Consider the following 53,622-nt stretch of genomic DNA (forward strand, 5'->3'; position numbering starts at 1 on the left):
CCCAGATCGGCAAGATCGTTGCCGAGCGCGCGGTCAAGGCCGGCGTGACGGATGTGGTCTTCGACCGCGGCCCGTACATGTACCATGGCCGCGTCAAGGCGCTGGCCGATGCAGCCCGCGAGGGCGGCCTCAGCTTCTGAGGTTATCGGGTTTCGCCCGGCCCGGCGTCACGCGCTGGCCGGGCGAAACCTGTTTACTGGCTTCCCCGCGCAATGACGCACGGGGTTAGGCTCGAGCGAGCGGCGGGGCTTCGATCCTCGTCCGCGCAAGTAAGAGGACAGACACATGGCTAGAGAGCCGCGTGAGCGTAAAGATCGGGAAACGGAAGTTTCCGAATTCGTGGACAAGCTCGTCCACATCAACCGCGTCGCCAAGGTGGTGAAGGGTGGTCGTCGCTTCGGCTTCGCCGCGCTCGTCGTCGTCGGCGACCAGAAGGGCCGCGTCGGCTTCGGCCACGGCAAGGCTCGTGAAGTTCCCGAGGCGATCCGCAAGGCGACTGAAGCCGCCAAGCGCGGCCTCGTCCGTATCCCGCTGCGCGAGGGTCGTACCCTCCATCACGACGTGCAGGGCCGCCACGGCGCCGGCAAGGTCGTGCTGCGCGCAGCTCCCGCTGGTACCGGCATCATCGCCGGCGGCCCGATGCGCGCCGTCTTCGAGGCGGTCGGCATGCAGGACGTCGTGTCGAAGTCGCTCGGCTCCTCCAACCCGTACAACCTCGTGCGCGCCACCTTCGACGCGCTGAAGAACGAGGACAGCCCGCGCTCGGTCGCGGCTCGTCGCTCGCTCAAGGTTTCGGCCCTGCAGACCCGTCGCCGCGATGCCGGCACGGATGCGGCCGCGGAAGCGTGAGGGGGGAATCATGGCAAAGGCTGAGAAGACCTTCACCATCGAGCAGATCGGTTCGCCGATCCGCCGCGAGGCCACCCAGCGCCAGACCCTCATCGGTCTCGGCCTGAACAAGATCCGCCGCCGCTCGACCCTCCAGGACACCCCCGCGGTGCGTGGCATGGTCGAGAAGGTCAAGCACCTCGTCCGCGTCGTCGACGCGAAGTGAGGAGGGCGCCACATGAAACTCAATGAAATCCGTGACAACGAAGGCGCTCTGAAGCAGCGCATCCGCGTCGGCCGTGGCATTGGCTCCGGCAAGGGCAAGACCGGTGGTCGCGGCGTGAAGGGTCAGACCTCGCGCGCCGGCGTCGCCATCAAGGGCTTCGAAGGCGGCCAGATGCCGCTGTATCGTCGCCTGCCGAAGCGCGGCTTCAATAACCTCTTCGCCAAGGATCTGAACGAGGTGAACCTCGGTCGCATCCAGCAGGCGGTGGAAGCCGGCAAGCTCGATGCCAAGGGCACTGTGACCATCGAGGCGCTCGTCGCCGCCGGTGTCATCACCCGCCAGGCCAAGGACGGCGTCAAGATTCTGGGCGTCGGCGAGCTCAAGACCAAGCTTGCTTTCGAAGTCGCGGGCGCGTCCAAGTCGGCCGTCGCTGCGATCGAGAAGGCCGGCGGTTCGGTCAAGATCCTGGCGGCTGCCGCTTCACAGGCGTGATCCTAACGCCTACATGACGTTTGCGAACGGCGGCCGGGCCATGCGCCTTGGCCGCCGTTTGACTGTTTGACGCAAGGCACGAATCCGCAGACAGCACCTCGCGTGCGTTGGGGGATGTGCTTCCAGAGCATCGGACCGAAAAGTGGACCCCACTTTTCGGATCAATCCGATGCTCCGACAATGAGATGGATCATCGTTACCGCGTCCGGTAGGACGCGCGATGATCTGGGACCAGTTTGAGACCCAGGGACCGGACGCATGGCATCGGCGGCTGAACAGCTTGCGGCGAACCTCAATTTCGGGGCTTTCGCCAAGGCGGATGAACTCAAGAAGCGAATCTGGTTCACGCTGGGCGCGCTGGTCATCTACCGGCTCGGCACCTACATCCCGCTCCCGGGCATGAACCCGGACGCGGTGGCCGACCTGTTCCGCCAGACCCAGTCCGGCATGCTCGGCATGTTCAACATGTTCTCGGGCGGCGCGGTCGGGCGTCTCGCGATCTTCGCGCTGGCGATCATGCCCTACATCTCGGCCTCGATCATCGTGCAGCTGCTCTCCAGCGTCGTGCCGAGCTTCGAGGCGCTGAAGAAGGAAGGCGAGCAGGGCCGCAAGACCCTGAACCAGTACACCCGCTACCTCACCCTCGTGCTGGCCGTGTTCCAGGCTTATGCGATCGGCGTCGGTCTCCAGGGCTCGGGCAACCTCGTGCTGCAGCCGGGGCCGTTCTTCCTGCTTTCGACCACGATCACGCTCGTCGGCGGCACGATGTTCCTGCTCTGGCTGGGTGAGCAGATCACCAGCCGCGGCATTGGCAACGGTACGTCGATGATCATCTTCGCGGGCATCATCGCCGAGTTCCCGGCGCAGCTCGCCCAGACCTTCGAGCTCGGCCGCCAGGGCGCGATCTCGACCGGCCTGCTGCTTGGCGTGCTCGTCATGGCGGTCTGCGTCATCGCCTTCTGCGTGTTCATGGAGCGCGCCCAGCGCCGCCTGCTGATCAACTATCCGAAGCGCCAGGTCGGCAACCGCATATATGAGGGCCAGACCTCGTTCCTGCCGCTGAAGCTCAACACCGCCGGCGTCATCCCGCCGATCTTCGCCTCGTCGCTGCTGCTGCTGCCGACGACCGTCGCGAGCTTCCAGCAGGCCTCGGGAGGCACCGGCTTCCTGTCGACCATGGCGACCTATCTGGCGCATGGCCGGCCGCTGTTCATGATCCTCTATGCGGCGCTGATCATCTTCTTCTGCTTCTTCTACACCGCGATCGTGTTCAATCCGGTCGAGACGGCCGACAATCTCAAGAAGCATGGCGGCTTCATGCCGGGCATCCGCCCCGGCGAGCGGACCGCCGAGCATATCGACCGCATCCTCACGCGCATCACCGTTCTCGGCGCAGGATATTTGACGATTGTCTGCCTTATCCCCGAGTTCATGATCACCTATGCTCAGATCCCGATCATCCTGCTGGGCGGCACCTCGCTGCTCATCGTGGTGACGACGACGATGGACACCGTGGCGCAAGTTCACGGGCACCTGCTGGCCCATCAGTACGAAGGGCTGGTCAAGAAGGCCAAGTTGCGAGGAGCGAGGCGCTAAATGCGACTAATATTCCTGGGGCCGCCGGGGGCGGGTAAAGGCACTCAGGCGGCGCGCATCGTCGCGAAGCACGGCATTCCGCAACTCTCGACCGGCGACATGCTGCGCGCGGCGGTCGCCAACGGTACGCCGGTGGGCCAGAAGGCCAAGGCGGTGATGGATGCGGGCGGGCTGGTCTCGGACGAGATCGTCATCGGCATCGTCGCCGACCGTATCGAAGAGGCGGATGCCAGGAAGGGTTTCATCCTCGACGGCTTTCCGCGGACCCTGGCCCAGGCCGAGGCGCTCGACCGGATGCTGGACGGCAAGGGCCTCAAGCTCGATGCCGTGCTCGAACTCCGGGTCGACCAGAGCAAGCTCGTCGACCGCATCGTCCGCCGCGCCGAGGAGGCGAGGGCGGCCGGGCAGCCGGTGCGCAAGGATGACGATCCGGAGGTCTTCAAGACCCGGCTCGAAGCCTATAACCGCGATACCGCAGTGGTCGCGCCTTATTACGAGAAGCGTGGCCAGCTGACGGCGATCGACGGCATGCAGCCGATCGACAGCGTCTCGCAGGCGATCACGGACGCGCTTTCGGTCGCTGCTCAGGGCTGATCGGCTCTCCAGCGAAACCAGTTCGAACCCGGGCGGACCTCACGGTCCGGCCGGGTTCTTCGTTTCTGCGGTGCGCTTTTGCGCTGATGCCTTTGCCTTTTCTCGGCCTGCCCGTGCGTTGACAGGCTCAGCCCCGGCGGATGTGCTGGGGCTCAATCCGCGCAAAGCGGTGGCAAGCATCCGTCGACCGGAAGGCGAAGCGGTTTTCCGGGTCCGGTTGCAGGACAGGGAGCAGGCGCATGACGAGGTTTGGAGCGTTGCTGGTCGCGAGTTCGCTGGCGCTGATGCCGGCGGCGGCGCGGGCACAGGACGCGGTAAAGATCGGCATCCTCAACGATCAGTCGGGCAATTATGCCGAATTCGGCGGGCTGGGCTCGGTCGAGGCGGCGAAGCTGGCGATCGAGGATTTCGGCGGCTCGGTTCTGGGCAAGCCGATCGAGATCGTCTCCGGCGACCATCAGAACAAGCCGGATATCGCCGTCGGGTTGGCGCGGCGCTGGTACGATGTCGACGGCGTCACCGCGATCGCGGACCTCACCAATTCCGCCGTTGCGCTGGGCGTGGCGGGTATCGCCAAGGAAAAGCAGAAGATCGCGCTCTATAATGGCCCTGCGACGACGCGCCTCTTCAACGAAGATTGCTCGCCGACCGGCTTCATGTGGACCTTCGATACGGCGACCTCGGCCAAGGGCACGGCGCTGTCGGTCCTGCGCGAGGGCGGCGACAGCTGGTATATCATCGCTGCCGACTATGCCTTCGGCCATCAGCTCACCGCCGATATCGAGTCGATCGTGAAGGCCAATGGCGGCAAGACGCTGGGCACGGTACGCGCGCCGCTCTCGACGCCGGACTTCTCCTCCTTCCTGCTGCAGGCGCAGGCCTCCAAGGCCAAGATCGTCGCCTTCGCCAATGCCGGCACGGACACGATCAACTCGATCAAGCAGGCGGGCGAGTTCGGCCTGGTCGATGGCGGCCAGAAGCTCGCGGCGATGGTCGTGGTGCTGAGCGACGTCCATGGGCTCGGCCTCGACAAGGCCAAGGGGCTGATCACCACCACCGCCTATTACCACGATGCCGACAAACCGAGCCGCGACTTCGCCGACCGCTACGTGGCGCGGACCAAGAAGATGCCCGGCATGATCCAGGCCAGCGTCTATTCCTCGGTGCTGCACTATCTCAAGGCGGTGAAGGCGGCCGGCACGGCTGCCGGCCCCGCGGTTGCGGCGAAGATGAGGGAAATGCCGGTCGAGGATTTCTACGCGCCGGGCGCGAAGGTCCGCGAGGATGGCCGGCTGATGAACGACATGCTGCTGGTCGAGGTGAAGAAGCCGGCCGATTCGAAGGCGCCGTGGGATTACTTCAAGGTCGTCCGCAAGATCCCGGCTGCCGAGATCATCGCGCCGCTTTCGGAGAGCAAGTGCAGCCTGGTGAAGAAGTAAGGGGCACGTGTGAGTGCGTCATTCCGGGCGCGGCCCTGCCGCTTGCCCGGAATGACGGAGCCCCTATATAGCAATCGCGGCTACCGCCTTGACCTCGCAGTGCTTCGGCCGGTTTGCCGGCCTTGGCATGTTTCTTGGTTGCGACGGGTTGACTCGTTGCGCCCAACCCGTTAACGAGCCGCCATCCGGTTTCATGGGAGCGATGCCGTTGCCTTCGCGAGAAGGGACGACGTCGCATTATCGCGTGGAGCCGTTCAACGTCCTGCATGAGCCGGCCTCCACCGGACGCAGGATTTTTCCCACCGCCGGGGTGCCATCGGGTGCTTCGGCCGACATGGAGATGAGACCATGGCTCGTATCGCGGGCGTCAACATTCCCACCGGCAAGCGCGTCGTCATCGGCCTGCAGTACATCCACGGCATTGGCGCGGCCAAGGCCCAGGAGATCATCGAGAAGGTCGGCATCGCGCCGGAGCGCCGCGTCAACCAGCTGACCGACGCCGAAGTCCTGCAGATTCGCGAGACGATCGACCGCGACTACCTCGTCGAGGGCGACCTGCGCCGCGAAGTCTCGATGAACATCAAGCGCCTGATGGACCTCGGCTGCTATCGCGGCCTGCGTCATCGTCGCTCGCTGCCGGTCCGCGGTCAGCGCACGCACACCAACGCCCGTACCCGCAAGGGCAAGGCGAAGCCGATCGCCGGCAAGAAGAAGTGATTTCGGTGGGCCGGTAACCCGGCTCGCTGTCTATACGCCGGCCGGCCCGCTCACGGGTCGCCGGCATCCCCAGCGCCTGGCATGACGGGCGCGCCTGAAGGATGGAAGAAGAGATATGGCCAAGGAAGCCCAACGCGTCCGTCGTCGCGAACGCAAGAACATCGTCTCCGGCGTCGCGCATGTGAACGCCTCGTTCAACAACACCATGATCACCATCACCGACGCGCAGGGTAACACGATCTCGTGGTCGTCGGCCGGCACGATGGGCTTCAAGGGCTCGCGCAAGTCGACCCCCTACGCCGCCCAGGTCGCCGCCGAGGACGCCGCCCGCAAGGCTGCCGAGCACGGCATGCGCACCCTCGAGGTCGAGGTGACCGGTCCGGGTTCGGGCCGCGAGTCGGCTCTTCGCGCTCTCCAGGCCGCGGGCTTCACCGTGACCTCGATCCGCGACGTGACGCCGATCCCGCACAATGGCTGCCGTCCGCGCAAGCGCCGTCGCGTCTGACGCCTGACGTCGTTAGCCCAGGGCGCCCGCAGGGGCGGGCGCCTGTCCGGGGCGGCGGTGGCCGCCAGAAGAATTCAGCACCAGGAGTGCGGTCGTGATCAGCAAGAACTGGCAGGATCTTTCCAAGCCGAACAAGCTCGAAGTGAAGGTCGGAGACGACCCGAAGCGTCAGGCCACCGTGATCGCGCGTCCGCTCGAGCGCGGCTTCGGCATGACGCTCGGCAATGCGCTCCGTCGCGTGCTGCTGTCGTCGCTCCAGGGCGCGGCCGTGACCGCCGTCCAGATCGACGGCGTCCTCCACGAGTTCTCCTCGATCCCGGGCGTCCGTGAGGACGTCACCGACATCGTCCTCAACATCAAGGCCGTCGCGGTCAAGATGCAGGGCGAGGGCCCGAAGCGCATGACGCTGCGCAAGTCCGGCCCGGGCACCGTCACCGCCGGTGACATCAACACCATCGGCGACGTCGCGATCCTGAACCCCGACCTCGTGCTCTGCACGCTGGACGACGGGGCCGAGATCCGCATGGAGTTCACGGTCAACACCGGCAAGGGCTACGTCCCGGCCGAGCAGAACCGTCCCGAGGACGCGCCGATCGGCCTGATCCCGGTCGACAGCCTGTACTCGCCGGTCAAAAAGGTCTCCTACCGCGTCGAGAACACCCGCGAGGGCCAGAACCTCGACAAGGACTCGCTGACGCTGGCGATCGAGACCAACGGCTCGGTCACCCCCGAGGACGCTCTGGCGCTTGCCGCCCGCATCCTGCAGGACCAGCTCGCGGTGTTCATCACCTTCGAGGAGCCCCGCAAGGAAGAGGCCGTCTCGACCGCTCCGCAGCTGCCCTTCAACCCGGCGCTGCTCAAGAAGGTCGACGAGCTGGAGCTCTCGGTCCGCTCGGCCAACTGCCTCAAGAACGACAACATCGTCTATATCGGCGACCTCATCCAGAAGTCCGAGGGCGAGATGCTGCGCACCCCGAACTTCGGCCGCAAGTCGCTGAACGAGATCAAGGAAGTGCTGGCGACCATGGGCCTGCACCTGGGCATGGACGTCCAGGGCTGGCCGCCGGAGAACATCGAAGAGCTCGCGAAGCGCTTCGAAGAGCACTACTGAGCCTCAACGGCGCGGGAGGCATCCCGCGCCAATCCCGCCCGGTTCACAAGAGCCGGAGCATAACGAACGGCCGTACCGTGGCACGGCGGCCGTAAGCAACGAAGGAGCCAAACAATGCGTCACGGTTTCCGCGGTCGTCGTTTCAACCGCTCGGCCGAGCATCGCCAGGCGATGTTCGCCAACATGGCCCAGGCCCTGATCAAGCACGAGCAGATCACCACCACTTTGCCCAAGGCGAAGGATCTGCGTCCGGTCGTCGAGAAGCTCATCACCCTCGGCAAGCGCGGCGACCTGCACGCCCGCCGTCAGGCGATCGCGCAGATCAAGGATGTCGAGCTGGTCGGCAAGCTCTTCGCGGTCCTCGGCCCGCGCTACAAGGAGCGTAACGGCGGCTATCTCCGCATCATGAAGGCGGGCTTCCGCTTCGGCGACAACGCCCCGATGGCGATCATCGAGTTCGTCGACCGCGACGTCGAGGCCAAGGGCAAGGATTCCGGCCCGGTCTTCACGGCGGAAGACGAAGCCGCCTGATCGGCTTCATCCGACTGAATTGGAAAAGGCGGCCTTCGCGGGCCGCCTTTTTCTTTTGGTCCGGGTCGTGAATCATTTCCAGGAAACGTGGTCATCCCGGACGGAGCGAAGCGGAGATCCGGGATCCATCGAAAGCCTCGGCGCTCTACGATGGATCCCGGGTCGAGCCCGGGATGACGCCGTGGTTCAGCGGCTTTGCGATTGTTCGCGGGAACTTCAGGCCGGCCGTCCGGCGAGCTCGCCTGCGAGGTCGACGAGGGTTTCCAGCGGCTGGGCGTGGAGATCGGTTTCGGGCGAGACGCCATAGAGGCCGAAGATGAAGCTGGTCGTCTCGTCGCGTTCGGCAATGCCCATGGCCCAGCCGGGGAAGGAGCGCGCGGCGATCGGTTCCTCCACGAGCAGCCTGAAAGCCGCGTGGCGCGGGTCCACCACGATCCGGCCATAGGTTTCCATCACGCTGTCGCGAGGGCCTTCCAGCACCTGTGCGAAGGCGCCCTCCGTGGCCAAGAGGAAGCCGGTGATGCCGTTTTGGTCGTTGAAGCGGCGGGCGCTTGCCAGGATACCGTCCAGCTCCGCGCGGCGATTGGCGTCGACGAGCCGGCTCTCGCTGGCGTACACAAGCCGAATCAGGCTCATCCTGCTCTTCCTATCCGGCCGCGAAAGGCCATATCGGGGTGGGGGGTGCCGCTGCGGGAACCGCAGGGCTCTGCGTGGGTATAGCGGGTGTCTCGCCTGAACGGAAAACTCCGGGCCGGCGCTTTTTGTTTCTGAATGAGGATGAGCATGATCAACCGCCCCGCAGCACATCGGAAGACCCTAGCGATGGCGGCCCTCGCGGGCGCACTGCTGGCCGGCGTGGCGTCGTTGCCGGCGTTCGCGCAGCAGCGCCAGGTGCCCGAGACGCGCGAGCAGGTGACGCTCTCCTTCGCGCCGCTGGTCAAGCAGTCGCAGGCTGCGGTCGTGAACGTCTATGGCGCGCGCGTCGAGAAGCGCCCGCAGAATCCCTTCATGGACGATCCGTTTTTCCGCCGCTTCTTCGGCGATGGCGGCTTCGGCGTGCCGCGCGAGCGGGTGCAACGCTCGCTGGGTTCCGGCGTGGTGGTCGATGCCGGCGGCGGGCTCGTGGTGACGAACAACCACGTCATCGAGAACATGAGCGAGGTGAAGGTCGCCTTCGCCGACAAGCGCGAGGTCGAGGCCACGATCCTGCTGCGTGACCCGCGCACCGATCTCGCCGTGCTCAAGCTCGCCGACGCGAAGAACCTGACCGCGATCGAGCTTGCCGATACCGACGAGCTTCAGGTCGGCGACATCGTGCTCGCCATGGGCAACCCCTTCGGCGTCGGCCAGACGGTGACGCAGGGCATCGTCTCGGCGCTGGCGCGCACGCAGATCGGCGTCGGCGACGCGCAATCCTTCATCCAGACCGATGCGGCGATCAATCCCGGCAATTCGGGCGGCGCGCTGATCGACATGAAGGGCCGGGTCGTCGGCATCAACACCGCGATCTATTCGCGCTCCGGCGGCAGCGTCGGCATCGGCTTCGCCATTCCCTCGGCTATGGTGCGCCTCGTCGTCGACAGCGCCAGGAGCGGCGCCAAGACCGTGCGGCGGCCCTGGTTCGGCGCGCGGCTGCAGAGCCTGACCGCCGATGTGGCCGATGGGCTCGGGCTCGACCGGCCGGCCGGCTCCGTCGTCGCCAGCGTTGTCGAGAAGGGCCCGGCCGATCAGGCCGGCCTGAAGCGCTCGGACGTCATTCTCTCGGTCGACGGCTTCGCCGCCGACGATCCCGAATCCTTCGGCTATCGCTTCGCCACCCGCCCGATCGGCGGCACGACGATGCTGAGCGTGCTGCGCGGGGGCAAGCGCATCTCGATCCCGGTGAAGCTCGTCGCGGCGCCCGAGACCCGGCCGCGCGACATGGTCAAGCTGACCAGCCGCTCGCCGCTCGCCGGCCTGACGGTCGGCAACATGTCGCCGGCGCTGGCCGAGGAACTCTCGATCGACACCGGCAACGAGGGCGTCGTCGTCAGCGAGATCGAGGAAGGCAGCACCGCCGCCAATGTCGGCTTCCAGAAGGGCGACCTGATCATGGCGCTGAACGGCGAGCGCATGACCAATTCGCGCGAGGTCGAGGCCATCCTGAAGGATCGCAAGCGCGCCTGGGAGGTGACGATCTCCCGCGGCGGCCAGACCATCACATCGGTCTTCCCGGGGTGAGCGACCTGTTCGCCGCCTCCGGGCTGGACAAGTCCGGCCCGCGGCCGCTCGCCGACCGCTTGCGGCCGACGACGCTGGCCGAGGTCGCCGGCCAGGAGCATCTCACCGGCCCGGACGGCGCGCTCACCCGGCTCGTCGCTTCCGGCACGGTCGGCAGCCTGATCTTCTGGGGCCCGCCCGGCACCGGCAAGACCACGGTCGCGCGACTGCTGGCGGGGCTGGTCGATCTCGGCTTCGAGCAGATCAGCGCGATCTTCTCCGGCGTCGCCGATCTCAAGAAGGTGTTCGAGGCGGCGCGCGGACGCCGGCTCGGCGGCCGCGGCACGCTGCTCTTCGTCGACGAGATCCATCGCTTCAACCGCGCCCAGCTCGACGCCTTCCTGCCGGTCATGGAAGACGGCACGATCACGCTGATCGGGGCGACGACCGAGAACCCGTCCTTCGCGCTCAATGCGGCGCTGCTGTCGCGGGCTCGCGTCCTGACCTTCAAGTCGCTGGACGAGGGTTCGCTGCTCTTCCTGCTCGGCCGGGCCGAGGTTCTGGAGGGGCGGGAACTGCCCCTGACGCCGGAGGCGCGATTGGCGCTGGCGCGCTTCGCCGATGGCGACGGACGCGCCGTGCTGACGCTGGCCGAGGAGATCTGGCGGGCGGCGAAGCCGGGCGAGACCCTCGACGAGCACGGTCTCTCCGATGTCATCCAGCGCCGGGCGCCGATCTACGACAAGGCGCAGGACGGCCACTACAATCTGATCTCCGCGCTGCACAAGACGATCCGCGGCTCCGATCCCGATGCGGCGCTGTACTATTTCGCGCGCATGCTCGATGCCGGCGAGGACCCGCGCTTCCTGGCGCGGCGGCTGGTGCGGATGGCAGTCGAGGATATCGGGCTCGCCGATCCGCAGGCGCTGCTGCATGCCCGCGCGGCGGCGCAGACCTATGAGCAGCTCGGCACGCCCGAGGGCGAGCTCGCGCTGGCCAATTGCGTGATCTATCTGGCGACCGCGCCGAAATCGAACGCGGCCTATACCGCCTACAAGGCGGCCGTGCGGGTGGCGAAGGAGCGAGGCTCCCTGACGCCGCCCAAGACCATCCTCAACGCGCCGACCAAGCTGATGCGCGAGGAGGGCTACGGCGCCAACTACGCCTATGACCATGATCAGCCCGATGCCTTCTCGGGGCAGAACTACTGGCCGGATGCGCTCGGCCGCCAGCGCTTCTACGATCCGCCGGAGCGCGGCTTCGAACGCGAGATCCGCAAGCGGCTGGAATACTGGGAACGGCTGCGGCAGGAGCGGGGAGAGTAGGGATGTTCTTGTTGGCGCGCCTGCTCATGATCGTGCCCTCGATTATCGCGGGCTGGTTCGTCTCGAAGGACGACGTCTCCTACTGGGTCGTCGCCTTCGCCATCGCGCTGGTCTTCATCGTGCTGACGATCGCCTTCGAGCTTTACGTGCATCCGCGGTTGAGACGGCGCCGCGAGCCCTGAGCAGCGGCTCAGCGGCGGCAGGTGAACGGCAGGAATGTGCCGGACATGCCGCTGTTCATCGCCATCAGCACGAGTCGGTTGGCCAGCTCCAGCTCCTCCTTGCTGCGGGCGCAGACCTCGGCGCGTGCCTGGCAATTCGCCGCGAGGAAGGCGTCGTGGCTGGCGAGGAACTCTGCGCCGAGGCCCTTCTTGCCGAGATGGGCGATCGACTGGTCATAGGCCTTCTTGTAGCGGTTGCATTTCTCCGTCGGCCAGTCCGTGCCGCTGCCCTGCTGGGCGAAGGCGGCGGCGCTGGCGAGGACGGCCATGGCGGCGGCGAGGCCCGCTTTGGCGATTCGAGACCGAAGACCCATCGTTTGCATTCCCATCGCTGCTCCCGGGCACAATCCTGATGCCCGGCTGCACGGAAGCCGTGCAATTGCGGCGGATTTCGTTTGTGCAAGGCGGCTGTGCGCTCTATTCCACAGCGATGATCTCCACCGCTTTCGTTTTTGTAGGCGCCGGCATCGGCGGCGCCCTGCGCCACGGCATCAATGTCGTGTCGCCGCGCTGGTTCGGCATGGGCTTTCCCTATGGCACCATGGCCATCAACATCATCGGCTCGGCGCTGATGGGGCTGGTCGCCGGCTGGTTCGCCTTCCGCGCCGGCGAAGGCATGCCGCAGGACCTGCGCCTCTTCCTGGCGACGGGCATTCTCGGTGGATTCACCACTTTTTCGGCCTTCTCGCTCGATGCCGTCCTGCTCTGGGAGCGCGGCGAGGCGATGCTGGCGGCCACCTATGTGATCGGCTCGGTCGTGCTGTCGCTGGCGGCGCTGGTCGGTGGCCTTGCTGTGATGCGGAGCATGTCATGAAGACGGGCGGCAAAGGCCCCGGCAGCAAGGGCGCTGGCGGCAAGGGCACGGGCAATTCCCCTCGCGGCGGCAAGCCGCCGTCGGCGGGCGCTCCGCGCGGCAAGCGGCCGAGCCATGATGCCCGGCGCCGCGCCGCGGCGCGCCCGGCCGGCGGCGAGGAGCGCGTGCAGCGTTCGCCGCGCCCGCGGCCGGTGGAGGAGGCTCCCAAGCCGACGCGCGCGCAGGTGAAGGCCGAGACGGCGCAGGTGCTCTCGACCGGTGTGCAGCAGCTCGTGGTGACGCCGGACGAGAACGAGATGCGGATCGACCGCTTCCTCGAGGCGCGTTTCCCGCAGCTCTCCTTCAGCCATATCCAGCGCATCGTCCGGAAGGGCGAGCTGCGGGTCGATGGCAAGCGCGCCGACAGCAAGGACAGGCTCACCGAGGGCCAGACCGTGCGCATCCCGCCGCTCAAGCTGGAGGAGCAGGCGGAGCGGCCGCGCTCGGCCAAGGCCGATGCGGACACGATCGGCTTCCTGCGCTCGATCACGCTCTACGAGGACGACGATGTCATGGTCCTCAACAAGCCGGCGGGTCTCGCCGTGCAGGGCGGCTCGGGCACGACGCGCCATGTCGACCAGATGCTGGAAGCGCTGACGGCCAAGGACGGGCAGAAGCCGCGCCTCGTCCACCGGCTCGACAAGGACACGGCGGGCTGCCTCGTCATCGCCAAGTCGCGCTTCGCGGCGGCGACACTGGCCAAGACCTTCCGCTCGCGCGCGGCCCGTAAGGTCTACTGGGCGCTGGTCGTCGGTGTGCCACGCGTCAAGCAGGGCCGGATCTCGACCTATCTCGCCCGCGAGGAAGCCTATGACGGCGACCAGCGCATGGCCGTCGCCCAGCATGGCGAGGACGGCGCGATGCACGCCGTGACCTATTACGCGGTGGTCGAGACCGCGGCACAGAAGCTCGCCTGGCTCTCGCTGAAGCCGGTGACGGGCCGCACGCACCAATTGCGCGCCCACACGACCCATATCGGGCACCCGATCATCGGCGACCCCAAATATTTCAACATCCAGAACTGGGAGCTGCCCGGCGGCATCCAGAACAAGCTGCATCTGCTGGCGCGGCGGATCGTGCTGCCGCATCCGCGCGGCAAGGGCACGATCGATGTCAGCGCGCCGCTGCCGCCGCATATGCGCCAGAGCTGGAACCTGCTCGGCTTCGACGACGCGCCCTACGATCCGATTGTCGAGGCGCCGGACGAGTGAGTCTGTTCCCTCGGTGGTGACGAAACGTAAGAGAACAGTTGCGGAACAAAGCGCTTTCTGTTCTAATTATGTTCTCGTCATCGGAGGGGCTGACCATGCGTTCGGTTTTGATCGTTACCGCCTTCGTTCTTGGCCTTGGCGGAGCCGCCCAGGCACAGACGGCCGCGCCGGCCAAGGCGCCTGTGGTGGCGCCTGCTGCTACATCGGCTGATGAGCCGATCCCACGGGCGGAACGGGCCAAGGCCCGGCAGGATTGCGTATCCGAGAACATCGCGCTTACCGGCGACGACCTGCGCGCCGCGATGCGCATCTGCATGCAGGGCAAGTTCCCGGGCGTGCAGCTCTATGCCCGAGACGGCGTGACCCGCGACGGCAAGCCGACGGCGGTGGCGGTGCGGGCGGCCTGCAAGGACGAGGTCGACGGGCGCAAGCTGCAGGGGCCTGAGCGGATCGCGGCATTGACCGCCTGCTTCAACGGCAAGCGGCCGGACCTCGCCCAGCGCTCCGAATGCCGCAAGGAGGCGCGGGCCAAGGGGCTCGACGGCGCCGATCTGCGCAAAGCGGTCGATGCCTGCGCTCGCGACGGCAAGGGTTGAAGGACCCGCGAACGGGATGGCGCCATGCCGGGCCAGCAGTGGATCGCCGGGGCGATCCGGGCTAAAGCGCCGGCATGGACCTCATCATCTTCGATCTCGACGGCACGCTGATCAATTCCGAGGCGATCATCCTCGAAGCGCAATATGAGACCTTCAGGCGCTGCGGCCGGGTTCACCCGGGCCGCGAGGCAGGTCTCGGCATCGTCGGGCTGACTCTGGACATCGCTATGGCGCAGCTCGCCGGGCTTGCCGAGCCGGATGATGTGCTGACCGAGACCTATCGCCAGGTCTTCAGCGCGATGCGCGTGCAGGCCGAGAGCGATCCGTCGCTGGACGAGCCGCTTTTCGCGGGCGTCGCGGAAACGCTGGCAGAGCTGAAGCGCCATGGCGGGCTGAAGCTCGGCATCGCCACCGGCAAGTCGCGCAAGGGCGCCGAGTTCATCGTCGCCCGGCATGGCTGGCAGGGATTGTTCGACACGGTGCAGTCGGCCGATGATGCGCCTTCGAAGCCGCATCCCGGCATGATCCAGCGGGCGATGGCCGAGACCGGCGCTACGCCCACGCGCACGGCGATGGTCGGCGACAGCTCCTTCGATATCGAGATGGCGGTTGCCGCCGGCGTGGTGCCCGTCGCGGTTTCCTGGGGCTTCCAGCCGGTCGATAGGCTCGTCTCGCTCGGCGCCCGGCATGTCCTGCGCGAATTCCCGGAGCTGCCCGGGGCGCTGGGATTGCCGAAGGCCGTGGCGGCGTAAGCGCTGCTGAAAACGGCCTGATGTTTCTTCGAGGCGCGGCCTTTGTCATTCCGGGTTCTTCGCTGTGCGAAGCCCCGGAATGACAAAGGTGGTTTGGCGCGTGAGCGATCGAGCGTCATGCCGTATCCGCGTCGGGGCACGTCTTCGCCACTCCGACCTTGTCCGTGTTCGCCTGCATGATCTCAAGCGGCGTCGCTCATCCGGCGCCCTTGCCGCCGGCGCGGGCTGGAGCCCTGCGCACGCCCTCTCAGTAACATCCTCGCAACCAAGACGACTCAGTTCCGTTTAACCTGAATATCCGTTCAGATTTGCGCGTTAACCACCTGAAGGCGGGGCGGAGTGCATGGTGTTCCCACAACAGGGACGTACCGGCACAAAACAACGCCGGACAGGGGTTCGAACATGATGGATCATGAGCTTCGTGAATTCGTCGATCGCGTGATGGATCGTCGCGTGATCGACGAAGAAGACGTCAAGATGCTTCAGCGGAACATCTTGAGCGATATCGTCATCACGCGGGATATCGTCGATGTTCTCGTCGCGCTCGACCGGGCCGTGCCGCTCAACTGCAAGGCCTATGCGGATTACCTCGTGGCCCTCGTCGTCGACTTCGCCGTCTGGGAGAACCGCCCGACCGGCGTGATCGACCGCGACAAGGCGCATTGGCTGGTGACGACGCTCTCGGCCGGCGAGGGGCCGACCGCCACCGCCCAGCGCATCGCCAACGAGATCGCCCGCGAAGCCGAGCATTGCGACGAGACCCTGCTCGCCTTCGCCTTCGCCAAGGGCGCTGCGAAGGATGTGGTCCGGGCCGGCGTCGGCGCTGCCCCGCGCGTCGTCCTCTTGGCGAGCTGAACCTCGCGTCGTTCTCGGGCCTGACCCGAGAAGCTCAGGCCGGAAGAGCGAGCGCCGTCCTGCGCAAGATGCCCGGATCAGACCCGGGCATGACGGCTTCGGGGAGGCGCCCCCGCCCATAACCCGGCACCCTGACCTGTGCATCCTTGCACAACGGCTTGGCCGATAGCCGACTTTCGCATCGGTGGACGGCAGTTGCGGCATCCCATAGACCCCGGCTATTGCAATCTGGTCTGAAGCCGGGAGTGGCCGCGCATGTTCTCGAAGATCCTGATCGCGAACCGCGGCGAGATCGCCTGCCGTGTCATCAAGACGGCACGGCGCATGGGTATCAAGACGGTCGCCGTCTATTCCGATGCGGATCGCGATGCGCTGCATGTCGAGATGGCCGACGAGGCCGTGCATATCGGCGCCGCACCCGCAGCCCAGTCCTACCTCCTGATCGACAAGATCATCGATGCCTGTAAAGCAACCGGCGCGCAGGCCGTGCACCCGGGCTACGGCTTCCTGTCGGAGCGCGAGGCTTTTGCGCAGGCTCTGAAGGATAACGGCATCGTCTTCATCGGCCCCAATCCCGGCGCGATCGCGGCGATGGGCGACAAGATCGAGTCGAAGAAGGCGGCGGCCGCAGCCAAGGTTTCGACCGTTCCGGGCTTCCTCGGCATCATCGAGAGCCCCGAGCATGCGGTGACCATCGCCGACGAGATCGGCTATCCCGTGATGATCAAGGCCTCGGCCGGCGGCGGCGGCAAGGGCATGCGCATCGCGCATTCGGCCGGTGAGGTGGCGGAAGGCTTCGCCCGCGCCAAGTCGGAAGCCGCGTCCTCCTTCGGCGACGATCGCGTCTTCGTCGAGAAGTTCATCGTCGATCCCCGCCATATCGAGATCCAGGTTCTCGGCGACAAGCACGGCAACGTCATCTATCTCGGCGAGCGCGAATGCTCGATCCAGCGCCGCAACCAGAAGGTCCTGGAGGAGGCGCCGTCGCCGCTGCTCGACGAAGCGACCCGCCGCAAGATGGGGGAGCAGGCGGTCGCGCTGGCCAAGGCCGTGAATTACGACTCGGCCGGCACGGTCGAGTTCGTCGCCGGGCAGGACAAGTCCTTCTATTTCCTCGAGATGAACACCCGTCTCCAGGTCGAGCACCCGGTGACCGAGATGATCACCGGCATCGACCTCGTCGAGCAGATGATCCGGGTAGCCTATGGCGAAAAGCTCGCGATCGCGCAGGCGGACGTGAAACTCGACGGCTGGGCGGTGGAGAGCCGCGTCTATGCCGAGGACCCGACCCGCAACTTCCTGCCCTCGACCGGCCGGCTCGTCACCTATCGGCCGCCGAGCGAGGGGCCGGATGGCGAGGCCATGGTGCGCAACGACACCGGCGTCTTCGAAGGCGGCGAGATCTCGATCTATTACGACCCGATGATCGCGAAGCTGGTGACGCATGCGCCGACGCGCGAGGCGGCGATCAAGGCGCAGGCGCGTGCGCTCGATGCCTTCGCCATCGACGGCATCCGCCACAACATCCCCTTCGTCGCGGCGGTGATGCAGCATCCGCGCTGGATCGCGGGCAATCTCTCGACCGGCTTCATCGCCGAGGAATTCCCGGAAGGCTTCTCGCTGCCGGTGCCGCGGGGTGAGACCGCGCAGCGCATGGCCGCGATCGCGATCGCCTGCGACCACCGCATGAACCAGCGCAAGCGCAACGTCTCGGCGCAGATGGAAGGCTGGCGCAAGGTCTCCTTCGACCGGCTGCGCATCGTCCAGCTTGGCGCGGAGCGCTTCGAGGGTGAGGTCACGGAGCAGGGCGGGGCGGTGGTCATCGCCTTCCAGGGCCGCAGCGTCGCCGTCACCAGCGACTGGGTGCCCGGTGAGCCGGTCTGGCATGGCACGCTCGACGGAGTGAAGGTCGCGGCGCAGGTGCGCCCGATCCTGAACGGCGTCGCGCTCGGCCATGCCGGCGCCTATGCCAATGCCCATGTCTATACGCAGCGCGAGGCCGAATTGGCCGCGCTGATGCCGGAAAAGGTCGCGGCCGATACCGGCAAGTTCCTGCTCTGCCCGATGCCGGGCCTGGTCAAGGCGATCGGTGTCACGGTCGGGCAGGAGGTCAAGGCCGGCGAACCACTCGCCATGGTCGAGGCGATGAAGATGGAGAACGTGCTGCGCGCCGAGAAGGACGTTACCATCGCCAAGATCCTGGCGAAGGAGGGCGACTCGCTCGCGGTCGATGCCGTCATCATGGAATTCGCCTGAGCGGATGGTGGATGGCACTGCTCTGCCGTCATGGTCGGGCTTGTCCCGACCATCCACGTCTTCGCCGGTCCAAGTCATGTTCAAGACGTGGATGCTCGCCACAAGGGCGAGCATGACGATCCGGAGGATTGCATGCTGACGATCTGGGGGCGGTTGAGCTCGATCAACGTCCAGAAGGTGGTCTGGGCCGCGGGCGAGGCCGGGCAGGCTTTTGAGCGTATCGATGCCGGCGGGCCTTTCGGCGGGCTCGACACCCCCGAATTCGCGGCGATGAACCCGAACCGGCAGATTCCAGTGCTGCGCGACGGCGAACTCGTCATGTGGGAGTCGAGCAGCATCCTGCGCTACCTCGCGGCCCGCTATGCCTCTGGCCTGCTCTGGGAGGAGGACCCGGCGAAGCGTGTGCTGGCCGATCGCTGGATCGACTGGATGCAGTCCGAATTGCAGCCGGCTCTCGCGCCCGTGCTTTGGGGCGTGGTGCGCAAGGTGCCGGCTTTCACCGAGCCGAAGGTCATCGCCGACGGCGTGGCCCGTGCCGAGGCGCTGATGGCCATCCTCGAGGCGCAACTGGCCGATCGGCCGTTCCTGGCGGGCGAGCGCTTCGGCATGGCCGATATCGCGGTTGGCTGCGGCGCGCATCGCTGGCTCAACATGCCGGTCGAGCGGATCGCGCGGCCGCGGGTGCAGCGCTGGTACGAAGCGGTCTTCGCGCGGCCGGCCGCACAGCCTGCGCTGCCGTTGCCGATCGCGTGAGGTCGCAACGACCTGCTTGATCAATGCGGTGCCGCTGGCATGATGGCGGCATGAGCGCTTTTCGGACGATCCTGCTTCTGTGCAGCCTCGCTGCGACCGAGCCTGCGGTGGCACAAACGTCGCCGACGCTGCGGACCGATCTCGCGGCGCTCTCCGGCTGCCTGCGCGATGCGGGAGCCGCGCAATCGGCCTGCATCGGCACGGTGGCTGTCGCCTGCGTGCGCGCCGCCAGCAACGATCAACGCGGAGCCGAGGCTGCCTGCGCCCGGCGCGAGGAAGCGGCCTGGCGCGAGCGCCTGACGCTTGCCTTGCAGGTGACGGGCCGCGCGCTGGACGCCGGCCAGCGTAGCAGGCTCGCGGCGCTGCAGCTCGCCTGGGAAAGCTATGTCACCCAGAAATGCGCCTTCTATGGCGCGACCCAGCGCGAGGCGCTGCAAGCCGGACGACAGGCCGGCTGCGAATTGCGCGAAGTCGCTGGCCGCGCGATCGAACTCGCCAAGGCCCTGCCGCAAGCCGGCGGGCGCCGCCCGCAATCGCCGCCGCAGATCATTCGCTGATTGCGCTTGACCAAGTTCAGCCCTCGTCCTGAGGAGCCGCGTAGCGGCGTCTCGAAGGATGCTCCAGAGGGAGCCCGCGCTTCCTGAAGCATCCTTCGAGACGCCATTTCTGACGAAATGGCTCCTCAGGATGAGGGCTGAGGATCGAAAGAGGGGATCCGGGATGTCCCGGTTCAGAAAGCCGTCAGCATTTCCCCGTAGGACTTGAGGGTCTCCTATCGGTCCGGGCCCTCGATGTTCTTCGTTCTCTCAAAACTCGTCTGGTTCGTCCTGTCGCCGGTCAATCTCGCCATCCTGCTTGCAGGCCTCTCGGCGCTGCTCGCCTTCACGCGCTTTGCGCGGCCGGCGCGCTGGGTCGGGTTGATCTCGATCACCGCGCTTGGCCTGATGGCGTTCAGCCCGCTGCCGCGCGCTGTCATGAGACCGCTGGAGGACCGCTTCCCGCAGCAGGATGTCCGCAAGACGCCGGTCGCCGGCATCGTCGTGCTCGGCGGCGCGATCGGCTTGGCGCGCGGCGATATCGCGATGAATTCCTCGGCGGCGCGCATGACCAAGGCGGTGGAACTGGCGCGGTTGCATCCGCAGGCGAAGGTCGTCTTCACCGGCGGGGCCCCCAACCTGATCTCGGAAGCGACGGTGACCGAGGCGGATGGCGCGAAGCTGCTGCTGGAAGGGCTGGGGCTCGATCCCGGCCGGCTCATCCTCGAAGACAAGTCACGCAACACGCGCGAGAACGCCGCCTTCACCCGCAGGCTCGTCGATCCCAAGCCCGGCGAGCGCTGGCTCCTGGTGACATCGGCCTGGCACATGCCGCGCTCGATCGGCGTCTTCCGCAAGGCCGGCTTCGCGGTCGAGGCCTTCCCGGTCGATTTCTGGTCGAGCGGCGAGCCGAGCGATTTCATCCGGCCCTACAGCCGCGCCCCGCGCGCGCTCGAAATCGCCGATAACGGCTTCAAGGAATGGGTCGGCCTCGTCGCGTATCGGCTCGCGGGCTATACCGACGAGCTCTTCCCAGCGCCGTGATCAGGCCGTGGCCGGCAGCACCAGCCGATAGACGCCGCGGAAATCGTCGGGATCGACCGGGCGGCCCTTGCGGGTGATGACGAGCCGGCCTTCTTTCATCAGCTTCACGGCGGCGCGGCGCACGGGCTGCATCAAGGGGCCCCAGCCGTCGGGATGGTCGCCGCCGAGGCGGCGGGCGACATCCATCGGTGAAATCGTCAGGCCGGCTTCGCGCTGGGCCAGCAGGTCGAGGATCGCGCTCTCGATCGCCTCGGGTTCGGTGCTCATGATTGGCTCGGATAAGTGAAGACGCGGGCAGCGTCCGAGGCGTACTGGCGGCGATACATGGCGACCAGCACCGCAGCTGTGAAGCCGATGAAGGTGATCGGGCCGAGGAACCAGCCGAGATAGGCGAGCGCGAAGAAGAAGGCGCGCTGGCCGCGGTTGAAATGCCGGCCGGCGGCGATGTTCATCTCGATCGTCTCGTGCACGGCATGGGCCATCGCCTGCTCGTCCTTGCTGTCGAACGGCGGCAGGGCGCCGAGCAGGATGACGCAGTAGTTGAACAGCCGGTAGGCCCAGGCGAACTTGAAGAAGGCGTAGCCGAAGATGCCGACGAGCCCGATGATCTTCACCTCCCAGACGGAGCGCAGGGTCACCGGCACGAAGGGCAGGTCGCTGAAGATGGCGACCGCGCGATCCGTGGCGTTCAGCAGGGCGAGCGTGCCGCCGATCGCGAGCAGCGAGGTCGAGGCGAAGAAGGCGGTGCCGTTCTGCAGGCCGCCCATCACTTGCGTGTCGACGATCCGCACCTCCCGGCCAGCCGCCTCGCGAATCCAGCGGGCGCGGCGCAGATTCATCCGCATGTTTAGCGTTCGGGCGGCGTGCGGGCCTAGCTCGACGGCATAGTGGTAGCCGATCCAGGAGGCGGCGAAGAACGCGAACGCGATGACATCCAGATTGCTGAAACCGAGCATGTTGCCGCTCTGCCATTTCGGGAGCCGGAGAGGCAAGCAGCTTCTGACGAAGCCGTGCGGACGACAAGCCGGACGGCATTGACGCTGCACCGGCGAGCCGCCACGGTGCGGCCGGAATCGGGGAGGGCGTTCGCCATGCCGCAGACCATCACCAAGGGCTACAAGGCACTGGTCGCGGAGGCCGAGAGCCGGATCGAGACTTTGTCCGTGGAAGAGGCGCAGGCGCTGCACGGGAACGACGCCGTGGTCTTCGTCGATCTGCGCGATCCGCGCGAGCTGGAGCGGGAAGGGCGGATGCCCGGCGCCTTCCATTGTCCGCGCGGCATGCTGGAATTCTGGATCGATCCAGAAAGCCCCTATGCCAAGGCGGTCTTCCAGCAGGACAAGCGTTTCGTCTTCTTCTGCGGTGGTGGCTGGCGCTCGGCGCTCGCCGCGCAGGCCGCGCAGGAGATGGGGCTGAAGCCGGTCGCGCATGTGGCCGGCGGGTTCGGCGCTTGGAAGAAGGCCGGTGCGCCGGTCGGTACGGCCCCGGCCGACAAGAAGGGCTGAGACCTAAACCTTGTCCCACGTCATCATCGTTCTGCTGGTCGCGGCTTTCATCTTCCGCAAGCCGCTGGGCAAGCTGCTCGCCCGGCGTTGGCCCAATCATGCCAAGCGCCAGCAGGTGCTCGGCACGATCATCGCCGCCTTCCTGCTGGTGATCGCGGTCCGGCTTCTGGCGCTGTTCTGGTAAGCCGGCGTACAACTCTGCCTTGAATTGGGCGAAGACGCCTCGTGCAGCCATTGCATGAGAGGCAGGCTTGCGCGCTGCCCAACAATCAGGCATCTTCCTTTGCCTTGGCTCCAACTCAAGAAAGGGAGGGCTGAATGAAATTCATCAACACCGCAGCCACTCCCATGCGACCAACCCGGCACTAGGTCGGTCTCGCACGAGGCCCGCCTCCGGGTAGCCTCCTGAGCCTTTTTCCAACTTCTATCTTTCATTGCCGAAGCCGGCGCGCGCCGTCGTCTTCGCCTGATTTCGGAGTCGGCGGCCGTCTCGGCGCCGAATGACGCTATGTCTCACGATACTCAAACCGGGCGGCGCGAGCCGCTCCGGGCCGTTCTCGGCTTCACTTTCAAGCATTGGGCGCGCCAGCCCGGGCAGGTCGCCTGGGTTGCTGGCGTCACGATCGTCGCCACGCTCGCCGAGCTGTTCACGCCGGTCTATGCCGGCCGTCTCGTCGATGCGGTATCGGGCGGTGCCACCTCGGGCGGCGCGGAAGCGGCGCTCTGGGCGCTCGGCGCGATGATGGTGCTCGCCGCCATCATGGTGATCGGGCGGCATTTCGCTTTCACCGGCATCACCGTGATGACGCTGCGCACGATGAGCGACGTCTCGCAGGAGGCTTTCGCACGCCTGCAGCGCTTCTCGACTGACTGGCACGCGAATAATTTCGCGGGCTCGACGGTGCGCAAGATCACGCGCGGGATGTGGGCGCTCGACCTGCTGACCGACACGGTCCTGATCGCGCTCCTGCCCTCGCTGGTCATCCTGCTCGGCATGACGGCGGTGCTGGCCTGGCACTGGCCGGCGATGGGCCTCGTCGTGGCGCTGGGTGCGCTGGCCTATATCGGGCTGACGCTGGCGCTGTCGCTGCGCTTCGTCGCGCCGGCGGCGCGGCTCGGCAACGCCTGGGACACGCGCCTGGGCGGCGCATTGGCCGATGCCATCACCTGCAACCCGGTGGTGAAGGCCTATGGCGGCGAGGCCCGCGAGGACCTGCGATTGGCGACGGTCGTCTCCAAGTGGAGCCTGCGGACGCGGCGCGCGTGGATTCGCGGCACCTGGTCGGGCACCGGCCAGAACGTCGTGCTCCTGGCGCTGCGCGCGGCGGTGATCGGCCTCGTGATCTGGCTCTGGGCGAACGGGCAGGCTTCGCCCGGCGATGTCGCCTTCGTGCTGACGGCCTATGCGGTGGTGCATGGCTATCTGCGCGATGTCGGCCAGCACGTCCATAACCTGCAGCGCTCGGTCAACGACATGGAGGAGCTCGTCTGGATGCACGATCTTCCCTATGGCGTGCCGGACCGGAAGGGCGCGGTGGCGATGGGCGTGACCGCGGGCGAGATCGCCTTCGAGAACGTGACCTTCCATTACGGAGGCCATCACGATCCGCTCTACCGCGACTTCTCGCTGACCATCCGTGGCGGAGAGAAGGTCGGCCTCGTCGGCCGCTCGGGCTCCGGCAAGACGACCTTCGTCAAGCTGGTGCAGCGGCTGTACGACGTGACCTCGGGCCGCATCGCGATCGACGGGCAGGATATCGCCGGTGTCACGCAGGCGTCGCTGCGCCAGCAGATCGCGATCGTGCAGCAGGAGCCGGTGCTGTTCCACCGCTCGCTGGCGGAGAACATCGCCTATGGCCGGCCGGGCGCGAGCCTGGCGCAGGTCGAGCAGGCGGCGAAGCTCGCCAACGCGCATGAGTTCATCATGCGCCTGCCCAAGGGCTACGCCACGCTCGTCGGCGAGCGCGGCATCAAGCTCTCGGGCGGCGAGCGCCAGCGTGTCGCGCTGGCCCGCGCCTTCCTGGCCGATGCGCCGATCCTGATCCTGGACGAGGCGACCTCGAGCCTCGATTCGGAATCGGAGGCACTGATCCAGCAGGCGATCGAGCGCCTGATGGAAGGCCGCACCACGATCGTGATCGCGCACCGTCTCTCGACGGTCCGCGCCATGGACCGCATCCTGGTCTTCGATCGCGGCCGGGTGATCGAGGAAGGGCCGCACGAGGCCCTGCTGACCCGTCCGGACGGCGCCTATCGCGCGCTGTTCGAGAAGCAGGTCAGCGAGCTGGCCAAGGGGCTGGCGGCGTAGATTCCTTCTCCCCTTGGGGGAGAAGGTGTCTGCAAAGCAGACGGATGAGGGAAGGGCCGCGCGAGCGGCCCTTTTCTTTATTGCCGTTGCGGTTCCGCCCTCATCCGTCTCGGCTTCGCCGAGCCACCTTCTCCCCCGAGGGGAGAAGGGCAGGCTTACTTCGGCGCCAGCGCCCTTGGCCGCACGCCCTTCACCGGGCCGGGCGGCAGCGACGCGCTCGCATCCTGATTCAAGCCCTTCAGATCGAGATTCGGCTTGGTCAGAAAGCGATTCAAGCCAGTGACGTAAGTCTCTGGCAGACCGAAATGTTTTGCCCCGGCGATGACGGCTTCCATGTAGCCGGGCTTTGGGCGCCCGGGATCGCCCGAGCGGCCGATATAGATCAGCGCGCGCTTGGCGCCGCCCGGCACGATCACCGGCTGGCTGATCTTCACATAAAGCCCGCTGGCCAGCTCCTCGAACTTGTCGAGGACGCGCATGTCGCTGAGCGAGCAGTCCCAGAGCACGCCATGGACCTCCTCGCGGGGATCGCGGATCACCGAGGCATAGCCGTCGCGCGTGACGATGAAGCGGTGGCGCGGCAGGCGGGCCGGGCCGAGCGGGCGCGCCTTCGGGCAGCGCTCGGCCATCCCGACCGGGTCCATGTTGAGGCCGTAGGCGAAGTAGAGAGGCATCGGGGAAGCTCGGCCGTTTGACGCGGTTGCTCGGGAGGCGCGTCGTCATCCTGGACGTAGCGAAGCGGAGATCCGGGATCCATCGTAGAGCGCAGTTCCTTTCGATGGATCCCGGATCGGCGCGGCTTCGCCGCTTGTCCGGGATGACGGCGCGGCTGTCGTTTTCGTTCTACTTCGTCTTGTTGAACAGCTCCCGGCCGATCAGCATCCGCCGGATCTCGCTCGTCCCGGCGCCGATCTCGTAGAGCTTGGCGTCGCGCAGCAGGCGGCCGGTCGGGTAGTCGTTGATATAGCCGTTGCCGCCGAGGAGCTGGATCGCATCGAGCGCGACCTGCGTCGCCTTCTCGGCCGCGATCAGGATGGCGCCGGCCGCGTCCTCGCGGGTGGTCTCGCCGCGGTCGCAGGCCTTGGCGACGGCATAGACATAGGCGCGGCAGGAATTCATCGCGACATACATGTCGGCGACCTTGCCCTGCACGAGCTGGAATTCGCCGATCGACTGGCCGAACTGCTTGCGTTCGTGGACATAGGGCATGACCACGTCGAGCGCCGCCTGCATGATGCCGAGCGGGCCGGCTGCCAGCACGACGCGCTCGTAGTCGAGGCCGGACATCAGAACATTGACGCCGCGCCCGACGGTGCCGAGCACGTTCTCCTCCGGCACCTCGCAATCCTGGAAGACGAGCTCGCAGGTGTCCGAGCCGCGCATGCCGAGCTTGTCGAGCTTCTGGTGGGTCGAGAAACCCTTCATGCCCTTCTCGATCAGGAAGGCCGTGATGCCGCGCGGGCCGGCTTCCGGGTCGGTCTTGGCGTAGACGACCAGCGTCTCGGCGATCGGGCCGTTGGTGATCCACATCTTGTTGCCGTTGAGGACGTAGCGGTCGCCCTTCTTGTCGGCGCGGGTGCGCATCGAGACGACGTCCGAACCCGAGCCCGGCTCGGACATGGCAAGCGCGCCGACATGCTCGCCGGAGATCAGCTTCGGCAGGTATTTCCGCTTCTGCGCCTCGTTGCCGTTGCGGCTGATCTGGTTGACGCAGAGATTCGAATGGGCGCCGTAGGAGAGGCCGACCGAGGCCGAGGCGCGCGAGACTTCCTCGACCGCGATGCAGTGCTCGAGATAGCCGAGGCCGGTGCCGCCATATTCCTCCTCGACCGTCATGCCGTGCAGGCCGAGCGCGCCCATTTCCGGCCACAGATCGCGCGGGAACTGGTTGGTCTTGTCGATCTCCTCGGCACGCGGGGCGATCTTCTCCTGCGCGAAGGCATGGACGGTGTCGCGGATCGCGTCGGCGGTCTCGCCGAGGTCGAAATTGAACGGGCGCGGCGCGTTGGCGAGCATGATGTCCTCCCGGGTCGAACGGTTTTGTGCAGCCCGGATTGGGGCTGCTTTGCCGCGAGCTTACAGATCGGGAATGCCGGTGTCAGGCCGAGCCGAGCAGAGGGCTGCTTGCGAGGATTCGCACGGGCCGGCTCTTGGCGATGCCGGCCCCCTATGCAGCGCCCGGGCTTTACCCGCCCGGCCGGCCAGCGTAGCCGCAAGGCGGACCATGCCTATCCGGAGCTCCCGAATGTCTCAGCCATCGACCGTATCGCCCCTATCCAACGGGGCCCTCGTTCTGCGCTTCAGCGCCTTTCTCGTCGCCGGCGTGATCGTCCTCAACATCGCGTTCCTGTTGCTTGAATCCTATCTCAAGCAATCGCCGGGCAGCACGGGGGCGCTGGGCCTCATTCTGATCTGGAGCGCCGCCTCATGGACGGGGCAGGTCTGGTTCAGGCGCGAGCAGGCTCGCCCGCCATCCGGCCGTGCCTGGTCGGTCGCGCTGCTCTGCGCGCTCGCGACCTTCGTTCTGCAGGCCGTCTTCGTGCTCGTCATCGCCGGCTCCATGCCAGGCGGCATCGCGAGCATCGCGCGCTATCGCAGCAGCGATCAGATGCTCATCGCCGGGGCGTTCGTCAGCATTCTCGTGCTGGAATTCCTGCTTATCCGCGGCGCGATCTTCTGGGGCGCCAAGGCCGAGGAGAAGCGGGCGCAGCTGCGGGCAGCCAAGGCGCAGGCCTGATCGCCCTGTGCCTTCGGCGAAAGCGAGGCGGCAATATCGCGCCTCGCTTTCGCCGAGCAACTTCGTTCGTCGCTTAGTTGAAATCGCCGCTGCCCCCTGATGCAGCGGCTTGCCGTTGCATCATCACATCCGATCGATGCCTGTTGCATATCCTATCCAGGGGGATAGGATGTTGCCATGAGCCATGCCATGGACCCCGACATCATCAACCGCCTGCGCCGGGCGCAGGGCCATCTCGGCACCGTCGTCGGGATGGTCGAGACGGGCCGGAGCGTCCCTGACGTCGTGCAGCAGCTGCAGGCGGTCGAGAAGGCGCTGGAGAAGGTCAAGTCGCTGCTGATCTTCGACCATATCGAGCATCACCTGTTCGACCATGCCCAGGCGACGACGCCGGAGGCGCGCCGCTCGATCGAGGAGCTCAAGGCCCTCACCAAATATCTCTGACGATCCGGAGCGAACCGATGTCGGATGCGACCAGCTTTCCTGCCCAGCACCAGCACGTCTTCCTCGGCGACGAGCATGACCGGCACGAGCGCCGCACCTGGCTCGTCGTCGGCCTGACGGCCGCGATGATGGTCGCCGAGATCGTCGCCGGCACAATCTTCGGCTCGATGGCGCTGGTGGCCGATGGCTGGCACATGTCAACCCATGCGGCAGCGCTCGGCATCGCGGCCTTCGCCTATCGCTTCGCCCGGCAGCACGCACATGATCGCCGCTTCAGCTTCGGCACGGGCAAGCTCGGCGACCTCGCCGCCTTCGCCAGCGCCTTGCTGCTGATGCTGGTCGCCATCGCGGTGGGCTGGGAATCGGCGATGCGGCTCGCCGCGCCGGTCGCGATCGATTTCACGCAGGCGACGGCGATCGCGGTGCTCGGCCTTCTGGTGAATCTCGCCAGCGTCTGGCTGCTCCGGGACGGGCACGGCCATCATCACCATCACGGCCACGGCCATGGCGGCACCGGGCATCATGGCCACGCCCATCATCACCACGGACACGACGATCACCACCATGGCCACCATTCCCATGGCGGGCATGGCGCGGACACCAATCTGCGCGCGGCCTATATGCATGTCCTCGCCGATGCCTTCACCTCGATCCTGGCGATCGCGGCGCTGCTCGGCGGGCGCTTCTACGGCTGGGTCTGGCTCGATCCGGTGATGGGCATCGTCGGCGCTGCCGTGATCGCGCATTGGTCGATCGGCCTGCTGCGCAGCTCCGGTGCCGTGCTGCTCGACACCGTGCCGGACGAGGCGCTGGTGAAGCGCATCGGCGAGCGGCTGGCCGCCGAGGGGGCCGAGGTCGCCGATCTCCATCTCTGGCAGGTCGGGCCCGGCCATCGCAGCGCCATCGTCTCGATCGTGACCGGCGAGCCGAAGCCGCCGGCAACCTACAAGGCCTTGCTCGCCGACCTGCCGACGCTGTCGCATGTGACTGTCGAGGTGAACACCCGCGCTGCCGCAGTCTGAAGCGCTTGCCGGTGTCGAGGTTGTTGCAGGCCGCTCGCACGCGGATCTAGGGTAGCGCTCCCATATCCCAGGCGGGAGCGCGCCATGAACGGTCGGATCATCCTCGCAGCCGGTCTTGCCGTCGTTCTGGGAGGCGGTGCGCTGGCCCAGTTCAAGCCGGAGAGCGCTTATCGCGAGAGCCCGGGGGTGGCCGAGCGCTATCCCGATCCGCAGGTCGCCTTCACGACGCCGGCCTTCGCGCCGGGCAAGACCGATTTCACCGGCCAGGCCGAGATGATGGCCTTCCTGACGGCGCTGAAGGAGCGTGCGCCGCAGATGACGCTGTCGATCATCGCGAAGAGCCAGGAGGGGCGCGACATGCCCGCCCTGGTGTTCTCGCGCCATGGCCTCGACACGATTGGCAAGGGCCAGCGGCCCGTCGTGATGCTGATCGGCCAGCAGCACGGCAACGAGCCGGCCGGCGGCGAGGCGATGCTCGTGCTGGCGGAGCGGCTCGGAGCGGGCAATCTGGCCCCGCTGCTCGAGGCGATCGATGTCGTGATCATCCCGCGCGGCAATCCGGACGGGGCGGATCGCTATCGCCGGGCACTGGCCAACGGGGTCGATCCGAATCGCGACCATACCCAGTTGCGCACGCCGGAAATCCGGGCGATCGCCAACCTGTTCACGCGCTACCGCCCCGACATCCTGCTCGACTGCCATGAATTCACGGTCGCCGGGCGCTGGGTCGAGAAGGTCGGCGGGATGGTCAAGGTCGATGGCATGATCCAGGCGGCGACGGTGCCCAATCTCGCGCCGGCCCTGAAGCAGATCCAGGACGATGTCGTGCTGCCGGCGCTGCGGACGGCCTTCGAGACGGCGGGTGTCACCTATGAATGGTACCACACGACCGATGGCGCGAACCCGGCCTCGCCGGTGGCGATGGGGAGCATCGGCGCCGATACCGGGCGCAACATCGCCGGCCTGCGCAATGCGGTCAGCCTCCTGCTCGAAACGCGCGGCATCGGCATCGGCCGGGCTCATCTGGGGCGGCGGGTGCAGGCTCATGTCATCGCCTCCGAAGCCGTGATCAAGCTCGCGGCGCAGCGTCCTGCCGATATCCTCGCTGCGACCCGCAAGGCCGAGGCCGAGGTCGCCGCGATCAAGCCGGGAACGCCCTTCATCGTCACGGCGCGGCAGAAGCCGGAGCAGCGCACGCTCACCTTTATCGATCCCGCGACCGGGCAGGACCGGCCGGTCGAGGTGAAATGGCTGTCCTCGCTCGATATCGAGCCCACGCTGATGCGGCCGCGCCCGGCGGGTTACGTGCTGCCGGCCAAGGCCACGGCGGCGATCGAGGCCTTGCAGCGTCTGGGATTGAAGACCGAGACGGTGACGAGGGCAGCCGCGGTGCCGGGCGAGCGCTACAGGGTCGTGAAGGTCGAGATGGGCGCCAAGGAGGACGGGCGCGGCGACGATACCGGTGCAGGCCAGATCGTGAAGGGCTCCTACGCAGTCGAGACGGCCTCGATCCAACTCGCGCCGGGCGATGTCTATATCGGGCTCGACCAGCCTCTGGCGGCCTTGCTGCCGGTGATGCTGGAGCCGGAAAGCCAGACCGGTCTTGCCGCGAACAAGGTCCTGCCGGTCGAGGAAGGCGGCGTGCTCGATGTTCTGCGCATCAGCGAGCGGCCGGCCGCGGCGCTGGTCAAACCCTGAGGTTCAGCTCCCGATCACGCCTCGGCGCCGGAGCAGGACGAGGGTCAGCAGCGCGGCGGCGAGACATGTCAGCGCTACGAAGAAGGCGCCGGCCTCCGATTCGACCCAGGGCAGGCCCTTCACGTTGATGCCGAACAGGCCGGTGATGAAGGTCGCGGGCAGGAACAGCGCCGTCAGCAGCGAGAGCACATAGAGCTGCCGGTTGGTGCGGCTGGCCGAGCGGGCGGCGATCTCGTCCTGCAGCAGGCGCGCCCTGTCCTGCACCGACTGGACGTCGTGATGCAGGCCGTCGACCCGCTGGAGCAATCGCGTCGCGGCGGCCTTCACCGCGTCGGGCGCGCTGCGGCCGGACTGGGTCTCGGCGAAGCGGCGGAACAGGACATGCAGCCCGCTGAGCTGGCGATGCAACCGCACTGCGGTGCGCCGGACCGCGCCGACGCGCTGCGGCCCGTCATGCAGGCGGTCGAGCAGGATATGGTCCTCGACGCTGTCGGTCTCATCGACGAGGCGCACGACCGCATCGGTGACGTCGTCGATGATATATTCGATGATCTGCTCGAACAGCCCGGCCGGGCTTGTGGCCGGTTCGCCGCGATCAAGCGCCTCGGCCGTCATGCGGATCGAGTGCAGCGCCTCGCGCCGCCCGGTCAGCAGGAAGCTCTCGCCGATGATCCAGCGCAGGGCGCCGACATCCTCGGACTTGTCGGCGATGTCGCGGATCAGGTCGTGCGAGACGCCCCAGGCGAGATTGGCGGAGTGGTCCAGCCGCTGGTGCGGCTCATGCGAGAGGAAGGCTTCCTGCGTCGCGTCCGGCAGGTCCTGCTCGGCGATCCAGCTCTGTGCCCGCGTATGGACGAGGTCGAGATGGAGCCAGACGAAACCCACGGTCGGGGCGAGCTCCGGCATCTCGTCGCGCGGGATGCGGGTGGGCTGCCCGTCCTCATCGAAGCGATAGGCCCAGATGATGCCGGATTGGGATTGGAGATCGCTGAGCATGCCGGGCTTCCGCTGTCGCCACGGACCTCTCCGGCGGCGCGGCGCCTAAGGGCGCCGCGGATATGACGGCGGCATGACAGCCGGCAAAAGGTGCCTCAATCCCGGCCGATCGAACCGGTCACGTCGGCGCGGCGGTTATCGGCCGTGCGCGCGTTGGGAATCCGGCCGGGCGGGGCGAATTTCAGCCTGGTGCCGCCGGCGTCCCTGGGCGCGCGCAGGCCGGCCGGCGTTTGCGGCGGCGTGCGCTGCGCGACCTTCGGCTCGCCGCTATGCCATTTGCGCGTGCCGATATCGAAGCGGCCCTGGCGCCAGGCCTCGAACTCGCGCTCGCTGCCGAAGAAGGCGTTGCGGTCGACATCCCCGGTGATGCCGGGCACGCGGCCGGTGGTGGTGAACTGCCAGAATTCCCAGCGGTCGCGCTCATAGCGCTTCGCCAGTGGCGCCGCCGTGGAGCGCAGCCAGAAGGGGTGATCGTTGAGCTCGCCCTCCAGCACGTCCTCGTGGAAATTGATGTCGGTATAGATCACCGGCTTCTTGCCGGTGTGCTCGCGCAGGCCCTTCAGCATCTCGTTGATCTTGGCCATGGCCAGCTCCTTCGAGATCTTGCGGGTGCATTGCGAGTCGTTCTGCCATTCGACGTCGAGCACCGGCGGCAGGGCGTCGGGATCGCGCGGGATGTGCTTCTTGATCCAGCGCACCTGATCCTTGGCCGAGCGGCACCACCAGACGAAGTGATAGGCGCCCCGGGCGACGCCATGCTTCTTCGCCTCGGCCCAGTTGCGCCTGAAATTCGGATCGAGATGGTCGCCGCCTTCGGTCGCCTTGATGAAAGCGAAGCGCGTGCCGGCATCCTTGACCCGGGCCCAGTCGATTTCGCCCTGCCAGCGAGAGACGTCGATGCCCTGGATCACCTTGCGCCGCGCATCGCGGACGCCGTGATGGGGCGAGCTGTCGCCCTTCTTCGGATAGAGCGCCTGCGCCGGCTCGACGAGACCTATCATCAGGGCCGCGAAGGCGAGGGCTTTCAGCCCGATCCGTCCGCTGGTCAGCTTGCGCGCTGGCATGTGTTCCTCCCGCATCACAAGCCCAGATGCGGGGAGCGTGGTTAAGCGCCGGTTAGAATTGCGGCGCAGTCTAGGAATGAATTTCAGCCTTGGTTAACCGGCGCGATTTCGCCGGCCCATTCAGTCGAGGACTACGGGTTCGACCTGGTTGTCGACCGCCCGCATGGTCGAGGCGACGGCGGGCACGCTGCCGGGGATGCGCGCGACGGGCACATCGCTCGGCTCCTGCGGCTCGGGGGGCGACGGAGGAGGCAGCGGCTGCTGCTGGACGGGCGCAGGCTGTGCCGGCCCCTCGCGCTTGTCCCAGCGGCGCGTGCCGATGTCGTACTCGCCGCGCAGCCAGCCGGCGAACTGGCTCTCGCTGCCGAAGAAGGCGTTGCGGTCGACATCGCCGCGGATGCCCGGCACGCGTCCGGTGGTGGTGAACTGCCAGAAGGCCCAGGGGCGGTTGCTGTAGCGGGTTTCGGGCAGCGCGGCCGTCGAGCGGATCCAGTAGGGGTAGTTGTTGAACTGGCCCTCCAGCACCTCGCGATGGAAGGTGATGTCGGTGTAGATCACCGGCTTCTTGCCGGTGAGCTGTTCGAGCTCGGTCAGCATCAGCGCGATCTTCTCGCGGGCGAGCTCGCGGTCGATCTTCTGCGGGCAGGTCCGCGAATGGCCGTTCCACTCGACGTCGAGCACCGGGGGCAGGGCATCGGGATCGTTCGGGATCTGCTGCTTGAACCAGACCGCCTGCTCATGGGCCGGGCGGCACCAGAACACGAAATGGTAGGCGCCGCGCGGGACGCCGGCGCGGCGGGCGCCTTCCCAGTTGCGGCGGAAGGTCGGATCGACATGGTCGCCGCCCTCGGTCGCCTTCATGTAGACGAAGCGGGTGCCGGCCGCCTTGACGGCGGTCCAGTCGATCTCGCCCTGCCAGCGCGAGATGTCGATGCCGTGGATCGGGTACTGATGCGCCGCCGCGACGCCGGGATGCGGCCGGGCATCGCCCTTCGACGGGTAGTTGTCGAGCGCCACGCAGCCGCCGAGCGCCGCGAAGGCGGCGAGGGCCAGAAGGGGCAGGGCACGGAAACGGGGCATGCGGCGAGCGTTCATGTCGCGGAGAATTGCTGGGAATGTTTGACGGGCGGTTTACGTTACCAAAGTTCTGCCGCCTGTCAGCCTGATCTTGGGCGGAACGAAGCCGCGCGCCGGCGCCGGGAGGCGAATCGCAGCTGACGCGACATCTGAAGGCTCGGGCCGAAATCGTTGACATCGCCCGGAAACACGAAAGGCGACCCGAGGGTCGCCTTTCGCTGGACATTGTCCGAATTTGGTGCGGTCGAGAGGACTCGAACCTCCACGGGTCTCCCCGCTACCACCTCAAGGTAGTGCGTCTACCAATTCCGCCACGACCGCAGCTCGGTTCCGGTTGCGGGCGGTGCAACCAGGGAGCGGCGCCGATCTAGCAAATCGAATCCGCCGCCACAAGAGCGTCATGAAGGAAAAACGCAGAAGCGCGATTTTTCCCCAGGACGGGCCGATTCAGGCCGCGTCGGCGACGGTCTGCAGGGTGTAGATCGTCGGGCGCTTGAGCATCTGGGTGATCTCGACAGAGATTCGGGCGCCGCTGACCACAACGATTCCCTTGGCGAAAGGGTGATTGTTGGCGAGAATCTGGACTTCGTCGGTTTCGCTGGTGTTCAGCTCGATGATCGCGCCGCGGCCGAGGCGCAGCAGCTTGTAGATCGGCATTTCGGTCTGGCCGAGAACCACCGTGAGTTCCACCGGGACGAGATCGAGATCGGCCTTCAAGTTCTGTCTCCGGAACCCTACTTCAGAATTGGACCAGCGAAACTTGCCTGCCTGCCGGTTTTGGGCGCAAGAGGCGTTGCGAGGGCCGTGCCGGATGATGTCGCCAGCCCGGAAACTTTGAACGGAACATGGTTAAGCCATGGTGAAGATGCGTGAGGAACTGGCCGTCTCCTTCCTTCCGGAAGAGGTGTCCGAGCCGGTCGAATGGGCCGTGAGCGAAGGGCTCGTCGGCTATGACGAGGCGGTCGCCGAGATGGAGGCCCGCGCCGGGCTGATCGCGGACGGGCTGGCGCGCGAGCGCGTCTGGCTGGTCGAGCATCCGCCGCTCTATACCGCCGGCACGTCGGCCCGCGACGAGGATCTGATCGCGCCGGAGCGCTTCCCGGTGTTCCGCTCCGGGCGGGGCGGGCAGTTCACCTATCACGGCCCGGGCCAGCGCGTGGCCTATGTCATGCTCGACCTGAAGCGGCGCCAGCCGGACCTGCGCCGTTTCGTCGCCGCGCTGGAAAGCTGGCTGATCGGCGCGCTCGACGATTTCAACATCCGCGGCGAGCGGCGCGAGGATCGCGTCGGCGTCTGGGTGCGCCGGCCGGACAAGGGCGCCGCAACCGAGGACAAGATCGCGGCGATCGGCATCCGCGTGCGGCGCTGGGTCTCGTTCCACGGCATCTCGCTCAATGTCGAGCCGGACCTCACGCATTTCGACGGCATCGTGCCCTGCGGCGTCAGCCAGCATGGTGTGACCTCGCTTGTCGATCTCGGCCTGCCGGTGACGATGCCGGAGGTCGATTCGGTGCTGCGCGAGGCGTTCGAGCGCGTGTTCGGACCGACCGTCCAAATCTGATCGTCCAGGGCGGATTTACCATCCGTTAGCCATGGCGCGGCCATCTTCGACCGGGGTTGGGTTGAAGATGGGGACGACAATGCGAAACTTTTTCCTGGCGGGCGGCATCGCCCTGCTGCTCGCAGGCTGCAATACGACCGACCAGCGCATCGCCGGTGCCGCGGCCGGCGCGGGCGCCGGCGCGCTCGTCGGCGGGCCGATCGGCGCCATTGCCGGTGGTGCGATCGGTGCCGTCGCGGCGCCGTCCGTGACCGGCTCGATCAACAAGATGAAGGAATAGGCCGATCCAGCGGCGCGGATTTGCACGGCCGCGTCCGTGCGTCCGCGCCGGTTGGCGTTTTCGACGCGGCGCGCCATAAACTCGGCAGAGATTGTCGTCGAGGAGCGCGCCCGTGCCTGTCATCGAGAGCAAGGTCGATCTGAATTCGGCCGAGACGCGCGCCAATGCCGAGGCCTGGGCCGGATTGCGCGACGAACTCCAGCAACATCGCGCCACCGCTGCGCTCGGCGGCAATGCCAAGTCCCGCGAGCGTCACACCGCGCGCGGCAAGCTTTTGCCGCGCGAACGCGTGCTGCGCCTGACCGATCCGGGCTCCGCCTTCCTCGAAATCGGCTCGCTTGCCGCCTTCGGCATGTATGAGGGTGATGTCCACGCCGCCGGCATGATCGCCGGCATCGGCCGGGTCGCCGGCCGCGAATGCATGATCGTCTGCAACGACGCGACGATCAAAGGCGGCACCTATTATCCGATGACGGTGAAGAAGCATCTGCGAGCGCAGGAGATCGCGCGCGAGAACCGCTTGCCCTGTATCTACCTCGTCGATTCCGGTGGCGCCAACCTGCCGCACCAGACCGAGGTCTTTCCCGACCGCGAGCATTTCGGCCGCATCTTCTACAATCAGGCGACGCTCTCGGCCGAAGGCATTCCGCAGGTCGCGGTGGTGATGGGCTCCTGCACCGCGGGCGGCGCCTATGTGCCGGCGATGTCGGACGAGACAGTGATCGTCAGAAAACAGGGCACTATCTTCCTCGGCGGCCCGCCGCTGGTGAAGGCCGCGACCGGCGAGGTCGTCTCGGCCGAGGATCTGGGCGGCGCCGACGTACATGCGCGCCTTTCGGGCGTCGCTGATCATTATGCCGGCGACGATACCCATGCGCTCGCCATTGCCCGGCGCATCGCCGGCAACCTCAACAGCGTGAAGCGGCCGGATATCGACATCGCCGAGCCGGTCGAGCCGCTCTACGATCCGGCCGAACTCGAAGCCGTGGTCCCGACCGATCTCAAGAAGCAGTACGACATCCGCGAAGTGATCGCGCGCCTCGTCGATGGCTCGGAGTTCGACGAGTTCAAGAAGCTCTACGGCACCACGCTCGTGACGGGCTTCGCCCGCATCCACGGCATTCCGGTCGGGATCATCGCCAATAACGGCATCCTGTTCTCGGAGAGCGCGGTCAAGGGCGCGCATTTCATCGAATTGTGCTGCCAGCGGCGGATTCCGCTGCTGTTCCTGCAGAACATCACCGGTTTCATGGTCGGCCGCGATGTCGAGACGCGCGGTATCGCCAAGGACGGCGCCAAGCTCGTCACGGCGGTGGCCTCGGCGCGCGTGCCGAAGATTACCGTGCTGGTCGGCGGTTCCTTCGGCGCCGGCAATTACGGCATGTGCGGGCGGGCCTATTCGCCGCGCTTCCTGTTCACGTGGCCGAATTCGCGCATCTCGGTGATGGGCGGCGAGCAGGCGGCGAGCGTGCTTGCGACCGTGCGCCGCGACAATATCGAGGCCGAAGGCAAGAGTTGGCCTGCCGCCGACGAGGAGGCCTTCAAGGCGCCGATCCGCAGCAAGTATGAGGAGGAAGGCTCGCCCTATTTCGCCACGGCGCGGCTCTGGGACGACGGCATCATCCTGCCCTCCGAGACCCGCCGCGTGCTGGCGCTCGCCTTTTCCGCGACGCTCAATGCAGAGGTGCCGGAGACGAAGTTCGGCGTGTTCCGGATGTGACGGACGGCGCTGCTGGCCTTGCCGGCGGCGCCTGCCTCAACCGGCTCGCCGATAGGCGAAATAGCGCTCCGCCGGGACGCCCTGCGGCAATGCCATCGGTTCCAGCTGGTCGTGGGCCAGGGGCCAGCCGCTCAGCACGATGGCGCCTGGCAGGGCCAATGCCGCTGTGTGGGCCGGCAGCCATGAGAAGGCGATGGCGTCGCGCTCCGGTGCGCCGGTCGTGACATCGACATGGATCAGCGCCGCCGCCGCTCCATGCCGGTTCGCGAAGGCCGGCAGCGTCTCCGCCATATCGCCGACGACGAGGAGATGCGCCGGGGGCGTCGATTGCGGATTCGCCTGCGGATGCCGCTCGAACACGTGGATGTCGCGGTTCGGCAGCAGCTCCCGCAGATGATCGTAAGTCCGGCCGTTGCCGAGGCCCAGTTCGAGAACGAGGCCGTCACGGCCCTGGATCGCGGCTGCGGCCCAGTTCAGGACGGTGCGCTGTGCCTCGAGGCGGCGAATGAAACTGTCCAGGCGGCTCATCGGCTTCCATTCGTCGCGTTGCGGCTTGCGGGTGGCTGGCCGGCCTCGGCGCGTTTCAGCTTCCAGCATGCCGGCGCGCCCGGCAGCACGCGAATGAAAACCTGTTGCGCGCTGCGCTCCGTGCGCCGCTTCCAGATGGTTTCCAATAAAGGGATTGCAACCGTCTCAGCGCAATTCGACCTTCACGACCTCGTAGACGGCCCGCGCGCCGCGCTTGTCGCCGGGCGCGACGAGGCGCCAGCCGCCATCCAGCGGCTTGCCGTCCACCGCCGAGACGAGGATCAGGGGCAGGTTGCCGAAATCGGGGTGGATTTCACCGATCGAGAAGGCGATCTGGTAGCCGTCCTTCGCGCTGACGACGAAGGTCTTCTTCAATTGCTCGACGGGCTTCAGGCCATCGAGCGCCTTGTTCGCCTGCAGGACATCCCAGAGCAGCACGCCCTTGTAGCGTCGCGTCGCCGGTCCTTTCGAGGTCTCGAAGGTGACCTCGCGCTCGGCCACGGGCAAGGCGGCGAGGGATTGCGATGAGAGCCGGATCGGCGCGGGGCCGATGCCGGTGAGTTCGACGGCCGGCTCCTGGGCGCGCAGGGCCGGCGCGATCGCCAGGAGGGCAAGCAGGATCAGGGTGCGAAGCAAGGTGGGCAATCCCCGTTGCAGGTCGCCGGCATCAGGACATCATCCGCTTACGCCTGTCGATGGTTCATTTCATGGCTGAAGCGGCATCGTCGCTCCGGCCGGCATGGCCTTGCGCGTGATGGCCCAGAACAGCAGCGCGATCAGGCTGATCGCTGCGCCGAGCGCGCAGACGCCCGTCCAGCCGGCATGGGCGTAGGCGACGGTCGATGCCGACGAGCCTGCGGCACTGCCGATCGAATAGAAGACCATATAGGCCGCCGTCAGGCGGTTCTGCGCTTCCGGCCTGACCCGGTAGATCATCGCCTGGTTGGTGACATGGACGGCCTGGAGCCCGAAATCGATGATCAGAACGCCTGCGACCAGCCAGAGGATCGAGCGATCCAACTGGGCGATCAGCAGCCAGGACAGCAGCATCAACCCAAGCGCGATGCCCGTCGTGCGCTGGCCGTGGCCCCGGTCGGTCCAGCGCCCGGCGCGGGTGGCCCCCAGCGCGCCGGCCACGCCCGCCAGCCCGAACAGGCCGATCTGCGTATGGGAGAAGGAGAAGGGTGGCGCGCTCAGCGGCAGGACGAGCGGCGTGAGCAGCGTCGTGATGTTGGCGAAGATCAGCATGGCGATGATGCCGCGGATAAGCAGCACGGGCTCTTCGATGATCAGCGTGACCAGCGAGGCGATCAGGCGGCCATAGGAGAGGCCGGTGGCGCTTCGCTCCTGCCTTGGCAGTGCCTTCCAGAGCAGGAAAGCGATCATCAGCGTCAGCACGGCCGAAACGAAGTAGACGGTTCGCCAGCCGGAGAGATCGGTCAGGGCGCCGGCGACGGTTCGCGCCAGCAGGATGCCGATCACGATGCCGCTGGTGACGATGCCGACCACGTGGCCCCGCTCGGAGGGCCGCGCCAGGCTCGCCGCGTAGGCGACGAGCGCCTGCGTGACGACGGCCAGCAATCCGACCGCGGCCATCGAACCGAGGAGCATCGCGGCCGATTGCGAGAAGCCGACGCTGGCGAGCGCCAGGACCGAAAGCACGGATTGCCCGACAATGAGCTTGCGGCGGTCGAACAGATCGCCCAGCGGGACGAGGAAAAGCAGGCCAAGTCCGTAGCCGAGCTGCGTTGCGCCGACGATCAGCCCGGCGACCGTGCGCGACAGGCCGAGATCATCCGCCATCACGTCGAGCAGGGGATGGGCGAAATAGGCATTCGCCACCGCGAGCCCGCTGGCGACGGCGAAGAGCAGGATCGTCCGGTTGTTCAGGGTGCGCTGCGGGGCGGATGACACTCCGCCAGGGGCGCGCGCGCTCGCGTTCGCGGGCGCCGGAGGCGCCGCGTCCTGGATCAATCTCATTGTAGACTCCGGGTAGTTCGGTTTTATAATGAAACCGACATGAGCTGTAATGATATTGGTTTTATCATGCAACCAAAAATGGCGACGCGGATCAAAAACCAGCGGAGGCCGCGCTGATGGTCGCCCGCACGAGCCTCAAGGGCGATTACTGCCCAAGCGCACGCTCCCTCGATGTGATCGGCGACTGGTGGTCGCTCTTGATCGTCCGTGACGCTTTTGACGGGATGACCCGCTTCGGCGAGTTCCAGAAGAGCCTCGGCATCGCCAAGAACATCCTGACGGATCGGCTCAAGACGCTGGTGGAGAACGACATTCTGGAAACCGTCCCCGTGGGCGACGGCGGCGCGCGCATGCAATATCGCCTGACGGCGGTGGGGAAGGACCTCTTCCCCGTGATGGTCGCGCTGCGGCAATTCGGCGAACGCCATCTCTTTGCGCCGGAGGAGGAGCGCTCGCGTCTGGTCGAGCGTGAGACCGGCCTATCTGTGCGCCTCGATGTCCGCACCGAGGACGGACGCGCGATCGGACCGGATCAGGCCGTCATCCTGAAGGTGCCTGAGAAGGACTGAACGAGCGGCCTCACCCCAGCGAGAACGCTTCGTGCACGGCGCTCTGCACGCCGCCGCCCATGACCGGGCCGCCACCGGCGACATGGATCGCGTCGCCGACCAGCGCCGCGCCCAGCCCGTGGCGGGGCGTCAGCATCGGCGCATATTGCTCCCAGCCATCGCTCTTGGGGTCATAGGCTTCCATCTGGCCGAAGACGCGGTTGGTGCCTTCCCCGCCCATGACGAAGACCCTGCCGCGATAGAGCACGGCGCCATGGCCGGAGCGGCCGGTCGGCATCGGCGTGCGCATCGTCCATTTATCCGCCGCCGGATCGTAGGAATGGTGCAGGTTCGAGTTGGTGTGGAAGGAATCGACGCGCCCGCCGATGACATGGATCAGGTTGCCGATGGCGAGCGTGCCGGTGTGGTCGCGGGCGGTCGGCAGGGGCGTGCGCTCGCTCCAGCGGTCGGCCTTGGGGTCGTAGACCAGATGCCAATCGATCGAGCGCTTGGTCTCGGTGGTCTCGCCGATGGCGCCGCCGATGACATGCAGCACGCCGCCGAGGCCGACCACGGCGGTCGAGCCGGCGGCGCGGGGCAGGGCGGCGATCTCGGCCCAGCGATCGGCCTTCGGGTCATAGGTGAAGCAGCGCGGATGCGGCTTGCGGTTCTGCTCGAGGAAGCCGCCGATCGCGTAGAGCTTGCTGTCGAGGAAGGCGACGCCGACATGGTTGGCGCCCTGCGGCAGGGGCGCACCGTCATGCCATTTGTCGGCCTTGCCCTCGTAGACATGGTGATAGGGGCGATCGGTGCGCTGCTCGCCATAGCCGCCGACGACATGCATCCGATCCTCGAAGGCGGTCGCCCAGGCCATTTCCGAGCGCGGCAGCGGCAAGGGCGCTTTCGCGCTCCAGCGGCCGGGCATCGCGGCTTTCGGGGCGGGCGAATCGAAGACGTTCTGCGTTGCCGCCAGCGGCGGTTTCTCGATCCGGCCGGGCTGGCTGAGCCGCTCATATTGCGGGCCGTGATGCTCGTGGCCCTGCTGCTGGGCCAATGCCGGGCTGGCAAGCGCCGCGGCGCCGGCTGCAAGCAGATGGCGGCGGTTCAGGCTGGTCATCGCGTCGTCCTCCCGACTACAACGATAGGGCAGAGCTGGCGGGCGGCAAGCGCATGGAATGCGGGCCCTCCCATGGTTCCCCCGAGCGGTTTCGCCCGTTATGGTCGGGCGCCATCTCAAACGATTTAGGCCCAGGGAAATACGAGGAAACGCATGGCGGGACATAACAAGGTCGCGATCATCACCGGCGCCGGCTCGGGCGTGGGGCGCTCGGTCGCCATCGCCTTCCTGAAGGACGGCTATCGCACCGTGCTGGCCGGCCGCCGCGCGGATGCGCTGGAGGAGACGATTCAGCTCTCCGGCGTCGACAAGGGCCGCGCGCTGGCGGTGCCGACCGATGTCACCGACAAGGCCTCGGTCGAGAACCTGTTCGCCAGGACGAAGGACGCTTTCGGCCGGGTCGACGTGCTCTTCAACAATGCCGGCGTGAATGCGCCCGGCGGCGTGCTGCTGGAGGATCTTTCGTTGGAGGACTGGCAGAAGGTGGTCGATACCAACCTGACCGGGCCGTTCCTCTGCACCCAGGCCGCCTTCAAGGCGATGAAGGAGCAGACGCCGCAGGGCGGGCGCATCATCAATAACGGTTCGATCTCGGCCCATGCGCCGCGGCCGAATTCCGTCGCCTATACCGCGACGAAGCATGCGATCTCGGGCCTGACCAAGACGGCCGCGCTCGACGGGCGCAAATACGACATTGCCGTCGGTCAGGTCGATATCGGCAACGCGCTGACCGAGATGGCGCGCAAGATGACGACGGGCGTGCCGCAGGCGGACGGCTCGATCAAGGTCGAGGCGGTGATGGATGTCGAGCATGTCGCGACGACCGTCCTGCACATGGCCGGCCTGCCGCCCGAGGCGAACGTGCTGTTCGTCACGGTAATGGCGACCAAGGCGCCGCTCGTCGGGCGCGGCTGAGCGGACAGGCTTCCCCTCTTGCCAGTCGTCCCGGGCGCAGCGCAGCGTAGACCCGGGATCCATTCCTGAGCCTTGCCGATTTCTGTTCCGGCATGGATCCCGGATCGGCGCCGCTGCGCGGCTTGTCCGGGATGACAGGGGTGAGGGTGGTCACAGCGGAGCAAGGCATGGCTGGCCGGGGCGAGCCCGACCATGATGGTGTAGGAGGCTCGGTACCGAGCCCTGCCGTCGCCCGCGCCTATACGCTCACCATCTGGGGCATCGCGCTCGGCATTCTGATCCAGGCGGTGGCGACCGTCGTCTGGGCGCTCGCCATCGGCAATGCCCAGCTCTTCAAGGATGGCGTCGACTGGGTCTACGACGTCGCGCTCTACGGCATCGCCGCGATCGTCTTCGGCCGCGATGCGCGGATCGAGCGGTTGGCGGCGGTCGCGATCGGCGCCGTCATGGCGGTGGCCGGGCTGCACACGCTCTACGATCTCTGGGACAAGATCGTCCGGCCAAGGCCGATCGAAATCTGGACGCTCGGCTTCGCGGCGGCGAGCGCCATCGTCATCGCCTTCTTCGTCGTCGCCGCGCTCTGGCGCTTCCGGCGCGAGCAGAACCCGGTGATCAAGGCGACCTGGCTGTCGAGCCGCAACGATACGATCTCGACGACGGGCTTCGCTCTGGTCGGGCTCGCCGCGCGAGTCGCGCCGGTGCGCTGGCCGGAATATCTGTTCGATCTCGTCGTCGCCGGCATCTGCTTCCAGGCGACATGGGCGATCTGGCGCTCGCTGCGGTGGAGCGCGAATTCGGAAGCGTCCCAATCCGGTTTGCGCAACAAGGCGCAGACAGACGCCACGGGCGGGCTATAAAGGCGGCACGTCTCCTGAGGATGCCGCCGCCATGACGATCGCCGCCAAGCTGCCCTCCATCCTGATCGCCAATCGCGGCGAGATCGCCTGCCGGGTGATCCGCACCGCCCGGCGGCTGGGCTTGCGCACCATCGCCGTCTATTCGGATGCCGATGCCGAGGCGCTGTTCGTGCAGATGGCGGACGAGGCCTACCATATCGGCCCGGCCCCGGCCCGCGAGAGCTATCTCGACGCGGCCAAGATCCTCGCCGTCGCCAAGGAGGCGGGCGCCGCCTGCATCCATCCGGGCTATGGCTTCCTCTCCGAGAACGCCGAATTCGCCGATGCCTGCGCGGCGGCCGGCATCGTCTTCGTCGGTCCGCCGGCCTCGGCCATCCGGGCGATGGGCCTGAAGGACGCTGCCAAGGCGCTGGTCGAGAAGGCCAGCGTGCCGGTGGTGCCGGGCTATCACGGCGCCGAGCAGGATGTCGCATTCCTGGCGAAGGAGGCCGAGCGGATCGGCTACCCCGTGCTGATCAAGGCGGTTGCCGGCGGCGGCGGCAAGGGCATGAAGAAGGTCGACCGGGCCGAAGATTTTCCGGACGCCCTGACCAGCGCCCAGCGCGAAGGCAAGAACGCCTTCGGCGATGCCCGCGTACTGGTCGAGAAATACGTGCTCTCGCCGCGCCATGTCGAAATCCAGGTCTTCGGCGACAGCCACGGCAATGTCGTCCATCTCTACGAGCGCGACTGCTCCTTGCAGCGCCGGCACCAGAAGGTGATCGAGGAGGCGCCGGCGCCGGGCATGAGCGCCGAGGTCCGCGCCGCCATGGGCAAGGCCGCGACCGAGGCCGCGAAGGCCGTAGGTTATGTCGGGGCCGGCACGGTCGAGTTCATTGCCGATGGACGTGACGGCCTGAAGGCCGACGGCTTCTGGTTCATGGAGATGAATACGCGGCTTCAGGTCGAGCATCCCGTCACGGAGGCGATCACCGGGCTCGATCTCGTCGAATTGCAGTTGAAGGTCGCGGCCGGCGAGCCGCTCGGCTTCACGCAGTCCGATGTCTCGGCCACGGGCCATGCCGTCGAGGCGCGGCTTTATGCCGAGGACCCGGAGAAGGGCTTCCTGCCTTCGACCGGCAAGCTCTGGGCGCTGCAATTCCCCGAAGGCGAGGGCATCCGCATCGATACCGGCGTCGAGGCCGGCGATACGGTGACGCCGTTCTACGACCCGATGATCGCCAAGGTGATCGCCTACGGTCCGACGAGGGATGTGGCGCTCGATCGGCTGGGCGCGGCTCTGGGCGAGACGGTTGTCGCCGGCCCGCGCACCAATCTGGCCTTCCTGAAGAAGCTGACGGAAGCGGAGGGCTTCCGGAAGGGGCCGTTCGATACCGGCTTCATCGACCGCAATATCAGCGCGCTCGGCGCCGAGCCGCAGCCGCTCGATGCGGCAGCGGTGGCGGCGGCGGCCTTGCAGCTCGAAGAGGAGCGGCAGGCGGCGGGCATGATCGCGGCGGCGGGCCGGGCGGAGGGCGAAACCCGCTCACCCTGGCTCGATCCCGACGCCTTCTCGCTGATGCCGCGCCAGCCGCTCGGCCTGCCACTGATGGTCGATGGCGAGCGCGTCGAGGCGCGGATCGAATGGCATGGCGACGATGCGCGCGTCAGCCTGCCCGGTCATGAGATCGGCGAGGGCGAGCACGAGATCGCGCTGGCCGAGGGCGAGGGCGGAACATGGTTCGCGCTGCATCGCGGCCGCCAGACGGCGGTCTCGCTGTTCGATCCGTTCGGCGTCGATCTCGATGCGGCGGCGGGCTCGGGCGGCGTGGTCAAGGCGCCGATGCATGGCAAGCTGGTGGCGCTCTTTGTGGCGCCGGGCGAGGCCGTGACCAAGGGCCAGCGCCTCGCCATCGTCGAGGCGATGAAGATGGAGCATGTGCTGACCGCCCCGCGCGACGGCACGGTCAGCGAGGTCGTGGGCGAGCCCGGCGCGCAGGTGGCGGAAGGCGCGAAGGTGGTCGTGCTGGGAGATTGACCGGGGGCGGTCAGGGTCTGAACTGGAAGCGGCCGCCCTGTCCGTTGATCAGGTAGTAATTGCCGGCATCCTTGACGATCCTGTCGCAGCGGGCTTGGCCGGAGTCGAAATCGACGCAGATGCGCCCGTTGTCAACGCGATACTTGCCGGGGTTGCCGCCGTTGAAGGTATAGCGCCCATCGGCGCCATAGGACGCGGATGACGAACCGATCGCCACCGACTTCCCGCCGATGAGCTTCTGAAGCTCAGCTTTCGGGACGGGCTTGTCTTGAGCGTTGGCGGTGCTGGAAGCACTGACGAGGGCCATCGCGGCCAGAATGAGAATGCGCATTGAAGCCCCCCTGATGCATTACGCTGCGTCAGGGGTATCTTATTTTGATGGCCTTTGGCGTCAACGCTTCGCGCGAGCTTGTCGATGCAGCTCGCTCCGGGTTGCGCGATTCCTGTTTCGTGAGTCGGTCGAGTCGCTTGCGGTTTCCTGTTGAGATTTTGATTCAGGGTCTGACTGGGCCCTCGCTCCCGTCCTCCCGGACAAGCGACGAAGCCGCGCCGATCCGGGATCCATTCCGGAGCGCTTCAGGCATGAAGCCCGGGCCTTCGCTTCGCTTCGCCCGGGATAACGGGGGTTGGAGCAACGGGAGGGCTAGTCGACGAGCGCCACGGCCGCCTTTTTCAAGATGGCGAGATTGATTTTCGCCAGCGGGTCGCCGTCTTCCAGAAACCAGCTTGCCGACAAGCCGCACCACGCGATGATCCAGCGCAACAGGCGTTCCCGGTCGAGCCCGGATTTCGCCAGCACGATCTCCAGCCGCCGCTCGAAGGCGCCGGGCGCGATGGCGACAGGAGGTTCGGGATCGGCGAGATCGGGATCGCAGAACAGGATCGTGTATTCGAAGGCGCAGTCGCCGATCACCGATTTCGGATCGATGGCGAGCCAGCCGCGTTCCTCGAAGTCGAGGACGTTGTCGTGATGCAGATCGGCATGGAGCGGCATGATCTCCTGCTGGGCGGGCAGGAGCGTGCTTGCGTCCATCGCAGCGCGAACGAGCAGGCCGCCATGCTTTGCCGCTGCCGTAAACAGGTCCTTGAACCAGATGTCGAGCGGGATCAGCCCGTCGGGAGCCGGGCCGCGCGGCTTCTGCAAACCTGCGATGGCGTCGCAAAGAATGGCGGTGGCTTCGCTGTCGCCTTTGGCACCGCTGCGCGCCATGGCGGCCAGAGAGCGCTTTCCGGTGGCACGCTCGATCAGCATCGCCTCGCCGTTCCCGCTGCGGGCGAGCAGACGGGCGGCGCCGTCGCCGTTCCAGTATTCCAGCGGCAGGTAGCCGCGCCGCTCGTCCTCGGCATCGGGCAGCTTCAGCATGGCGGGCGCGCCGCCCTGCAGCACGGGCAGCAGGTGGCTGGCATGCGTCCTGATCGGCTCGCCGTCGGCGACGAGGCCCCAGCGGGCGAGCCAGGGATCGAAAACCGCCCCGGACACCGGGCTCATCCGCGACCGATCACCGGGAACTGCTCGGCCTCGTAGATCTGGCCGGAGACCGGCGCGCTATCCTCCGAGAGCCAGAAGGCGGTGTGGGCGGCGATCTCCTCCGGCTGCATGATCCGGCCGGTCGGGGCGTCGCGCAATGGCAGGTGGTTCTGCCAGCCGGGCTTGCGGCCTTCGCGCTGCTGGGTCGCGTCCTCGTTGGCGGTCCAGGTCCAGCCGACATTGAGCTGGTTGGCGCGGATGCGCTCGGGGCCGAGCGTATTGGCGAGATTGCGCGTCATCGTCATCAGCGCGCCCTTCGACATCGAATACACCGTGAGGTTCGAGAGGCCGCAATAGGCGTTGATCGAGCCGACGGTGACGATGGCGCCGGGCGATTTCTGGGTGCGGAAGGCGCGGATCGCAGCCTCCGCACAGAGCAATGGCGCGCGGGTGTTGATCGCGAACATATGGTCGAAGAAGGCGGCGGTGGCCTCGGTCAGGATGCCGCGCGGATAGATGCCGGCATTGTTGACGAGTCCGTCGATGCGGCCGAAGGCGGCGATGGTGGCATCGACGATGACTTGGGCGGTCGCGGGCTCCGCGAGATCGCCGGTCGCGCCTGACGTCGCCGTCCCGAGCCGGGCGACGGCTGCCTCGACCTCAGCGGCATCGCGGCCGTGGATCAGCACCTTGGCGCCCTCGGCGACGAGGCGTTCGGCCATCGCGAAGCCGATGCCGGTCGAGGAACCGGTGACGAGAATGACCTTGCCTGCAAGTCCGCGCATGATGGAGCGTCCGTAGCCTGTCGAGGAAATGAGCATGACGGTGAAGCGTATCGTGGCGAACATGCTAACCGCCGAGCCGGGGCTGGCCAAACCTTTCTACGGCGACATTTTCGATATGCACCCCGTCATGGACGTGCCCGCGCATCGCGGTTGACGCCGGGCTGTGGAGAATAAACGGGGAGGCTGGCCGGCTGGCGTTCCGAGGCCTATTTTGCGGCCATGCCCCTACACCTGCTCAAACTCTGCGTCGGCGCGGAATCGATCAGCGACCTCGAGGACTGGATCGCCGAGCGTCAGGCGCAGCGCCGCGCCCGCGGCGAGCCGGCCGAGCAATTGCACACCACGCGCATGGTGCCGAAGAAGATCGAGGAGATCCTCGATGGCGGCTCGCTCTACTGGGTGATCAAGGGCCAGATATCGGCGCGCCAGCGTCTCACCGATATCCGCCCCTTCACCGATGGCGAGGGCATCGGCCGCTGCCATCTGGTGATGGAGCCGGTCGTGGTGCCGGTCGAGCCGCGTCCGTTCCGGCCCTTCCAGGGCTGGCGCTACCTGCAGGTCAAGGACGCTCCTCGCGACCTCTCCGAGCATGGCGGCGATGTCGGCGAGATGCCGGAGGAGCTGCGGCGCGAACTGGCGGGGCTGGGGCTGCTCTAGGCGGCCTCACACCGGAATATTATCGAGCAGCCGCGTGCTGCCGATGCGCGCCGCGAGGATCAGGCGGATCGGCCCGTCCGCGAGCGAGGCGACCGGTGCCAGCGTCTCGGCATGGCGCGCTTCCAGATAGTCGAGCTCGAAACCGGCGCCGATGATCTCGTTCTGCGCGTCGGTGACCGCCTTGAGCAGGTCGTCGCGGTTGCGGATGCGCGCGGCGAGATCCTGCATCACGCGCTGGAGCAGCGGCGCGAGCGCCCGGTGCTCCTCCGAGAGGTAGCGGTTGCGCGAGGACATCGCGAGGCCGTCCGCCTCGCGGATCGTCGCCAGCGGGATGATCCTGATGCCGAGATCGAGATCGGCGGCCATGCGGGTCACGACCTTGAGTTGCTGGTAGTCCTTCTCGCCGAAGATCGCGTAATCGGCACGCGACTGCGTGAAGAGCTTGCAACAGATTGTAGCGACGCCCTCGAAATGCGTCGGGCGGAAGCGGTCCTCCAGTCCGACGGCGGCCGGGCCGAGCAGCAGCACGCGCGTCGCGAAACCGGCGGGATACATCTCTTCGACCGAGGGGAAGAACACCGCGTCGGCGCCGGCCGCGACGAGCTTGGCGCAGTCATCGTCGAAAGTGCGCGGGTATTTCTTGAAATCCTCATGCGGCGCGAACTGCGTCGGGTTGACGAAGATCGTGACGATCACCCGCCTCGCATGGCGCTGGCCCTCGGTGACCAGCGCGATATGGCCCTCGTGCAGCGCGCCCATGGTGGGCACCAGCGCGACCTTTTCGCCGGCCGCATGCCAGCCCGCGACGGCTTCGCGCATCGCGGCGACCGTCTCGAAAACCGTGATTCCAGCCATTCGCGCGCCCTCCGTTCGGCGCACGGGTAGCAAATGCCGCCGCCATGGCCAATATCTTGGACAAAGGGATGATTCAGGCGGAACGAAGGGGCCGATGAGCGAGAGGAAGGACCGGGCCGTCGGCAAGGCGGGAACGACCGCGCCGGCGACGCATTCGCAGCCGGGCGAGATCGACCGTTTTCTTGGCGCGGCGAAGCAGCTCGCGCCCTTGGCGAGCGGGCAGGCGGGGCGGCTCGTCTTCGCGCTCGACGCCACGATGAGCCGCCAGCCGACCTGGGACCTCGCCTGCTCGCTGCAGGCCCGGATGTTCGACGCGACCTCGCAAAGCGGCGGGCTTGCGGTGCAGCTCGTCTATTTCCGGGGCATCGGCGAGTGCCGCGCTTCCGGCTGGGTCGGCGAGCCGGCGCGCCTGACCGGGCTGATGCGCCGCATCGCCTGCGAGGGTGGCCAGACCCAGATCGCGCGCGTGCTGCGCCATATCCGCGACGAGGCCAGGACCGTGCCGGTGCGCGCGTTCGTCTATGTCGGCGATGCGATGGAGGAGGATGTCGATGCGCTCGCGGCGCTTGCCGGCGAACTCGGCCTGCGCGGCATCCGCGGCTTCGTCTTCCAGGAGGGGGATGATCCGGCCGCGAGCGGCGCCTTCGCCGCGATCGCGCGATTGACCGGCGGCGCCCATGCCCGCTTCGACGTGAATGCGCCGGCCTCCCTGCTCGATCTCCTGCGCGGTGCGGCGGCCTATGCGGCCGGCGGACGCGAGGCGATGCTCAGGTTGGCGGGTTCGACCCCAGCGGTGAAGGGACTGATCGCCGCGATGGATGGAGGGCGACGGTGAGCCTGCTTTACGGCGTTGCCGTGCTGATCCTGGTCTGGTGGCTGGTGAAGCTCTTCGCCGGGGCCAATCCCAAGGTGCTGGCGCGATTGGCGAAGACCGGCGGCGGCGTCGCCGCGCTCGGCGTTGCCGGGTTGCTGATGGTGCGCGGCCGGATGGACTTGGCCATCTTCCTCGGCGGCGTCGGTGCCTGGCTGCTCGGCTGGAGCGCGACCGGGCCGGGCGGCATCCGCTTCCCCTGGGCTGATCGCTCCGGCCCGACGCCGGGCGCGACCTCCAAGGTCAAGTCGGCGCTATTGGAGATGGAACTCGACCATGACAGCGGCGCGATGACCGGCAGCGTCACCGCCGGCCCCTATGGGGGGCGCGGGCTCGACAGTCTGGATATGTCCGAGCTTTCCGCGCTGATGCGGGACTGCCTCACGCGCGATCCGGATGGGGCGCGGCTGCTAGAGGCATATCTCGACCGCCGGACGCCCGGCTGGCGTGAAAACGCTCAGCGTGATGGCGACGCGGGGCAGCGCGGCGCGCCGGGCGCGGGCGCGATGACGCAGCAGGAGGCCTACGATATCCTGGGGCTTCAGCCGGGGGCGGGCGAGGAGGCGGTCCGCGAAGCCCATCGGGCCCTGATGAAGCGCATCCACCCGGATGCCGGGGGCACCAGCGGCCTTGCCGCTCGCGTCAACCAGGCCAAGGACGTCCTTCTGAAGCAGCGCTAGCGAAGGGGTTGGGGAGTGGGTCTGCGACATGTCGTGAACTCCTTTCCCGGGTCCCTGATCAGCTGCGGGTGGCGAAGCAGGAGAAGCCGCCGCGCTTCAGCTGGTTGCAGGCATTCTGCGCATCCTTCGAGTCGTCGAAGCCGGCGAAGCGGGCGCGGAAGAGGGTGGAGCCGCCCTTCGCGACCTTCTCGGTGAAGGCCGAGGCGCTGGCGAGCGAGCCGGAGGCCTTGGCCTTGGCGCGGGCCAGGATTTCCTTGGCCTTGCCCTCGTCGTCGGTGGCGCCGAGCTGGATCACCCATTTGCCGGAGGCGACGATCGCCGCCTGATGCGACATCGCGGGAGCGGGTTCCGGCGCCTGCACCTTGGCCGGGGCGGCCTCGACCTTGCGGGCGGCCGGGGCGGCGGGAACTTCAACCTTGGCCTCGGCGACCTTCACCGGCTCGGCGACGGGCTCGGGCGCCCTGGCGATCGAGGAGGTGACGTCGACATTCGCCGGCGGGCGCAGGACCTTGGCGTCGGCCGGCTGGGCGCCAATCGACCAGCGCATGGCGGACGGCGTCGTGGTGGCCGCGACCGGGCGCATGCCGGAAAGCTGGACGGGCTGGGCGCCGACGGAGACCGGGCGCGGCGGCGCGATCGGCGTGGTGGTCGGCATCGGGGCATAGGCGCGGGCGGCGGCCGGGAGGGGCGGCTGCTCCTCAACCTGCGGCTGCTGGCGCGGACGCGGCACCGGGATCGGCGTGGGCTCGGCCACGGCGGCCTGCTGGATCGAACGCGGGCGCTCTTCCGGCTCCGGGGCTTCGGCGACCATCACCGAGGAGCGACCGCTGGTCGAGGCGCGCGGCAGGCTGGCCAGCACGAGATCGGTCATGATCTTGTCGCGCGAGGCGCCGGAACGGCCGCCGAGCACGATCGAGACGACATGCCGGCCTTCCGACTTGGCCGAGGTCATCAGGTTGAAGCCGGAGGCGCGGGTGTAGCCGGTCTTGATGCCGTCCACGCCCTCGACCTTGCCGAGCAGGCGGTTATGCCCGCGGATCGTGCGGCTGCCGTACTGGAAGGCGCGCATCGAGAAGAGCGGGTAGTATTTCGGGAAGCGCTCCTGGATGGCGCGGGCGAGGATGGTGAGGTCGCGCGCCGTCGTCAGGTTCGGCGGGGAATGGGGCAGGCCGTGCGGGTTGTAGAAGCGGGTCGAGCTCATGCCGAGCGAGCGCGCCCTACGCGTCATCTGCTCGGCGAAAGCCTCCTCGGAACCTGCGATGTTCTCGGCGACGACGACAGAGGAGTCGTTGGCCGAAAGCGTGATCATGCTCTTGATGGCGTCCTCGACCGCAATGGTCGAGCCGGCGCGCAGGCCGAGCTTGGTCGGCGGTTGCGAGGCCGCATAGGACGAGACCTTGAGCTCGGAATCCATGGTGAAGCGGCCACGCTCCATCTGCTCGAAGAGCATGTAGAGCGTCATGACCTTGGTCAGCGAGGCCGGGATGCGCGCGGCATCCTCGTTGACTGCATGCAAGGTGCGGCCGGTCTTCGCGTCGACCACCATCGCGGCATAGGGAGGGGTGTAGCCGCCACCGCCGGCATGACGGCGCTTGCGCGCCTCCGCTGGAGAGGAAGCGATCGTGGCCGCAACGGCGACGACACCGATCAGACCGGCAACGGCCCGCAGACGCGGCCGCCGCAACCCAACGCAACCAGACAACATGAACCCGCCTCGAACACACAACCATGGGCCGATCCCGCGCCTGGCTCATCGTGGCGCAGGGGACACAGTTGGAGAGGTTAGGCGGTTGCGGTTACGGAGCCGTTAAAACTTGAACGGTTGCCAGTGGAACGATCTGCGTTTGGTGCATTGCAGCGTTCTCTTGACATTCATGTTGCAATGCACAATATGCGGTCAGTCCCCGGTGGTGATCACGGTCACACGACCTTGGGGCAGCGTATCGGGCCATCCTGGCCCATTCACCTGAGGCGGCACCGCAGAGTGCCAGGAGACGACCCATGATCCAGCAGTTCGAGACCATCCAGAAGGCTTCCAAGGACAACGTCGATGCGGCCCTGAAGGCTTTCGGCGCCACCTCGAAGGGCGTGCAGACCATCGCCGTCGAGACCACCGACTATGCCAAGAAGTCCTTCGAGGCCGGCACCGCCACGCTCGAGAAGCTCGCTGGCGTGAAGACCTTCGACAAGGCCCTGGAGATCCAGGCCGACTTCATCAAGACCTCGTTCGAGGGCGCCGTCGCCCAGCTCACCAAGATGGGCGAGCTCTACACCGCTCTCGCCAAGGACGCCTACAAGCCGTTCGAAGGCATCGTTGCCAAGGCCGTTCCGGCTGCTCCGAAGGCGTGATTCCGGCCGGCGGCCGAAAGGCTGCCGATGTTCCGTGAGTTCAGTTGCGTTTGCGAACCCCGGCCGAAAGGCCGGGGTTTTTCGTTGGGCGGAGCTTACGCCTGCGGCATCGGGCGCCATTGAGATTCGCTTCCGATTAGGGCTTGAAGCTCTAGTGACTTCAGCTTGTAGAGGAGAGGTCCCGCTGCCGCCGTGAGCCGGAGACCGCTTTGTCCAAGACCGAGATTGCCGCCTATCTGATCACGCTCGGCTATGTCGGAGCCTTCCTGTTTCTGTCGCTGAAGCAGGCGCGCGCGAGCGGCCAGCCGGTCTGGATCTTCACGCGCGGCAGCCGATCGCAGCGTCTGCCTGCGCTCCTGTTCAAGCTCGGCTTTGCCGGAAGCGTGCTTTGGCCGCCGGTTCGCGCTCTTCTTGGCGGGGAGGCGGCGTTCGGCATGCTGTCCGGTCTTCCCGGTCTCATGCTCACGGTCAGCGGCGCGGGACTGGCGCTCTGGGCCCAGCTTCATATGGGGCGCTCGTGGCGCATCGGTGCGGCCGAGGGCGAGAGCGGTGCGATCGTCGATAGCGGTCCGTTCGCCTTCTCGCGGAATCCGGCCTTCGTCGGCCAGGCGCTGCTGTTCACCGGCCTGTTCCTTGTCCGTCCGGGCGTGGTCGAGCTGGTATTCGCGCTCGCGGTGCTCGTTGCCATCGCCTTGCAGGTGCGGATCGAAGAGGGCGTGCTGCGCCGCGATCTCGGCGTACCTTATCTCACCTATCAGCGCCGGGTGAGCCGCTGGGTCGGCCGGCCATGCTGAAGCTGGTGCGCTATGGAGCCTGGGCGCTCGTCCTGATCGTCGGCTTCGTCTCGACCTCGATCCTGATGGGCTGGTGGATGTCGGAACGCACACGGACGGAGCAGCCGGTCGCGATCGGCGGCGCGTTCTCGCTCACCGACCACACCGGC

The 53,622-nt window shown here is 67.1% G+C and carries 61 protein-coding genes, 1 tRNA gene and 1 pseudogene (2 of these 63 cut by a window edge); 43 read left to right on the forward strand and 20 right to left on the reverse strand.

Annotated elements, in window-relative coordinates:
- From rplR to rplQ, 11 genes are all read left to right on the forward strand, one after another.
- On the forward strand, positions 1-140 hold the 3' end of the coding sequence (gene rplR, locus WFK61_RS13860; RefSeq protein ID WP_336812540.1) for a 50S ribosomal protein L18. Its footprint begins 223 nt before the window's first position; only the last 140 of its 363 coding nucleotides appear in the window; its start codon lies off the left edge, out of view; it ends in the stop codon at positions 138-140.
- Positions 141-285: 145 nt separating this feature from the next.
- A complete protein-coding gene (rpsE, locus tag WFK61_RS13865; protein ID WP_047582054.1) occupies positions 286-849 on the forward strand; it encodes a 30S ribosomal protein S5 in 564 nt (187 codons plus the stop codon).
- 10 nt (positions 850-859) lie between these two features.
- Entirely contained in the window at positions 860-1,054 is a 195-nt protein-coding gene (gene rpmD, locus WFK61_RS13870) for a 50S ribosomal protein L30 (protein WP_061967372.1), read from the forward strand.
- A gap of 12 nt (positions 1,055-1,066) precedes the next feature.
- A complete protein-coding gene (rplO, locus tag WFK61_RS13875) occupies positions 1,067-1,546 on the forward strand; it encodes a 50S ribosomal protein L15 (RefSeq protein WP_257732001.1) in 480 nt (159 codons plus the stop codon).
- Positions 1,547-1,804: 258 nt separating this feature from the next.
- Positions 1,805-3,142 carry a preprotein translocase subunit SecY gene (gene secY, locus WFK61_RS13880; protein WP_336812543.1) on the forward strand — a complete coding sequence of 446 codons (1,338 nt, stop codon included), beginning with the start codon at positions 1,805-1,807 and terminating at the stop codon, positions 3,140-3,142.
- Positions 3,143-3,736 carry an adenylate kinase gene (locus WFK61_RS13885; RefSeq protein WP_336812545.1) on the forward strand — a complete coding sequence of 198 codons (594 nt, stop codon included), beginning with the start codon at positions 3,143-3,145 and terminating at the stop codon, positions 3,734-3,736. It abuts the gene before it with no gap.
- A 239-nt stretch (positions 3,737-3,975) separates the two neighbouring features.
- Positions 3,976-5,175: an ABC transporter substrate-binding protein gene (locus tag WFK61_RS13890; protein WP_336812546.1), complete on the forward strand. Its 1,200-nt coding sequence runs from the start codon at positions 3,976-3,978 to the stop codon at positions 5,173-5,175.
- Between the two features lie 348 nt (positions 5,176-5,523).
- Positions 5,524-5,892, forward strand: a complete 369-nt coding sequence (gene rpsM / locus WFK61_RS13895) for a 30S ribosomal protein S13 (protein WP_257731997.1) — start codon at positions 5,524-5,526, stop codon at positions 5,890-5,892.
- Positions 5,893-6,007: 115 nt separating this feature from the next.
- Positions 6,008-6,397 carry a 30S ribosomal protein S11 gene (gene rpsK / locus WFK61_RS13900; protein ID WP_043237079.1) on the forward strand — a complete coding sequence of 130 codons (390 nt, stop codon included), beginning with the start codon at positions 6,008-6,010 and terminating at the stop codon, positions 6,395-6,397.
- A gap of 94 nt (positions 6,398-6,491) precedes the next feature.
- Positions 6,492-7,508 (forward strand): DNA-directed RNA polymerase subunit alpha, encoded by a 1,017-nt coding sequence (locus tag WFK61_RS13905; protein ID WP_336812549.1) that lies wholly within the window; start codon positions 6,492-6,494, stop codon positions 7,506-7,508.
- A gap of 114 nt (positions 7,509-7,622) precedes the next feature.
- Complete coding sequence (gene rplQ, locus WFK61_RS13910) at positions 7,623-8,039, forward strand: 50S ribosomal protein L17 (RefSeq protein ID WP_291667610.1); 417 nt, start codon at positions 7,623-7,625, stop codon at positions 8,037-8,039.
- A 216-nt stretch (positions 8,040-8,255) separates the two neighbouring features.
- Here the strand turns inward: rplQ and WFK61_RS13915 are convergent, their stop codons facing one another.
- Positions 8,256-8,675 carry a BLUF domain-containing protein gene (locus WFK61_RS13915; protein ID WP_336812553.1) on the reverse strand — a complete coding sequence of 140 codons (420 nt, stop codon included), beginning with the start codon at positions 8,673-8,675 and terminating at the stop codon, positions 8,256-8,258.
- Positions 8,676-8,861: 186 nt separating this feature from the next.
- Between WFK61_RS13915 and WFK61_RS13920 the strand changes: the two genes are divergently transcribed.
- Genes WFK61_RS13920 through WFK61_RS13930 form a run of 3 tightly spaced genes read left to right on the forward strand, consistent with a single transcriptional unit; the run spans position 8,862 to position 11,745 of the window.
- Positions 8,862-10,259, forward strand: coding sequence for a DegQ family serine endoprotease (locus WFK61_RS13920; RefSeq protein ID WP_336812555.1), 1,398 nt, complete (start codon positions 8,862-8,864; stop codon positions 10,257-10,259).
- A complete protein-coding gene (locus WFK61_RS13925) occupies positions 10,256-11,563 on the forward strand; it encodes a replication-associated recombination protein A (protein WP_336812557.1) in 1,308 nt (435 codons plus the stop codon). Before WFK61_RS13920 ends, WFK61_RS13925 begins: the two co-directional genes overlap by 4 nt.
- Positions 11,564-11,565: 2 nt before the next feature.
- Positions 11,566-11,745, forward strand: coding sequence for a hypothetical protein (locus WFK61_RS13930; RefSeq protein WP_336812558.1), 180 nt, complete (start codon positions 11,566-11,568; stop codon positions 11,743-11,745).
- Between the two features lie 8 nt (positions 11,746-11,753).
- On the opposite strand, the gene WFK61_RS13935 is transcribed toward WFK61_RS13930, so the two are convergent.
- A complete protein-coding gene (locus WFK61_RS13935) occupies positions 11,754-12,098 on the reverse strand; it encodes a hypothetical protein (RefSeq protein WP_336812560.1) in 345 nt (114 codons plus the stop codon).
- A 116-nt stretch (positions 12,099-12,214) separates the two neighbouring features.
- Between WFK61_RS13935 and crcB the strand changes: the two genes are divergently transcribed.
- From crcB to WFK61_RS13980, 9 genes are all read left to right on the forward strand, one after another.
- The gene (gene crcB, locus WFK61_RS13940) at positions 12,215-12,598 is read left to right on the forward strand and encodes a fluoride efflux transporter CrcB (RefSeq protein WP_336812776.1); all 384 of its coding nucleotides are present in this window, start codon (positions 12,215-12,217) and stop codon (positions 12,596-12,598) included.
- A complete protein-coding gene (locus WFK61_RS13945) occupies positions 12,595-13,848 on the forward strand; it encodes an RluA family pseudouridine synthase (RefSeq protein WP_336812562.1) in 1,254 nt (417 codons plus the stop codon). The genes crcB and WFK61_RS13945 overlap by 4 nt, the downstream gene beginning before the upstream one ends.
- Positions 13,849-13,943: 95 nt before the next feature.
- Positions 13,944-14,444: a hypothetical protein gene (locus tag WFK61_RS13950; RefSeq protein ID WP_336812563.1), complete on the forward strand. Its 501-nt coding sequence runs from the start codon at positions 13,944-13,946 to the stop codon at positions 14,442-14,444.
- A 74-nt stretch (positions 14,445-14,518) separates the two neighbouring features.
- On the forward strand, positions 14,519-15,196 hold the full coding sequence (locus tag WFK61_RS13955; RefSeq protein ID WP_336812564.1) for an HAD-IA family hydrolase: 678 nt from the start codon (positions 14,519-14,521) through the stop codon (positions 15,194-15,196).
- 402 nt (positions 15,197-15,598) lie between these two features.
- Positions 15,599-16,051 (forward strand): hypothetical protein, encoded by a 453-nt coding sequence (locus WFK61_RS13960; RefSeq protein ID WP_336812565.1) that lies wholly within the window; start codon positions 15,599-15,601, stop codon positions 16,049-16,051.
- A gap of 255 nt (positions 16,052-16,306) precedes the next feature.
- On the forward strand, positions 16,307-18,307 hold the full coding sequence (locus WFK61_RS13965; RefSeq protein WP_336812567.1) for an acetyl/propionyl/methylcrotonyl-CoA carboxylase subunit alpha: 2,001 nt from the start codon (positions 16,307-16,309) through the stop codon (positions 18,305-18,307).
- An 87-nt stretch (positions 18,308-18,394) separates the two neighbouring features.
- Entirely contained in the window at positions 18,395-19,060 is a 666-nt protein-coding gene (locus WFK61_RS13970) for a glutathione S-transferase family protein (protein ID WP_336812569.1), read from the forward strand.
- A gap of 50 nt (positions 19,061-19,110) precedes the next feature.
- Entirely contained in the window at positions 19,111-19,617 is a 507-nt protein-coding gene (locus WFK61_RS13975; protein ID WP_336812571.1) for a lysozyme inhibitor LprI family protein, read from the forward strand.
- A gap of 234 nt (positions 19,618-19,851) precedes the next feature.
- Positions 19,852-20,640, forward strand: a complete 789-nt coding sequence (locus tag WFK61_RS13980) for a YdcF family protein (protein WP_336812573.1) — start codon at positions 19,852-19,854, stop codon at positions 20,638-20,640.
- Here WFK61_RS13980 and WFK61_RS13985 read toward each other — a convergent pair whose 3' ends face one another.
- A complete protein-coding gene (locus WFK61_RS13985) occupies positions 20,641-20,907 on the reverse strand; it encodes a DUF3253 domain-containing protein (protein WP_336812575.1) in 267 nt (88 codons plus the stop codon).
- A complete protein-coding gene (locus WFK61_RS13990; protein WP_336812577.1) occupies positions 20,904-21,596 on the reverse strand; it encodes a DUF599 domain-containing protein in 693 nt (230 codons plus the stop codon). Before WFK61_RS13990 ends, WFK61_RS13985 begins: the two co-directional genes overlap by 4 nt.
- Positions 21,597-21,731: 135 nt before the next feature.
- Here WFK61_RS13990 and WFK61_RS13995 point away from each other — a divergent pair, with 135 nt between their 5' ends.
- From WFK61_RS13995 to WFK61_RS14005, 3 genes are all read left to right on the forward strand, one after another.
- A complete protein-coding gene (locus WFK61_RS13995; RefSeq protein WP_336812579.1) occupies positions 21,732-22,145 on the forward strand; it encodes a rhodanese-like domain-containing protein in 414 nt (137 codons plus the stop codon).
- Positions 22,146-22,155: 10 nt separating this feature from the next.
- Positions 22,156-22,329: a hypothetical protein gene (locus tag WFK61_RS14000; protein ID WP_336812581.1), complete on the forward strand. Its 174-nt coding sequence runs from the start codon at positions 22,156-22,158 to the stop codon at positions 22,327-22,329.
- A gap of 324 nt (positions 22,330-22,653) precedes the next feature.
- On the forward strand, positions 22,654-24,453 hold the full coding sequence (locus WFK61_RS14005; RefSeq protein WP_336812583.1) for an ABC transporter ATP-binding protein: 1,800 nt from the start codon (positions 22,654-22,656) through the stop codon (positions 24,451-24,453).
- A gap of 155 nt (positions 24,454-24,608) precedes the next feature.
- Here the strand turns inward: WFK61_RS14005 and WFK61_RS14010 are convergent, their stop codons facing one another.
- Both WFK61_RS14010 and WFK61_RS14015 read right to left on the reverse strand, forming a co-directional pair.
- On the reverse strand, positions 24,609-25,127 hold the full coding sequence (locus WFK61_RS14010) for a gamma-glutamylcyclotransferase family protein (RefSeq protein WP_336812585.1): 519 nt from the start codon (positions 25,125-25,127) through the stop codon (positions 24,609-24,611).
- Positions 25,128-25,296: 169 nt separating this feature from the next.
- Positions 25,297-26,469, reverse strand: a complete 1,173-nt coding sequence (locus tag WFK61_RS14015; protein WP_306223973.1) for an isovaleryl-CoA dehydrogenase — start codon at positions 26,467-26,469, stop codon at positions 25,297-25,299.
- Positions 26,470-26,698: 229 nt separating this feature from the next.
- Between WFK61_RS14015 and WFK61_RS14020 the strand changes: the two genes are divergently transcribed.
- The 4 genes from WFK61_RS14020 (at position 26,699) to WFK61_RS14035 (ending at position 30,354) form a co-directional block, all read left to right on the forward strand.
- Complete coding sequence (locus WFK61_RS14020; protein ID WP_336812589.1) at positions 26,699-27,190, forward strand: ABZJ_00895 family protein; 492 nt, start codon at positions 26,699-26,701, stop codon at positions 27,188-27,190.
- A 177-nt stretch (positions 27,191-27,367) separates the two neighbouring features.
- A complete protein-coding gene (locus WFK61_RS14025) occupies positions 27,368-27,634 on the forward strand; it encodes a metal-sensing transcriptional repressor (RefSeq protein ID WP_113254115.1) in 267 nt (88 codons plus the stop codon).
- A 17-nt stretch (positions 27,635-27,651) separates the two neighbouring features.
- A complete protein-coding gene (gene dmeF, locus WFK61_RS14030) occupies positions 27,652-28,656 on the forward strand; it encodes a CDF family Co(II)/Ni(II) efflux transporter DmeF (protein WP_336812591.1) in 1,005 nt (334 codons plus the stop codon).
- Positions 28,657-28,740: 84 nt separating this feature from the next.
- Positions 28,741-30,354, forward strand: a complete 1,614-nt coding sequence (locus WFK61_RS14035) for a M14 family metallopeptidase (protein ID WP_336812593.1) — start codon at positions 28,741-28,743, stop codon at positions 30,352-30,354.
- A gap of 3 nt (positions 30,355-30,357) precedes the next feature.
- Here the strand turns inward: WFK61_RS14035 and WFK61_RS14040 are convergent, their stop codons facing one another.
- The 5 genes and pseudogenes from WFK61_RS14040 to WFK61_RS14060 all read right to left on the reverse strand — a co-directional run bounded on the left by WFK61_RS14040 (position 30,358) and on the right by WFK61_RS14060 (position 34,208).
- Entirely contained in the window at positions 30,358-31,350 is a 993-nt protein-coding gene (locus tag WFK61_RS14040) for a CorA family divalent cation transporter (protein WP_336812595.1), read from the reverse strand.
- A gap of 95 nt (positions 31,351-31,445) precedes the next feature.
- Positions 31,446-32,414, reverse strand: a complete 969-nt coding sequence (locus WFK61_RS14045; protein ID WP_336812597.1) for a glycoside hydrolase family 25 protein — start codon at positions 32,412-32,414, stop codon at positions 31,446-31,448.
- Between the two features lie 321 nt (positions 32,415-32,735).
- Positions 32,736-33,509 (reverse strand): annotated as a pseudogene (locus WFK61_RS14050) (glycoside hydrolase family 25 protein); the annotation flags it as partial.
- A 218-nt stretch (positions 33,510-33,727) separates the two neighbouring features.
- A tRNA-Leu gene (locus tag WFK61_RS14055) sits at positions 33,728-33,812 on the reverse strand.
- Positions 33,813-33,938: 126 nt separating this feature from the next.
- Positions 33,939-34,208 (reverse strand): FliM/FliN family flagellar motor switch protein, encoded by a 270-nt coding sequence (locus WFK61_RS14060; RefSeq protein WP_257735169.1) that lies wholly within the window; start codon positions 34,206-34,208, stop codon positions 33,939-33,941.
- Positions 34,209-34,347: 139 nt separating this feature from the next.
- Between WFK61_RS14060 and lipB the strand changes: the two genes are divergently transcribed.
- From lipB to WFK61_RS14075, 3 genes are all read left to right on the forward strand, one after another.
- Positions 34,348-35,052: a lipoyl(octanoyl) transferase LipB gene (lipB, locus tag WFK61_RS14065; RefSeq protein ID WP_336812602.1), complete on the forward strand. Its 705-nt coding sequence runs from the start codon at positions 34,348-34,350 to the stop codon at positions 35,050-35,052.
- 79 nt (positions 35,053-35,131) lie between these two features.
- Positions 35,132-35,332 (forward strand): hypothetical protein, encoded by a 201-nt coding sequence (locus tag WFK61_RS14070; RefSeq protein WP_336812604.1) that lies wholly within the window; start codon positions 35,132-35,134, stop codon positions 35,330-35,332.
- 112 nt (positions 35,333-35,444) lie between these two features.
- Positions 35,445-37,052: a carboxyl transferase domain-containing protein gene (locus tag WFK61_RS14075; RefSeq protein WP_336812606.1), complete on the forward strand. Its 1,608-nt coding sequence runs from the start codon at positions 35,445-35,447 to the stop codon at positions 37,050-37,052.
- Between the two features lie 36 nt (positions 37,053-37,088).
- Here WFK61_RS14075 and WFK61_RS14080 read toward each other — a convergent pair whose 3' ends face one another.
- The 3 genes from WFK61_RS14080 to WFK61_RS14090 form a co-directional block, all read right to left on the reverse strand.
- Positions 37,089-37,580 (reverse strand): class I SAM-dependent methyltransferase, encoded by a 492-nt coding sequence (locus WFK61_RS14080; protein ID WP_336812608.1) that lies wholly within the window; start codon positions 37,578-37,580, stop codon positions 37,089-37,091.
- 165 nt (positions 37,581-37,745) lie between these two features.
- Positions 37,746-38,216 carry a hypothetical protein gene (locus WFK61_RS14085; protein WP_336812610.1) on the reverse strand — a complete coding sequence of 157 codons (471 nt, stop codon included), beginning with the start codon at positions 38,214-38,216 and terminating at the stop codon, positions 37,746-37,748.
- A 69-nt stretch (positions 38,217-38,285) separates the two neighbouring features.
- A complete protein-coding gene (locus WFK61_RS14090; protein ID WP_336812612.1) occupies positions 38,286-39,560 on the reverse strand; it encodes an MFS transporter in 1,275 nt (424 codons plus the stop codon).
- Between the two features lie 116 nt (positions 39,561-39,676).
- Between WFK61_RS14090 and WFK61_RS14095 the strand changes: the two genes are divergently transcribed.
- On the forward strand, positions 39,677-40,129 hold the full coding sequence (locus WFK61_RS14095) for a winged helix-turn-helix transcriptional regulator (RefSeq protein WP_336812613.1): 453 nt from the start codon (positions 39,677-39,679) through the stop codon (positions 40,127-40,129).
- Between the two features lie 10 nt (positions 40,130-40,139).
- Here the strand turns inward: WFK61_RS14095 and WFK61_RS14100 are convergent, their stop codons facing one another.
- The gene (locus tag WFK61_RS14100) at positions 40,140-41,225 is read right to left on the reverse strand and encodes a Kelch repeat-containing protein (protein WP_336812615.1); all 1,086 of its coding nucleotides are present in this window, start codon (positions 41,223-41,225) and stop codon (positions 40,140-40,142) included.
- A gap of 153 nt (positions 41,226-41,378) precedes the next feature.
- On the opposite strand from WFK61_RS14100, the gene WFK61_RS14105 reads away from it, so the two are divergent.
- From WFK61_RS14105 to WFK61_RS14115, 3 genes are all read left to right on the forward strand, one after another.
- Positions 41,379-42,140 carry an SDR family oxidoreductase gene (locus WFK61_RS14105; RefSeq protein ID WP_336812617.1) on the forward strand — a complete coding sequence of 254 codons (762 nt, stop codon included), beginning with the start codon at positions 41,379-41,381 and terminating at the stop codon, positions 42,138-42,140.
- A 167-nt stretch (positions 42,141-42,307) separates the two neighbouring features.
- Complete coding sequence (locus WFK61_RS14110) at positions 42,308-42,997, forward strand: cation efflux transmembrane domain-containing protein (RefSeq protein WP_336812619.1); 690 nt, start codon at positions 42,308-42,310, stop codon at positions 42,995-42,997.
- Between the two features lie 31 nt (positions 42,998-43,028).
- The gene (locus tag WFK61_RS14115) at positions 43,029-45,014 is read left to right on the forward strand and encodes an acetyl-CoA carboxylase biotin carboxylase subunit (protein WP_336812621.1); all 1,986 of its coding nucleotides are present in this window, start codon (positions 43,029-43,031) and stop codon (positions 45,012-45,014) included.
- 10 nt (positions 45,015-45,024) lie between these two features.
- Here WFK61_RS14115 and WFK61_RS14120 read toward each other — a convergent pair whose 3' ends face one another.
- The 3 genes from WFK61_RS14120 to WFK61_RS14130 all read right to left on the reverse strand — a co-directional run bounded on the left by WFK61_RS14120 (position 45,025) and on the right by WFK61_RS14130 (position 47,267).
- Positions 45,025-45,345, reverse strand: coding sequence for a hypothetical protein (locus WFK61_RS14120; protein WP_336812623.1), 321 nt, complete (start codon positions 45,343-45,345; stop codon positions 45,025-45,027).
- A 312-nt stretch (positions 45,346-45,657) separates the two neighbouring features.
- Complete coding sequence (locus WFK61_RS14125) at positions 45,658-46,494, reverse strand: aminoglycoside phosphotransferase family protein (protein ID WP_442896303.1); 837 nt, start codon at positions 46,492-46,494, stop codon at positions 45,658-45,660.
- A gap of 5 nt (positions 46,495-46,499) precedes the next feature.
- Complete coding sequence (locus WFK61_RS14130; protein WP_336812627.1) at positions 46,500-47,267, reverse strand: SDR family oxidoreductase; 768 nt, start codon at positions 47,265-47,267, stop codon at positions 46,500-46,502.
- A gap of 219 nt (positions 47,268-47,486) precedes the next feature.
- On the opposite strand from WFK61_RS14130, the gene WFK61_RS14135 reads away from it, so the two are divergent.
- Positions 47,487-47,924: a DUF1489 family protein gene (locus WFK61_RS14135; protein ID WP_257735158.1), complete on the forward strand. Its 438-nt coding sequence runs from the start codon at positions 47,487-47,489 to the stop codon at positions 47,922-47,924.
- A 6-nt stretch (positions 47,925-47,930) separates the two neighbouring features.
- Here WFK61_RS14135 and panC read toward each other — a convergent pair whose 3' ends face one another.
- Entirely contained in the window at positions 47,931-48,779 is an 849-nt protein-coding gene (gene panC, locus WFK61_RS14140; protein ID WP_336812629.1) for a pantoate--beta-alanine ligase, read from the reverse strand.
- 94 nt (positions 48,780-48,873) lie between these two features.
- Between panC and WFK61_RS14145 the strand changes: the two genes are divergently transcribed.
- Together WFK61_RS14145 and WFK61_RS14150 are read left to right on the forward strand one after the other, a co-directional pair.
- Complete coding sequence (locus tag WFK61_RS14145; RefSeq protein WP_336812631.1) at positions 48,874-49,614, forward strand: VWA domain-containing protein; 741 nt, start codon at positions 48,874-48,876, stop codon at positions 49,612-49,614.
- A complete protein-coding gene (locus tag WFK61_RS14150) occupies positions 49,611-50,330 on the forward strand; it encodes a DnaJ domain-containing protein (protein WP_336812633.1) in 720 nt (239 codons plus the stop codon). The genes WFK61_RS14145 and WFK61_RS14150 overlap by 4 nt, the downstream gene beginning before the upstream one ends.
- Positions 50,331-50,388: 58 nt before the next feature.
- Here the strand turns inward: WFK61_RS14150 and WFK61_RS14155 are convergent, their stop codons facing one another.
- A complete protein-coding gene (locus tag WFK61_RS14155) occupies positions 50,389-52,035 on the reverse strand; it encodes a serine hydrolase (RefSeq protein ID WP_336812635.1) in 1,647 nt (548 codons plus the stop codon).
- A gap of 296 nt (positions 52,036-52,331) precedes the next feature.
- Between WFK61_RS14155 and WFK61_RS14160 the strand changes: the two genes are divergently transcribed.
- From WFK61_RS14160 to WFK61_RS14170, 3 genes are all read left to right on the forward strand, one after another.
- Positions 52,332-52,679 (forward strand): phasin family protein, encoded by a 348-nt coding sequence (locus tag WFK61_RS14160; RefSeq protein WP_336812636.1) that lies wholly within the window; start codon positions 52,332-52,334, stop codon positions 52,677-52,679.
- 209 nt (positions 52,680-52,888) lie between these two features.
- A complete protein-coding gene (locus tag WFK61_RS14165) occupies positions 52,889-53,473 on the forward strand; it encodes a methyltransferase family protein (protein WP_336812638.1) in 585 nt (194 codons plus the stop codon).
- On the forward strand, positions 53,467-53,622 hold the 5' end (the start) of the coding sequence (locus tag WFK61_RS14170) for an SCO family protein (RefSeq protein ID WP_336812640.1). It continues 435 nt past the right edge of the window; 156 of the gene's 591 nt are visible here — the first part of the coding sequence; its start codon is at positions 53,467-53,469; the stop codon falls past the right edge of the window. The genes WFK61_RS14165 and WFK61_RS14170 overlap by 7 nt, the downstream gene beginning before the upstream one ends.

This window comes from Allobosea sp. MMO-172 (assembly GCF_037147855.1).
In the GTDB taxonomy this organism is placed as follows: domain Bacteria; phylum Pseudomonadota; class Alphaproteobacteria; order Rhizobiales; family Beijerinckiaceae; genus Allobosea.

Coding starts and splice junctions, on each gene's coding strand:
- rpsE (WP_047582054.1), top strand. CDS start 286: ATGGCTAGAGAGCCGCGTGAGCGTAAAGATCGGGAAACGGAAGTTTCC.
- rpmD (WP_061967372.1), top strand. CDS start 860: ATGGCAAAGGCTGAGAAGACCTTCACCATCGAGCAGATCGGTTCGCCG.
- rplO (WP_257732001.1), top strand. CDS start 1,067: ATGAAACTCAATGAAATCCGTGACAACGAAGGCGCTCTGAAGCAGCGC.
- secY (WP_336812543.1), top strand. CDS start 1,805: ATGGCATCGGCGGCTGAACAGCTTGCGGCGAACCTCAATTTCGGGGCT.
- WFK61_RS13885 (WP_336812545.1), top strand. CDS start 3,143: ATGCGACTAATATTCCTGGGGCCGCCGGGGGCGGGTAAAGGCACTCAG.
- WFK61_RS13890 (WP_336812546.1), top strand. CDS start 3,976: ATGACGAGGTTTGGAGCGTTGCTGGTCGCGAGTTCGCTGGCGCTGATG.
- rpsM (WP_257731997.1), top strand. CDS start 5,524: ATGGCTCGTATCGCGGGCGTCAACATTCCCACCGGCAAGCGCGTCGTC.
- rpsK (WP_043237079.1), top strand. CDS start 6,008: ATGGCCAAGGAAGCCCAACGCGTCCGTCGTCGCGAACGCAAGAACATC.
- rplQ (WP_291667610.1), top strand. CDS start 7,623: ATGCGTCACGGTTTCCGCGGTCGTCGTTTCAACCGCTCGGCCGAGCAT.
- WFK61_RS13915 (WP_336812553.1), bottom strand. CDS start 8,675: ATGAGCCTGATTCGGCTTGTGTACGCCAGCGAGAGCCGGCTCGTCGAC.
- WFK61_RS13920 (WP_336812555.1), top strand. CDS start 8,862: ATGGCGGCCCTCGCGGGCGCACTGCTGGCCGGCGTGGCGTCGTTGCCG.
- WFK61_RS13930 (WP_336812558.1), top strand. CDS start 11,566: ATGTTCTTGTTGGCGCGCCTGCTCATGATCGTGCCCTCGATTATCGCG.
- WFK61_RS13935 (WP_336812560.1), bottom strand. CDS start 12,098: ATGGGTCTTCGGTCTCGAATCGCCAAAGCGGGCCTCGCCGCCGCCATG.
- crcB (WP_336812776.1), top strand. CDS start 12,215: ATGATCTCCACCGCTTTCGTTTTTGTAGGCGCCGGCATCGGCGGCGCC.
- WFK61_RS13945 (WP_336812562.1), top strand. CDS start 12,595: ATGAAGACGGGCGGCAAAGGCCCCGGCAGCAAGGGCGCTGGCGGCAAG.
- WFK61_RS13950 (WP_336812563.1), top strand. CDS start 13,944: ATGCGTTCGGTTTTGATCGTTACCGCCTTCGTTCTTGGCCTTGGCGGA.
- WFK61_RS13955 (WP_336812564.1), top strand. CDS start 14,519: ATGGACCTCATCATCTTCGATCTCGACGGCACGCTGATCAATTCCGAG.
- WFK61_RS13960 (WP_336812565.1), top strand. CDS start 15,599: ATGATGGATCATGAGCTTCGTGAATTCGTCGATCGCGTGATGGATCGT.
- WFK61_RS13965 (WP_336812567.1), top strand. CDS start 16,307: ATGTTCTCGAAGATCCTGATCGCGAACCGCGGCGAGATCGCCTGCCGT.
- WFK61_RS13975 (WP_336812571.1), top strand. CDS start 19,111: ATGAGCGCTTTTCGGACGATCCTGCTTCTGTGCAGCCTCGCTGCGACC.
- WFK61_RS13980 (WP_336812573.1), top strand. CDS start 19,852: ATGTTCTTCGTTCTCTCAAAACTCGTCTGGTTCGTCCTGTCGCCGGTC.
- WFK61_RS13985 (WP_336812575.1), bottom strand. CDS start 20,907: ATGAGCACCGAACCCGAGGCGATCGAGAGCGCGATCCTCGACCTGCTG.
- WFK61_RS13990 (WP_336812577.1), bottom strand. CDS start 21,596: ATGCTCGGTTTCAGCAATCTGGATGTCATCGCGTTCGCGTTCTTCGCC.
- WFK61_RS13995 (WP_336812579.1), top strand. CDS start 21,732: ATGCCGCAGACCATCACCAAGGGCTACAAGGCACTGGTCGCGGAGGCC.
- WFK61_RS14005 (WP_336812583.1), top strand. CDS start 22,654: ATGTCTCACGATACTCAAACCGGGCGGCGCGAGCCGCTCCGGGCCGTT.
- WFK61_RS14010 (WP_336812585.1), bottom strand. CDS start 25,127: ATGCCTCTCTACTTCGCCTACGGCCTCAACATGGACCCGGTCGGGATG.
- WFK61_RS14015 (WP_306223973.1), bottom strand. CDS start 26,469: ATGCTCGCCAACGCGCCGCGCCCGTTCAATTTCGACCTCGGCGAGACC.
- WFK61_RS14020 (WP_336812589.1), top strand. CDS start 26,699: ATGTCTCAGCCATCGACCGTATCGCCCCTATCCAACGGGGCCCTCGTT.
- WFK61_RS14025 (WP_113254115.1), top strand. CDS start 27,368: ATGAGCCATGCCATGGACCCCGACATCATCAACCGCCTGCGCCGGGCG.
- dmeF (WP_336812591.1), top strand. CDS start 27,652: ATGTCGGATGCGACCAGCTTTCCTGCCCAGCACCAGCACGTCTTCCTC.
- WFK61_RS14035 (WP_336812593.1), top strand. CDS start 28,741: ATGAACGGTCGGATCATCCTCGCAGCCGGTCTTGCCGTCGTTCTGGGA.
- WFK61_RS14040 (WP_336812595.1), bottom strand. CDS start 31,350: ATGCTCAGCGATCTCCAATCCCAATCCGGCATCATCTGGGCCTATCGC.
- WFK61_RS14045 (WP_336812597.1), bottom strand. CDS start 32,414: ATGCCAGCGCGCAAGCTGACCAGCGGACGGATCGGGCTGAAAGCCCTC.
- lipB (WP_336812602.1), top strand. CDS start 34,348: ATGGTGAAGATGCGTGAGGAACTGGCCGTCTCCTTCCTTCCGGAAGAG.
- WFK61_RS14070 (WP_336812604.1), top strand. CDS start 35,132: ATGCGAAACTTTTTCCTGGCGGGCGGCATCGCCCTGCTGCTCGCAGGC.
- WFK61_RS14080 (WP_336812608.1), bottom strand. CDS start 37,580: ATGAGCCGCCTGGACAGTTTCATTCGCCGCCTCGAGGCACAGCGCACC.
- WFK61_RS14090 (WP_336812612.1), bottom strand. CDS start 39,560: ATGAGATTGATCCAGGACGCGGCGCCTCCGGCGCCCGCGAACGCGAGC.
- WFK61_RS14095 (WP_336812613.1), top strand. CDS start 39,677: ATGGTCGCCCGCACGAGCCTCAAGGGCGATTACTGCCCAAGCGCACGC.
- WFK61_RS14100 (WP_336812615.1), bottom strand. CDS start 41,225: ATGACCAGCCTGAACCGCCGCCATCTGCTTGCAGCCGGCGCCGCGGCG.
- WFK61_RS14105 (WP_336812617.1), top strand. CDS start 41,379: ATGGCGGGACATAACAAGGTCGCGATCATCACCGGCGCCGGCTCGGGC.
- WFK61_RS14110 (WP_336812619.1), top strand. CDS start 42,308: ATGGCTGGCCGGGGCGAGCCCGACCATGATGGTGTAGGAGGCTCGGTA.
- WFK61_RS14115 (WP_336812621.1), top strand. CDS start 43,029: ATGACGATCGCCGCCAAGCTGCCCTCCATCCTGATCGCCAATCGCGGC.
- WFK61_RS14120 (WP_336812623.1), bottom strand. CDS start 45,345: ATGCGCATTCTCATTCTGGCCGCGATGGCCCTCGTCAGTGCTTCCAGC.
- WFK61_RS14130 (WP_336812627.1), bottom strand. CDS start 47,267: ATGCGCGGACTTGCAGGCAAGGTCATTCTCGTCACCGGTTCCTCGACC.
- WFK61_RS14135 (WP_257735158.1), top strand. CDS start 47,487: ATGCCCCTACACCTGCTCAAACTCTGCGTCGGCGCGGAATCGATCAGC.
- panC (WP_336812629.1), bottom strand. CDS start 48,779: ATGGCTGGAATCACGGTTTTCGAGACGGTCGCCGCGATGCGCGAAGCC.
- WFK61_RS14145 (WP_336812631.1), top strand. CDS start 48,874: ATGAGCGAGAGGAAGGACCGGGCCGTCGGCAAGGCGGGAACGACCGCG.
- WFK61_RS14155 (WP_336812635.1), bottom strand. CDS start 52,035: ATGTTGTCTGGTTGCGTTGGGTTGCGGCGGCCGCGTCTGCGGGCCGTT.
- WFK61_RS14160 (WP_336812636.1), top strand. CDS start 52,332: ATGATCCAGCAGTTCGAGACCATCCAGAAGGCTTCCAAGGACAACGTC.